Source organism: Streptomyces sp. NPDC005728 (genome assembly GCF_040630895.1).
Lineage (GTDB): Bacteria > Actinomycetota > Actinomycetes > Streptomycetales > Streptomycetaceae > Streptomyces.
This window is the reverse complement of the sequence record NZ_JBEXYL010000064.1, coordinates 1-54,111: the sequence shown is the minus strand read 5'-3', so window position 1 is coordinate 54,111 and position 54,111 is coordinate 1. Positions and strand designations below refer to the sequence as shown.

Annotated in this window: 49 protein-coding genes; 24 read left to right on the top strand and 25 right to left on the bottom strand. The window is 70.6% G+C overall.

Features of this window, described 5'->3' with window-relative positions:
• Positions 1-104: 104 nt before the first annotated feature.
• From ABZ471_RS32970 to mce, 3 genes are all read right to left on the bottom strand, one after another.
• A complete protein-coding gene (locus ABZ471_RS32970) occupies positions 105-1,040 on the bottom strand; it encodes a cellulose-binding protein (protein ID WP_359071610.1) in 936 nt (311 codons plus the stop codon).
• A gap of 184 nt (positions 1,041-1,224) precedes the next feature.
• The gene (gene scy / locus ABZ471_RS32965) at positions 1,225-5,073 is read right to left on the bottom strand and encodes a polarized growth protein Scy (RefSeq protein WP_359071608.1); all 3,849 of its coding nucleotides are present in this window, start codon (positions 5,071-5,073) and stop codon (positions 1,225-1,227) included.
• A 206-nt stretch (positions 5,074-5,279) separates the two neighbouring features.
• On the bottom strand, positions 5,280-5,720 hold the full coding sequence (gene mce, locus ABZ471_RS32960) for a methylmalonyl-CoA epimerase (protein ID WP_145883619.1): 441 nt from the start codon (positions 5,718-5,720) through the stop codon (positions 5,280-5,282).
• Positions 5,721-5,868: 148 nt separating this feature from the next.
• Here mce and ABZ471_RS32955 point away from each other — a divergent pair, with 148 nt between their 5' ends.
• On the top strand, positions 5,869-7,068 hold the full coding sequence (locus tag ABZ471_RS32955; RefSeq protein ID WP_359071605.1) for an acetyl-CoA C-acetyltransferase: 1,200 nt from the start codon (positions 5,869-5,871) through the stop codon (positions 7,066-7,068).
• A gap of 37 nt (positions 7,069-7,105) precedes the next feature.
• The gene (gene meaB / locus ABZ471_RS32950; protein ID WP_359071603.1) at positions 7,106-8,062 is read left to right on the top strand and encodes a methylmalonyl Co-A mutase-associated GTPase MeaB; all 957 of its coding nucleotides are present in this window, start codon (positions 7,106-7,108) and stop codon (positions 8,060-8,062) included.
• A gap of 118 nt (positions 8,063-8,180) precedes the next feature.
• Here meaB and ABZ471_RS32945 read toward each other — a convergent pair whose 3' ends face one another.
• The 4 genes from ABZ471_RS32945 to ABZ471_RS32930 form a co-directional block, all read right to left on the bottom strand.
• The gene (locus tag ABZ471_RS32945; RefSeq protein WP_359071602.1) at positions 8,181-8,657 is read right to left on the bottom strand and encodes a MarR family transcriptional regulator; all 477 of its coding nucleotides are present in this window, start codon (positions 8,655-8,657) and stop codon (positions 8,181-8,183) included.
• A 92-nt stretch (positions 8,658-8,749) separates the two neighbouring features.
• Positions 8,750-9,556, bottom strand: coding sequence for an AIM24 family protein (locus ABZ471_RS32940; protein ID WP_359071601.1), 807 nt, complete (start codon positions 9,554-9,556; stop codon positions 8,750-8,752).
• Complete coding sequence (locus ABZ471_RS32935; RefSeq protein ID WP_359071600.1) at positions 9,553-10,203, bottom strand: AIM24 family protein; 651 nt, start codon at positions 10,201-10,203, stop codon at positions 9,553-9,555. The genes ABZ471_RS32940 and ABZ471_RS32935 overlap by 4 nt, the downstream gene beginning before the upstream one ends.
• A 1-nt stretch (position 10,204) precedes the next feature.
• A complete protein-coding gene (locus tag ABZ471_RS32930; RefSeq protein ID WP_359071616.1) occupies positions 10,205-10,837 on the bottom strand; it encodes an AIM24 family protein in 633 nt (210 codons plus the stop codon).
• 203 nt (positions 10,838-11,040) lie between these two features.
• On the opposite strand from ABZ471_RS32930, the gene ABZ471_RS32925 reads away from it, so the two are divergent.
• The 8 genes from ABZ471_RS32925 to ABZ471_RS32890 all read left to right on the top strand — a co-directional run bounded on the left by ABZ471_RS32925 (position 11,041) and on the right by ABZ471_RS32890 (position 16,753).
• On the top strand, positions 11,041-11,385 hold the full coding sequence (locus tag ABZ471_RS32925; protein WP_359071598.1) for a DUF3817 domain-containing protein: 345 nt from the start codon (positions 11,041-11,043) through the stop codon (positions 11,383-11,385).
• Positions 11,382-11,675, top strand: a complete 294-nt coding sequence (locus ABZ471_RS32920) for an MTH1187 family thiamine-binding protein (RefSeq protein ID WP_359071596.1) — start codon at positions 11,382-11,384, stop codon at positions 11,673-11,675. Before ABZ471_RS32925 ends, ABZ471_RS32920 begins: the two co-directional genes overlap by 4 nt.
• Before the next feature lie 148 nt (positions 11,676-11,823).
• The gene (locus ABZ471_RS32915) at positions 11,824-12,576 is read left to right on the top strand and encodes a hypothetical protein (RefSeq protein WP_359071595.1); all 753 of its coding nucleotides are present in this window, start codon (positions 11,824-11,826) and stop codon (positions 12,574-12,576) included.
• Positions 12,577-12,590: 14 nt separating this feature from the next.
• Positions 12,591-13,271, top strand: coding sequence for a DUF4166 domain-containing protein (locus tag ABZ471_RS32910; RefSeq protein WP_359071614.1), 681 nt, complete (start codon positions 12,591-12,593; stop codon positions 13,269-13,271).
• Positions 13,268-13,918 carry a TetR/AcrR family transcriptional regulator gene (locus ABZ471_RS32905; RefSeq protein WP_359071594.1) on the top strand — a complete coding sequence of 217 codons (651 nt, stop codon included), beginning with the start codon at positions 13,268-13,270 and terminating at the stop codon, positions 13,916-13,918. Before ABZ471_RS32910 ends, ABZ471_RS32905 begins: the two co-directional genes overlap by 4 nt.
• Before the next feature lie 167 nt (positions 13,919-14,085).
• The gene (locus ABZ471_RS32900; RefSeq protein WP_359071593.1) at positions 14,086-14,595 is read left to right on the top strand and encodes a MarR family transcriptional regulator; all 510 of its coding nucleotides are present in this window, start codon (positions 14,086-14,088) and stop codon (positions 14,593-14,595) included.
• A 43-nt stretch (positions 14,596-14,638) separates the two neighbouring features.
• Positions 14,639-14,977, top strand: coding sequence for a DUF3817 domain-containing protein (locus tag ABZ471_RS32895; RefSeq protein ID WP_359071591.1), 339 nt, complete (start codon positions 14,639-14,641; stop codon positions 14,975-14,977).
• Positions 14,978-15,052: 75 nt separating this feature from the next.
• Positions 15,053-16,753 carry a methylmalonyl-CoA mutase family protein gene (locus ABZ471_RS32890; protein ID WP_359071590.1) on the top strand — a complete coding sequence of 567 codons (1,701 nt, stop codon included), beginning with the start codon at positions 15,053-15,055 and terminating at the stop codon, positions 16,751-16,753.
• 61 nt (positions 16,754-16,814) lie between these two features.
• Here ABZ471_RS32890 and ABZ471_RS32885 read toward each other — a convergent pair whose 3' ends face one another.
• Positions 16,815-17,972 carry a DUF3103 family protein gene (locus ABZ471_RS32885; RefSeq protein ID WP_359071588.1) on the bottom strand — a complete coding sequence of 386 codons (1,158 nt, stop codon included), beginning with the start codon at positions 17,970-17,972 and terminating at the stop codon, positions 16,815-16,817.
• A 286-nt stretch (positions 17,973-18,258) separates the two neighbouring features.
• The gene (locus tag ABZ471_RS32880) at positions 18,259-18,885 is read right to left on the bottom strand and encodes a TetR/AcrR family transcriptional regulator (RefSeq protein ID WP_359071587.1); all 627 of its coding nucleotides are present in this window, start codon (positions 18,883-18,885) and stop codon (positions 18,259-18,261) included.
• Positions 18,886-19,093: 208 nt separating this feature from the next.
• On the opposite strand from ABZ471_RS32880, the gene ABZ471_RS32875 reads away from it, so the two are divergent.
• From ABZ471_RS32875 to ABZ471_RS32860, 4 genes are all read left to right on the top strand, one after another.
• A complete protein-coding gene (locus ABZ471_RS32875) occupies positions 19,094-20,065 on the top strand; it encodes a tetratricopeptide repeat protein (protein WP_359071585.1) in 972 nt (323 codons plus the stop codon).
• A gap of 622 nt (positions 20,066-20,687) precedes the next feature.
• Positions 20,688-21,341, top strand: coding sequence for a DUF6230 family protein (locus ABZ471_RS32870; RefSeq protein ID WP_359071583.1), 654 nt, complete (start codon positions 20,688-20,690; stop codon positions 21,339-21,341).
• A gap of 117 nt (positions 21,342-21,458) precedes the next feature.
• Positions 21,459-22,016 (top strand): DUF6114 domain-containing protein, encoded by a 558-nt coding sequence (locus tag ABZ471_RS32865; protein ID WP_359071581.1) that lies wholly within the window; start codon positions 21,459-21,461, stop codon positions 22,014-22,016.
• The gene (locus tag ABZ471_RS32860; protein WP_359071579.1) at positions 22,006-23,361 is read left to right on the top strand and encodes a hypothetical protein; all 1,356 of its coding nucleotides are present in this window, start codon (positions 22,006-22,008) and stop codon (positions 23,359-23,361) included. Before ABZ471_RS32865 ends, ABZ471_RS32860 begins: the two co-directional genes overlap by 11 nt.
• Before the next feature lie 157 nt (positions 23,362-23,518).
• Here ABZ471_RS32860 and pyk read toward each other — a convergent pair whose 3' ends face one another.
• The 3 genes from pyk to pta all read right to left on the bottom strand — a co-directional run bounded on the left by pyk (position 23,519) and on the right by pta (position 28,344).
• Positions 23,519-24,946 (bottom strand): pyruvate kinase, encoded by a 1,428-nt coding sequence (pyk, locus tag ABZ471_RS32855; protein WP_359071577.1) that lies wholly within the window; start codon positions 24,944-24,946, stop codon positions 23,519-23,521.
• Between the two features lie 99 nt (positions 24,947-25,045).
• A complete protein-coding gene (locus ABZ471_RS32850; protein WP_359071576.1) occupies positions 25,046-26,257 on the bottom strand; it encodes an acetate kinase in 1,212 nt (403 codons plus the stop codon).
• On the bottom strand, positions 26,254-28,344 hold the full coding sequence (pta, locus tag ABZ471_RS32845; RefSeq protein ID WP_359071575.1) for a phosphate acetyltransferase: 2,091 nt from the start codon (positions 28,342-28,344) through the stop codon (positions 26,254-26,256). The genes ABZ471_RS32850 and pta overlap by 4 nt, the downstream gene beginning before the upstream one ends.
• A 183-nt stretch (positions 28,345-28,527) precedes the next feature.
• Here pta and ABZ471_RS32840 point away from each other — a divergent pair, with 183 nt between their 5' ends.
• On the top strand, positions 28,528-29,553 hold the full coding sequence (locus ABZ471_RS32840; protein ID WP_359071573.1) for an ATP-dependent 6-phosphofructokinase: 1,026 nt from the start codon (positions 28,528-28,530) through the stop codon (positions 29,551-29,553).
• On the opposite strand, the gene ABZ471_RS32835 is transcribed toward ABZ471_RS32840, so the two are convergent.
• The 8 genes from ABZ471_RS32835 to ABZ471_RS32800 form a co-directional block, all read right to left on the bottom strand.
• Positions 29,550-30,275, bottom strand: a complete 726-nt coding sequence (locus ABZ471_RS32835; RefSeq protein ID WP_359071571.1) for a helix-turn-helix transcriptional regulator — start codon at positions 30,273-30,275, stop codon at positions 29,550-29,552. The genes ABZ471_RS32840 and ABZ471_RS32835 overlap by 4 nt on opposite strands.
• A 128-nt stretch (positions 30,276-30,403) precedes the next feature.
• Entirely contained in the window at positions 30,404-31,231 is an 828-nt protein-coding gene (locus ABZ471_RS32830; protein WP_359071569.1) for a carbohydrate ABC transporter permease, read from the bottom strand.
• A 7-nt stretch (positions 31,232-31,238) separates the two neighbouring features.
• Positions 31,239-32,084: a sugar ABC transporter permease gene (locus ABZ471_RS32825; protein WP_359071567.1), complete on the bottom strand. Its 846-nt coding sequence runs from the start codon at positions 32,082-32,084 to the stop codon at positions 31,239-31,241.
• Between the two features lie 14 nt (positions 32,085-32,098).
• Entirely contained in the window at positions 32,099-33,466 is a 1,368-nt protein-coding gene (locus ABZ471_RS32820; RefSeq protein ID WP_359071565.1) for an extracellular solute-binding protein, read from the bottom strand.
• 310 nt (positions 33,467-33,776) lie between these two features.
• Positions 33,777-34,103, bottom strand: a complete 327-nt coding sequence (locus ABZ471_RS32815) for a DUF6415 family natural product biosynthesis protein (protein WP_359071563.1) — start codon at positions 34,101-34,103, stop codon at positions 33,777-33,779.
• A 191-nt stretch (positions 34,104-34,294) separates the two neighbouring features.
• Positions 34,295-35,545, bottom strand: a complete 1,251-nt coding sequence (locus tag ABZ471_RS32810; protein ID WP_359071562.1) for a helix-turn-helix transcriptional regulator — start codon at positions 35,543-35,545, stop codon at positions 34,295-34,297.
• Between the two features lie 237 nt (positions 35,546-35,782).
• Entirely contained in the window at positions 35,783-37,696 is a 1,914-nt protein-coding gene (locus ABZ471_RS32805) for a tetratricopeptide repeat protein (RefSeq protein WP_359071560.1), read from the bottom strand.
• A gap of 169 nt (positions 37,697-37,865) precedes the next feature.
• Positions 37,866-38,708, bottom strand: coding sequence for a 5'-methylthioadenosine/S-adenosylhomocysteine nucleosidase (locus ABZ471_RS32800; RefSeq protein WP_359071558.1), 843 nt, complete (start codon positions 38,706-38,708; stop codon positions 37,866-37,868).
• Between the two features lie 33 nt (positions 38,709-38,741).
• Here ABZ471_RS32800 and ABZ471_RS32795 point away from each other — a divergent pair, with 33 nt between their 5' ends.
• Both ABZ471_RS32795 and ABZ471_RS32790 read left to right on the top strand, forming a co-directional pair.
• The gene (locus tag ABZ471_RS32795; protein ID WP_359071556.1) at positions 38,742-39,281 is read left to right on the top strand and encodes a hypothetical protein; all 540 of its coding nucleotides are present in this window, start codon (positions 38,742-38,744) and stop codon (positions 39,279-39,281) included.
• 52 nt (positions 39,282-39,333) lie between these two features.
• Positions 39,334-41,529, top strand: a complete 2,196-nt coding sequence (locus tag ABZ471_RS32790; RefSeq protein ID WP_359071554.1) for a tetratricopeptide repeat protein — start codon at positions 39,334-39,336, stop codon at positions 41,527-41,529.
• On the opposite strand, the gene ABZ471_RS32785 is transcribed toward ABZ471_RS32790, so the two are convergent.
• Positions 41,414-42,103, bottom strand: coding sequence for a response regulator (locus ABZ471_RS32785; protein ID WP_359071552.1), 690 nt, complete (start codon positions 42,101-42,103; stop codon positions 41,414-41,416). The two genes, ABZ471_RS32790 and ABZ471_RS32785, sit on opposite strands and share 116 nt — an antisense overlap.
• Positions 42,100-43,713 (bottom strand): sensor histidine kinase, encoded by a 1,614-nt coding sequence (locus ABZ471_RS32780; RefSeq protein ID WP_359071551.1) that lies wholly within the window; start codon positions 43,711-43,713, stop codon positions 42,100-42,102. Before ABZ471_RS32780 ends, ABZ471_RS32785 begins: the two co-directional genes overlap by 4 nt.
• 121 nt (positions 43,714-43,834) lie before the next feature.
• Here ABZ471_RS32780 and ABZ471_RS32775 point away from each other — a divergent pair, with 121 nt between their 5' ends.
• The 3 genes from ABZ471_RS32775 (at position 43,835) to ABZ471_RS32765 (ending at position 47,913) form a co-directional block, all read left to right on the top strand.
• Positions 43,835-45,253: a cation:dicarboxylase symporter family transporter gene (locus tag ABZ471_RS32775; protein WP_359071613.1), complete on the top strand. Its 1,419-nt coding sequence runs from the start codon at positions 43,835-43,837 to the stop codon at positions 45,251-45,253.
• A gap of 251 nt (positions 45,254-45,504) precedes the next feature.
• On the top strand, positions 45,505-46,269 hold the full coding sequence (locus ABZ471_RS32770) for a DUF2127 domain-containing protein (protein ID WP_359071549.1): 765 nt from the start codon (positions 45,505-45,507) through the stop codon (positions 46,267-46,269).
• A 99-nt stretch (positions 46,270-46,368) separates the two neighbouring features.
• Positions 46,369-47,913 (top strand): ATP-binding protein, encoded by a 1,545-nt coding sequence (locus tag ABZ471_RS32765; RefSeq protein ID WP_359071548.1) that lies wholly within the window; start codon positions 46,369-46,371, stop codon positions 47,911-47,913.
• A gap of 101 nt (positions 47,914-48,014) precedes the next feature.
• Here ABZ471_RS32765 and ABZ471_RS32760 read toward each other — a convergent pair whose 3' ends face one another.
• Both ABZ471_RS32760 and ABZ471_RS32755 read right to left on the bottom strand, forming a co-directional pair.
• Positions 48,015-48,923, bottom strand: coding sequence for an aldo/keto reductase (locus tag ABZ471_RS32760; protein ID WP_359071547.1), 909 nt, complete (start codon positions 48,921-48,923; stop codon positions 48,015-48,017).
• Between the two features lies 1 nt (position 48,924).
• Positions 48,925-49,836 (bottom strand): NAD-dependent epimerase/dehydratase family protein, encoded by a 912-nt coding sequence (locus ABZ471_RS32755; protein ID WP_359071545.1) that lies wholly within the window; start codon positions 49,834-49,836, stop codon positions 48,925-48,927.
• Between the two features lie 111 nt (positions 49,837-49,947).
• On the opposite strand from ABZ471_RS32755, the gene ABZ471_RS32750 reads away from it, so the two are divergent.
• The 4 genes from ABZ471_RS32750 to ABZ471_RS32735 all read left to right on the top strand — a co-directional run bounded on the left by ABZ471_RS32750 (position 49,948) and on the right by ABZ471_RS32735 (position 53,597).
• Positions 49,948-50,403 carry an Lrp/AsnC family transcriptional regulator gene (locus ABZ471_RS32750; protein ID WP_359071611.1) on the top strand — a complete coding sequence of 152 codons (456 nt, stop codon included), beginning with the start codon at positions 49,948-49,950 and terminating at the stop codon, positions 50,401-50,403.
• A gap of 29 nt (positions 50,404-50,432) precedes the next feature.
• Positions 50,433-50,861, top strand: coding sequence for a MerR family transcriptional regulator (locus ABZ471_RS32745; RefSeq protein WP_359071543.1), 429 nt, complete (start codon positions 50,433-50,435; stop codon positions 50,859-50,861).
• Positions 50,858-51,190 carry a thioredoxin gene (gene trxA, locus ABZ471_RS32740; protein WP_359071542.1) on the top strand — a complete coding sequence of 111 codons (333 nt, stop codon included), beginning with the start codon at positions 50,858-50,860 and terminating at the stop codon, positions 51,188-51,190. Before ABZ471_RS32745 ends, trxA begins: the two co-directional genes overlap by 4 nt.
• Before the next feature lie 169 nt (positions 51,191-51,359).
• A complete protein-coding gene (locus tag ABZ471_RS32735) occupies positions 51,360-53,597 on the top strand; it encodes an ATP-dependent DNA helicase (RefSeq protein WP_359071541.1) in 2,238 nt (745 codons plus the stop codon).
• On the opposite strand, the gene ABZ471_RS32730 is transcribed toward ABZ471_RS32735, so the two are convergent.
• A partial coding sequence (locus ABZ471_RS32730) for an alpha amylase C-terminal domain-containing protein (protein WP_359071539.1) occupies positions 53,572-54,111 on the bottom strand: 540 nt, incomplete at its 5' end. The genes ABZ471_RS32735 and ABZ471_RS32730 overlap by 26 nt on opposite strands.

The window sequence follows — 54,111 nt, the reverse complement described above, 5'->3', positions numbered from 1 at the left end:
ACCGACGGCACCCCTCTGGTGTGCGTGCACCACTTCCAGCCGAGCGTGCGCCACGGCACTGGAGTGGCAGGGGGCCTCCGCCCGTACTGCTGAGCTACGACCTCTTACCGGGACTGCTGCGCCGGAACCCCACGAGAGATGGGCTCGTCATCGGCCGGCGTGCCCGCGGCGGCGACGGCCGCGCCGGTCAGGGTGGCGAGCATCTCGCGGACGTTCGTCAGCTGGGCGTTGATGCTGTCGCGGCGGTTGGTGAGAGCCGCCAGCTCGCGCTCGGATTCCGAGCGGATACGGTCGGCCTTGGCGTTGGCGTCGGCCACGATGTCCTCGGCCTGGCGCTGGGCCGTCTCCACCGTCTGGCGGGCGCGGCGCTCGGCGTCCGTGCGCAGCTTCTCCGCCTCCAGGCGGAGCTGCTCGGCGCGGTGCTCGATCTCGGCGAGGCGCTTCTCGGCCTTCTGCTGACGGGAGGCCAGGTCGCGCTCGGACTGCTCGCGGCGCTTGGCCAGGTTCGTCTCGAAGTCGGCGGCGGCCTGCGCGGCCTTGGCGCGGGTCTCCTCGAAGAGGGCGTCGGCCTCTTCACGCTTGGACTGCGCGTCCTTCTGCGCCTCGGAGCGCAGCTGCGAGGCGTCACTCTTGGCCTTCTCGACGATCCGGACGCCCTCGTCCTCGGCCTTGGCCTTGCGCTCTGCAGCGAACGATTCTGCGTCGTTGCGCACCTGCTGGGCCGCCGACTCGGCGAGCTCGCGGTGCTGCTCGGCCGCGCGCCGGGCCTCCTCACGCAGGTCCTTCGCCTCTTCTTCGGCGAGGCGCAGGATCTTCTCGACCCGCGCGCCGAGGCCCGCGTACGACGGCTCGGCGTCGGTGATCTGGGCCTGGGCGTTCTGTGTCTCGAGGTGGAGCTCCTCGATGCGCTTCTCCAGAGCGGTGATGCGGGCGAGAGCGCTGTCACGGTCGGAGACGAGCTTGGAGATACGTTCGTCCACCTGAGCGCGGTCGTACCCACGCCGCACAAGCTCGAAGCCGTAGGGGGAAGTGTCGCTCATGGGGTTCCTGTCCAATGAGACCGGTGAGGTGATAGGGGGAATCCTAGGGGCCGAAGCGGTGTGTCATCGAGCGGATACGTGTTTGATCTGGAGAATGACACCTCTTTTGAGTGGCTGACCGTCGGACGGCTTGCCAAATACCGGTCCAAAGCCCCCCAGGAGACACGGAAAGCGCCTGCCCGCGCTAGCCGTCCGAGGGTTTGCCACCCGATCGGGGGGCGCCCACGGTGGCGCCCGCCTTGACTCCGCCGTCCTTGCCGGACGAGGGGGTCTCAAAGGACTCCAACGCCTCCAGGACGTCCTGGACACGGGAGATCTCGGCGTTGATGTCCTCGCGCCGGCGCATCAGGACCTCCAGCTCGCGCTTGCCCTCCTCGACCGTGCGCCGGGCCTCGCGGATCGCCTCGGCCTTCAGCTCCTCGGCCTCCTTCACCAGCGTGGCCTTCTTCTGCTCGGCCTCCTTGAGCAGGCCCTCCGCCTTCTTGACGGCGGCGATCCGGACCTTGCCCGCCTCGGAGCTGGCCTCCGAGACCAGCTCCTTGGCCTTCGCCTGCGCCTTGGCCAGCTGCTCCTCGGCCGCCGTGATGAGCGCGTCGCAGCGGTCGCCGGTGGACTTCATGGTCTCGGCGGCCTCGCGGCGGGCCCGCTCGTGCAGCTCCTCGATCTCGGAGGTGATGCGGTCGCGCAGTTCCTCCGCGCGCTCCCTTATGGCGGTCGCGTCCCGGCGGGCGCCGACCAGCAGCTCGTCCGCGTCCGTACGGGCCTTCTCCACCCGCGAGTTGCCCTCGACGGTCGCCTCGGAGACGAGCCGCTCGGCCTCGCTGCGGGCAGCGCCCACCATCGTGTCGGCCTGCGACTCCGCGTCCGCGGTGGTCTTCAGCGCCTGCTGCTGGGCCTCGGTGAGCAGCTTGTCCGCCTCGGCCGTGGTCTCCGTGATCAGCGTGTCGACCTGCTCGGCCGCCTCCGAACGCCGCTTGTTGGCGTCCTTGCGGGCCTCGTCGAGGGTCTGCTCGGCCTCCGTGCGGGCGGAGTTGACCAGTCGCTCGGCCTCCGCCGCCGCGTCCGCCCTGAGCCGCTCGGCTTCGCCGCGCATCCGCTCCGCGTGCTGCTGGGCCGAGCCGACCGTCTCGGCGGCCTCGGCACGCAGCCGCTCGGCTTCGCCGGTGGCGTCCGAGAGGAGCTGTTCGGCGCCCGCGACGGCCTCGGCGCGGACCCGGTCCGCCTCGGCGACGGTCTCCGACTGCAGGCGCTCCGCCTCGCTGCGCGCCTCGGTGATGAGCGTGTCCGCCTGGGTCGCCGCGTCCGAGCGGATGCGGTTGGCGTCCTCGCGGGCGTCCGCCCGGGTGCGCGCCGATGCCTGGTCCGCCTCGGCGAGCGCGTCCGACGCCTCCGTGCGCACCCGCTGGGCGTGCGCGGCCGCGTCCGAACGCAGTCGCTCGGACTCCGCGATCGCCTCGGCGACCGTGCGCTCGGCGAGGGCCCTGGCGGCCTCCGCCTCCTCGTTCGCCTCGCGCCGCACCCGCGACGCGTCCTCGCTCGCCCGCTCCCGCTCGGCGTAGGCGTCGGAGCGGACCCGGTCCGCCTCCTCCTCGGCCTCCCTGCGGGCACGGTCCGCCGCGTGCTCGGCGGCCGAACGCAGCCCGGTGATCTCCTCCTGCGCCTGCTCGTGCAGCCCGGCGACCGAGTCCCGCACCTGCTGGGCGTGCTGCTCGGCGGCGGACACCATCTCCGTGGCGCGCCGGTCGGCCTCCTCGACCAGCCGGACCGCCTCGGCCTGTGCGTCCTCCACCCGCTTGCGCGCCGAGGCCAGCAGCTCCTCGCTCTGCTCGCGGGCCCGCTCGCGCTCCTGGTCGGCCTCGCCCCGCGCGGCACCGAGCAGCTCCTCGGCCTCGCGGCGGCGCCGGGCGGCCTCCTCCTGGGCGGCGGCCAGCGTCTCGGACGCCTCGGTGCCGAGCCGCTCGGCGGCGGCCTGGGCCTCCGCGCGGACCCGGTCGGCGGTGTCCTGGGCCTCCGCCTTCAGCCGCTCGGCCTCGGCCGCGGCCTCCGAACGCAGGCGAACGGCGAGTGCCTCGCCCTCGGCGCGCGAGGCGGCCGCGTCGGACGCGGCCTCCGTGCGCAGCCGCTCGGCCTCGGCCTCGGCCTGCTGCTGGAGCGTACGGATCCGCTCGGCGGACTCGGCGCGCAGCCGCTCGGTCTCCTCGCCGGCCTCCCGGCGGATCCGGGCCGCCTCCTCGCGGGCGTCGGCGAGCGCCTGCTCGGCCGCCGCCAGCCGCTCCTGGGTCTCCGTCTGGAGCCGGGTCAGGTCCTCGGCGGCCTCCGCACGACGGGCCTCGACCGCCCGCTCGGTCTCCTCGCGCAGCTCGCGCGCGGCCTGCTCGGCGTCCGACCTGACCGTCTCGGCCTGCTCGCCGGCCTCCTCGCGGAGCCGGTCGGCCTCCTTGCGGGTGCGCTCCAGGGTCTCCTCGGCCTGCCGGCGCAGCGTGGTGGCCCGCTCGATGGCCTCGGTGCGGACCTTCTCGCTGTCCGAGGTCGCCTTCTGGCGCAGCGCGTCGGCGTCCGCCTTGGCCTTGGTCAGCAGCTCCTCGGCGGACCTGGCCGCCTCCTCGATCTGCGCCACGGCCTCGCGGCGGGCCTCGGCGCGGATGGACTCGCCCTCGGCGACCGCGTCGGCGCGCAGCTGCTCGGCGTCGCCGCGCAGCCGGCGGGCCTCCTCCTGCAGCTCGACCGTCTTGGCGCGGTACTCCTTGGTGTCGTCCTTCGCCGCGCCCTTGAGCTGCTCGGCGATGTCATGCGCCTCGGCACGCAGCCGGTCCGCCTCGGCCTCGGCCTCGGTGCGGATCCGCTCGGCCTCCTCGGCCGCGGCCTTGGTGGTGTTCTTGGCCTCCTCCGACGCCTTGGTGAGGACGTCCTCGGCGGTCTTGGCGGCCTTGGACAGCTGGGTGGCGCTCTCCTCGGCGGTGATCGTGCGGGCCTTCTCGGCGGCCTCCGCGACGATCTTCTCGGCCTCGGCACGCGCGTCGGCGACCAGCTGCTCGGCCTCGGACTTGGTGTTCTCGGCCTCCTTGGTGGCCTCATCGACCAGCCGGGCGACCTGCTCCTTGGCGGTGCGCGTACGGGTCTCGTTGGCGGCCTCGGCGCTCGACAGCGTCTTGGCGGCGGCCTGCTCGGCCTCCGTGACCAGCTTCTCGGCCTCGGACTGCGCCTTGCGCAGCGCCTCCTCGGCCTGCGTCATGCGCTCCTCGGCGGCCCGGCTCAGCTCGGCCGACTGGCGGCGGGCCGCGTCCGACTCGCTGACGGTGGAGGTGCGCAGCTGCTCGGCGTGGTCGGTGGCTTCCTGGGCCTGGGTGGACGCCGCGTTCAGCAGCCGCTCGGCGTCCGTGCGGGCGCGGCGCAGGATCTGATCGGCCTCCGTGCGGGCCGTCTCGGCGTCGCTCTGCAGCCGCTGCCGGGCCTCGGTGGTCAGCCGCTCGGTCTCCGCGCGGGCGGCGGCCATCGCCTGGTCGGCCTCGGCGCGGGACTCGTCCAGCAGCCTGCGCGCCTGGGACTCCGTGCGGGCGCGCAGCTGCTCGGCCCACGCCACGTTCTCGTTGACGTGCGACTCGACGGTCTGTCGGCGCTCGGCCAGCTCCTGGTCCAGCTGCTGCCGGCGGGTGACCGCCTCCTGGTGCAGCTCGGCCTGGAGCCGGGCGGCCTGCTCGGCGTGCTCCTGCAGGATGCGCTGGGTCTGCGCGCGGGCCTGGCTCAGCTCCCGCTCGGCGTCCTGGCGCAGCTGATCGGCCTGGATCTGGGCATTGCGGAGCAACTGCTCGGCTTGATAGCCGATGTCACCGCCGTCATAGGCGGGCCGGGTCATCAGGGTGCGCCGCGCCTCGTGCAGCTTGGCGCGCAGCACCTCGACCTGGTAGCCGAGGTCCTCGGCGTGCTGGATCGCCTTTTCCCGCTCGGTCTTCAGCCGCTTCATCTCGGCCTCGAACCGAGAGAGGTGGTCGACGTCAGCCGCCGGCTCTGGCTCCTGGCTCTCGTAGCCCCGCACTGCGCGGTCCCATCCGTCCCCTGGTCAGCTTCTCCAACGAGCTCCGTCCATCCGCCGAACGGGGCCCCCGGGGAATGGTGTCAGATCAACGGCGGAGCACGGGCTGCTGCCCCGACGCTCGTCCCCCGAAACCCGGACCCCGGCATGCGGTCGCCCCGGTTGTGGCGACGACCACCCCCAACCCTACCGGCCCATATGTACGCGGGTCAGTGCTCGGGCGACTCAACCGGGGCCGAAGTGACCAGTTCTGTCAGGACACCGTGGCAGTCCTTGGGGTGCAGGAAGGTGATCCGCGACCCCATGGAGCCGCGTCGTGGCTCGTCGTACAGAACGCGTACGCCCTTGCCGCGGATCTCCTCGGAGTCCCCGTCGACGTCTGCCGTACCGAAGGCGATGTGGTGGACGCCCTCCCCGTTCTTCGCCAGCCACTTGCCGACCGCGGAGTCCTCGCGGGTCGGCTCCAGGAGCTGGAGGTAGGAGGCGCCGCCGTCGGACGTCTCGTTGATCTTGAGCATGGCCTCCCGCACGCCCTGCTCCTCGTTGACCTCGGTGTGGAACACCTCGAAGCCGTACGTGGCCTTGTAGAACTCGACGGTGGCGTCGAGGTCGTGGCAGGCGATCCCGATGTGGTCGATTCGCGTCAGCATGGAATCAGTGCAGCGCTACGGAGGTGGTTACGCAACGTGCGCGCGATCACACCGGCGGCCCGATGACGGCGTGGACTACCGCTCAGTACATTCGAAGTAAACCCTCGTTCACTCCTCGGCTGTGCAGCCGGTAAGGGGATCGCAGCTCATGCCTTCTGGAACGACCAACTCTGTGATCGTCGCGGGCGCCCGTACGCCCATGGGACGGTTGCTGGGCTCGCTGAAGTCCTTCTCGGGAGCCGACCTCGGCGGCTTCGCGATCAAGGCCGCCCTCGACCGTGCGGGGATCGGCGGCGACCAGGTGCAGTACGTGATCATGGGCCAGGTGCTCCAGGCCGGGGCGGGGCAGATCCCGGCGCGCCAGGCCGCCGTCAAGGCCGGCATCCCGATGAGCGTCCCGGCGCTCACCATCAACAAGGTGTGTCTGTCCGGCCTGGACGCGATCGCCCTCGCCGACCAGCTGATCCGCGCCGGTGAGTTCGACATCGTGGTCGCCGGCGGCCAGGAGTCGATGACCAACGCCCCCCACCTGCTCCCGAAGTCCCGCGAGGGCTACAAGTACGGCGCGGTGGAGATGCTCGACGCGATGGCCTACGACGGCCTGACCGACTCCTTCGAGGGCATCGCCATGGGCGCGTCGACCGAGAAGCACAACACGCGCCTCGGCATCGCCCGCCCCGAGCAGGACGAGATCGCCGCACTCTCCCACCAGCGGGCCGCCGCCGCGCAGAAGAACGGCATCTTCGAGGCCGAGATCACGCCGGTCGAGATCCCGCAGCGCAAGGGCGAGCCGGTCGTCTTCAGCAAGGACGAGGGCATCCGTGGCGACACCACCGTCGAGTCGCTGGCCAAGCTGCGGCCGGCCTTCGCCAAGGACGGCACCATCACGGCCGGCACCTCCTCGCAGATCTCGGACGGTGCGGCGGCCGTGGTCGTGATGAGCAAGGCCAAGGCCGAGGAGCTGGGCCTGGAGTGGCTCGCCGAGATCGGCGCCCACGGCAATGTCGCCGGCCCGGACAACTCCCTCCAGTCCCAGCCGTCCAACGCCATCCGGCACGCCCTGAAGAAGGAGGGCCTGGAGGTCTCCGACCTCGACCTCATCGAGATCAACGAGGCCTTCGGCGCGGTCGCCGTGCAGTCAATGAAGGACCTCGGCGTGTCCACGGAAAAGGTGAACGTCAACGGCGGCGCGATCGCTCTGGGTCACCCGATCGGTATGTCCGGCGCCCGGCTCGTGCTCCACTTGGCGCTGGAGCTGAAGCGGCGCGGCGGCGGCGTCGGCGCGGCCGCGCTGTGCGGTGGCGGCGGCCAGGGCGACGCGCTGGTCGTGCGGGTACCGAAGGCCTGATTTCCAGTTACGTCTGCGAAGTGAACGGAGCTGTTTGATGCAGGACGTCTCCTCTCTGGTGGCCCAGGCCAGGGAAGGCCGGCCGCGGGCCGTGGCCCGGCTGATCTCCCTGGTGGAGGGGGCGTCCCCGCAGCTCAGGGAGGTCATGGCGGCGCTCGCCCCGCTGACCGGCAACGCGTACGTGGTGGGCCTGACCGGCTCGCCCGGCGTCGGCAAGTCCACCTCCACCTCCGCCCTCGTCACGGCGTATCGCAAACAGGGCAAACGGGTCGGCGTCCTGGCCGTCGACCCGTCGTCCCCCTTCTCCGGCGGCGCCCTGCTCGGCGACCGGGTGCGTATGTCGGACCACGCCTCCGACCCCGGCGTCTACATCCGCTCCATGGCGACCCGGGGTCACCTGGGCGGCCTCGCCTGGGCCGCCCCGCAGGCGATCCGTGTCCTGGACGCGGCCGGCTGCGACGTGATCCTGGTCGAGACGGTCGGCGTCGGCCAGTCGGAGGTCGAGATCGCCTCCCAGGCCGACACCTCCGTCGTCCTCCTGGCGCCCGGCATGGGCGACGGCATCCAGGCCGCCAAGGCCGGCATTCTCGAGATCGGCGACGTCTACGTCGTCAACAAGGCCGACCGCGACGGCGCCGACGCCACGGCCCGCGAACTGAACCACATGCTCGGCCTGGGCGAGTCCCGCGGCCCCGGCGACTGGCGGCCGCCCATCGTCAAGACGGTCGCGGCCCGCGCGGAGGGCGTGGACGAGGTGGTCGAGGCCCTGGAGAAGCACCGTGCCTGGATGGAGGAGCGGGGCGTCCTCACCGAACGCCGCAAGGCCCGCGCGGCCCGCGAGGTGGAGACGATCGCGGTCACGGCCCTGCGCGAACGCATCGGCGACCTCCACGGCGACCGCCGCCTGGACGCCCTGGCGGAACGCATCGTGGCAGGCGACCTGGACCCGTACCGCGCGGCCGACGAACTGGTGACGGGTCTGACCGAGGGCTGAGCCGGCCCGCTGCGGTCCGGTACCCGGGAGTCCGGGGACCGGGCGGCGCGCAGGCCGCCACTCCGGGACAGCCTCCAGGGTGTCGGGTCCCCCGACACCCTGGAGGCCGCCGTCGGACTCAGGGGCGACCCCGCTGTCCCCTCAGGTGGTCGGCGATCGGCTTCAGTCCCTTGTCCAGCTCTATCAACGCCTCCGGCGACAACAGGTCGATGAAGTGCCGCCGCACCGATGCCACGTGGTGCGGTGCGACCTTCTTCATCGTCTCCATGCCGTGCTCCGTCAGCACCGCGTACAGCCCCCGCCGATCGGACTCGCAGTTCTCGCGCCGCACCAGGTTCGCGTTCTCCATGCGTGTGATCTGGTGCGAGAGCCGGCTCTTGGACTGCAGGGTGGCGGAGGCCAGGTCGCTCATCCGCATCCGCACGTCTTCCGACTCGGAGAGGTTCACGAGGATCTCGTAGTCATTCATCGTCAGGCCGAACGGCTGCAGATCCTTTTCGAGCTGATACGTCAACAGCCTGTTGACCTCCAGGTGGGTGCGCCAGGCGCACTGCTCCGCATCGGTCAGCCAGCGCGTGGCCGTCTCGGTCTCCATGTATGAAGTCTACCTAAGAAGTTGAATGACGAACTACTTCGGGTGGTGTGACAGTGCGCACGCGTTCGACGTCACACTCCGCAGACTACCGCTCACAGCCCGAAGCGACGCTGGAGGTCCCCCAGCTGTCCGGGAAGGCGCGGTACGGCCGACGATTGCGGACCGTGTCCACCCGGTGCCGCTCCGCCACCGCCGGGCACCCCCGGTTGGGACGGAACCGCTCCCGTGGCCTGCTCGGCCATGAGGGCCTCGCTCGACTGCAGCAGGACCGTCCCGGCCCCCACGAACTCGAACTGGTGCTCCTCGCCGGAGGCCCCGCCCAGGCCCGTCATCGCACGTAGACCGCCCATGACGCCCGTCAGGTACCCGTGGTCGTAGTGATGACAGGGTGACGGGCAGTCGGCCCACCCGACCAGCGCCTGCGGGTCCACCCGGATCGGAGGTTCCATGAACACCACCGGCCCGTTAGATGCGGCCACAAACTTGCCGGTTCCGATAAGGGTCAGAAAACCTGGCACGATCGATTGTTTGAGCGCGAGACTTGGCTGAAAAGCGAGCAGGTTGCCCGCGCGAATGGTCAAGTTCCCGTCGTCCAGGTCGTAGGAGTTGACGTCGAAGGCCCGGTCGGCCAGCAGCATCTTGCCGGAGCCCTCCGCCACGACCCAGTCGCTCGCGTGCAGTGGCGAATGGAACGAGGTGCGGACAAGTCGGTCGAGTCGGCCGTGCCCGACGCCGTTGAACTCGATCGACCCGTAGTAGGCGATCATCTTCCCCTTCTGCAGGAACCACTGCCCGCTCTTGAGCTCCACGCAGAACGTGTACTTGTTCACGTTGTCGTCGGTGGGGAGGGTCAGGGGGTCGTACACCACCGGGCCGCCGGGGGTTCCGTACGCGCTCACAGCTTCTCCTCCGAGGCCTGGACGAACACCGTGCCGTTGCCGCTCAGCTCCAGCTGGAACGCCTCGCCGGAGCCGCGGCCCACCATGTCGCGCCAGCCGAGCGCGGTGGACAGCTTGTTGCGGACGTCGCCGTGGTGGGCGACGTACGCCTGCGGGTCCACATGGACCGGGCGCTGGGGCGTGATCGGGATCTCGAAGACGCCGCCGTGCGCCATCACGGCCACCGAGCCGTGCCCCTGGAGGGTGGTGGTGAACAGGCCCTGCCCGGTGACCTGGCCCCGGACCAGGCCCATGACCCCGCCCTGCGAGCCCATGAACATCGTGCCCTGCTGCAGGGTGCCCTCGAAGGCGAGCAGCCGGTCGGCCTCGACGTAGAGGGTGTCGCCGGTGAGGCCGATGACGTGCACGTGGTGGCCGCCGTGCCCGAAGAAGACGGTGCCGCTGCCCTCGACGGTCATCAGCGGGGTCGCCTCGCCGGCCACCCGCCGCCCGAGCATGGACATCAGCCCGCCCTGGCCGCCCTGGAGGTTGGGCGTGAAGGACACGTCCCCCTTGTAGGCGAGCATCGCCCCGCGCTGGCTGAACACCCGCTGCCCGGGTGCCACGGTCGCCTCGACCATCTTGGAGTTGATCTCACGGAAGCTCATCTCACAGGTCCCCCGCGATCGTGTTCCGCTCGCTCGGCTGCACATAGACCAGACCGTCGCCCTCGAAGCGGATCTGGAAGGCCTCGCCGCCGCCCTCCCCCAGGAGCGTGCGGAACGTCACACCGGACTGGAAGGACTGCCGCACGTTCCCCTGGTGGGCGATGTAGGCGCCCGGGTCGACGATCAGCGGGTACTGCGGGCTGACCCGGAGCACCACGGCCGGACCGTCGGAGATGATCGCCGCCTGTCCGTGCCCCTCGACGGTCGTCGTGAACAGGCCGTTGCCCTGCGAGGCGCCGCGCAGTCCGGTGAACGTCGTGCCCGTCCTGAGTCCCGCGTCGGTCGCGAGCAGGTTGCTCGACTCGACGTAGAGCCTGTCGCCCTGGAGCTGCACGAGATTGATCTCCGAGGCACGGTCCGCGAACCAGCAGGTGCCCTGCCCCCTCACCTCCATCACCGTCATCTGCTCGCCCGTGAGCCGCCGGGTCACCATCCCGCGCAGCCCCTCGCCGCCACCGCTCAGCTTCTTGAAGGCCATCTGCCCGTCGTACGCGACCATCGAGCCGTTCTTCGCTTTGACGGCGTCCCCGGTCATGTCGACGGCGAGGACCTTGCTCCCTTGGAGCCGGAACATCGCCACGCTGTGAAAGTAGCGGCGACGCGGGTGGACGGAACAGGCCCCGTAGGTGGAGAGCGACCCTGACCGCACCCCTAGGGACACCGTTTGCCACAATGGGCGAACGCTTGTGCTTCCGTTCACAAAGCGGATCGCCAAGCGGATCACGACGTCGGTCACGAAACGACCGAGCCCTCAGCGACTCCCACCGAAGGTGACCCGTGGACCTCAAGACCGCCACTGCCCTCCGCCGCCTCCGCCTGGTCTCGGCGCCGGAGGCCGTGTCCTTCCTCATCCTGCTCGTCTGCTCGGTCCTGAAGCGGACCACGGACTTCAACGCGGTGCCGGTGATGGGTGCGGTCCACGGCGTGCTGTTCGTCCTGTACGTGATCTTCTGGGCGGACGCCTGGAACCGCACCAAGTGGAGCTTCGGGACCGCGGCCCTCTACTTCGTCCTCTCCGTGCTGCCCACCGGCGGCTTCTTCGCGGAGCGCAAGCTGCGCCGTGAGGCCGAGAGTGCGGTCATCGCGGCACGCGCCCGTAAGGAAGGGGTCGTGAACGCATGATCGTCGCCTTCTCCGTGACGCCCCTGGGTGTCGGCGAGGACGTGGGGGAGTACGTCGCCGACGCCGTCCGTGTGGTGCGCGAGTCGGGCCTGCCCAACCGCACCGACGCCATGTTCACCTCGATCGAGGGGGAGTGGGACGAGGTCATGGACGTCGTCAAACGGGCCGTGGCCGCCGTCGAGGAGCGGGCCCCGCGGGTGTCGCTCGTCCTGAAGGCCGACATCCGGCCCGGCGTGACCGACGGACTGACCTCCAAGGTCGAGACCGTCGAGCGGCACCTGGCGCAGTAGCTCCGGCCGACTCGCGCGCGAAACCCCGGCCCCGGTGGGCCGGGGTTTTGTCCGTCCCGGCCTTTGAGCGATCGCTCAAAGAGGTGTACTTTCCCTCTCAGACAGTTTGAGCATTTGCTCAAACTCCACTCTGACGTGGGGGAACAGCATGGGTCTCTATATAGAGGCGCATATCCGCGCCGACCTGGACGATCTCTGGGCGCGCACCCAGGACCCCTCCCAGCACCAGCGCTGGGACCTGCGGTTCACCGAGATCGACTACCTCCCGCGCGCGGAGGGCGAGCCGCAGCGCTTCCGGTACGCCGTGCGCGTCCTGCCGTTCCTCACCGTGTCCGGCACCGGAGTCGCCGCGGGCGAGAAGGAGCGCCCCGACGGCACCCGCACCTCCGCCCTGCGCTTCGCCTCCCCGCACCCCCTCTCGCTGCTCGCCGAGGGCAGCGGCTACTGGCGGTACGTGCCCGAGGCGCACGGCGTCCGCTTCCTCACCGGCTACGACTACCGCCCCCGCTGGGGCGCCTTCGGCGCGCTCGCCGACCGGCTGGTGTTCCGGCCGCTGATGGGCTGGGCGACCGCCTGGTCCTTCGACCGGCTGCGGCTGTGGCTGGAGCGGGGCATCGTTCCCGAGCGGGCCCTCGTCAACTGGCTGGCCGAGCTGGCGGTCCGCGCGCTGGTACTCACGGTGTGCCTGACCGGTCTGGGGCTGGAGTCCAGCATCCACGTGTTCGGCCCGTTCGGGGCCACCGTGGCCTACCTGTGCCCGCTGCTGCTGGTGGTCGCGATGTCGCTCGCCCTCCTCAAGGCGCCGCTCGCCTGCACCCCGGCGGCCCGCCGCTGCCTGCGCGCCCCGGTCACCCAGGCGCGCGCACCCCGCCTCCTGCACACCCTGGAGAAGCTCGGATGACCGCGACGACCCCGATGAACTCGATGTTCCGCACGGTGATGGGCGACGACTTCGACCGTCTCCACCCCCAGCTGCGGCGCCGCTTCTCGGTGGGCCTGGCGAGCGGGGAGGCCTGCACCGGCCGGGGCGTGATGGACCGGATCTGGCACGGGCCGGCGTTCGTGAAGCCGTTCCTGGCCCTGGGCGCCACCCGCAACATCCTCGTCCCGCAGGCCGGACGTGACGTCCCCTTCGTGATCGAGAACGTGCCGTACGCCGACACCTTCGGCCGTGAGACGGTGACCTTCGTGCGCACCTTCGACCTGCCCGGGCGCTCCCGCCGCTTCGACGCCCAGATGGTGCTCAGCCCCAAGGGCGACCGCATCCTCGACTACCTCGGCACCCACCAGCACCTCGCCAGCGAACTCCACTTCGGCGCCGAGCCCGACGGCTCGCTGCTCATCCGCTCCGGCGAGCACCGCTTCCGGGAGGGCCCGGTGGACGTGCGTGTACCGGAGTTGGTCGGCGCCACCGCCGAGGTGCGCGAGTCCTACGACGACGCCGCCGGCCGCTTCCGGATCCGGGTGAGCGTGGTGAACCGCTGCTTCGGGCCGCTCTTCGGCTACGAGGGCTCCTTCACGGCCTCGTACAGGAACATCCGTGCCTGCGGGGTGCGGACCGGACTGCGCCCGGTGCGGGAGGAGGCGCGCGCATGAGCCCGGAGACGGCGAAGTCCCAGGAGACCAAGACCAAGCTCCTGGAGGGCGCGCTGCGCACACTCACCGAGCAGGGCATCGCCAAGACCTCGGCCCGTACGGTGGCCTCGGCGGCCGGGGTCAACCAGGCGCTGGTCTTCTACCATTTCGGATCGGTGGACGAGCTGCTGGCCGCCGCCTGCCGCTACGGCGCAGAGAAGGCAGTGGCGCGGCACCGCCCCCGGCTCGCCTCCGTCGCCTCCCTCTCCGAGCTGCTCGCCGTCGGCCGCGAGATCCACGAGGAGGAACGGGCCGGCGGCCATGTGGCCCTCCTCGGCCAGCTCCTGGCCGGCGCCCAGACCCATGCCGCCCTCGGCCCGGCCACGGCCGCCGGTCTCGACCTGTGGATCGCCGAGATCGAGCAGGTGCTGCGCCGGGTGCTCGCCTCGACGCCCATGGCGGAGTTCGCCGACCCGGCGGGCCTCGCCCGCGCCGTCGCCGCCTCCTTCGTCGGCATCGAGCTGTACGAGGGTGTGGACGAGGCGGGTGCGCACGCGGCCCTCGACGCCCTCGAACAGCTGGGCGCCCTGGTCGCGGCCCTGGACGCGCTGGGCCCGGTGGCCCAGCGCGCGGTCCGCCACCACCTGCGCCGCACGAGCCGCGGCTGACCGGCGGCGGACGGATTCCCGGCGCCCTCGTGCGACGCCCTCGTACGAGAGGTCGCCCGCGGAAAAGGTGACGGACGTCACCATGGATGTCACCCGGATGTCGGTCGGGCGACCGAAAGCCGAGACGGGGCTGACCGGCATATGACCGGCGGGTAGGGTCTGATGACGTGCCGAAGCCTCTCAGTCTTCCCTTCGACCCCATCGCCCGTGCCGACGAGCTCTGGAAGCAGCGCTGGGGAAACGTGCCGCCGATGGCCGCGATCACCTCGATCATGCGGGCGCAGCAGATCCTGCTGGCCGAGGTCGACGCGGTGGTCAAGCCGTACGGTCTGACCTTCGCGCGCTATGAGGCGCTGGTGCTGCTCACCTTCTCCAAGGCCGGCGAGCTGCCGATGTCCAAGATCGGCGAGCGGCTGATGGTGCACCCCACCTCCGTGACGAACACCGTGGACCGGCTGGTGAAGTCCGGTCTGGTGGCCAAGCGCCCCAACCCCAACGACGGCCGCGGCACGCTCGCCGTCATCACCGACAAGGGCCGTGAGGTGGTCGAGGCGGCCACCCGCGACCTGATGGCGATGGACTTCGGCCTGGGGGCGTACGACGCCGAGGAATGTGCGGAGATCTTCGCGATGCTCCGTCCGCTGCGGGTCGCCGCGCACGACTTCCACGAGGAGTGACCCGGGGCAAGATCTCCCGGAACGGACCGTTACGCTCGACCGCATGAAGAAGAGCGTGCTGACCCGCTACCGCGTCTTGGCCTATGTCACCGGTGTCCTGCTGGTCCTGCTGTGTCTGAGCATGATCGCGAAGTACGGGCTGGACGTCGACGGTGCCGCCGACGTCACCCGGGTCGTCGCCATCGCGCACGGCTGGCTGTACGTCGTCTACCTGGTCTTCGCCTTCGACCTGGGCTCCAAGGCGAAATGGCCGGTCGGCAAGCAGCTGTGGGTGCTGCTGGCGGGGACGATCCCCACGGCCGCGTTCTTCGTCGAGCGGAAGATCAGCCGCGAGCTGGAGACCGAGGTCGCCGACCCGGCTCCGGCCGTGGCCAAAGCCTAGCTTTCACCGCCGTACGGAACTCGTACGGCGGTTAGCCATCGACATTTACTAGGACGTCCTAGTAAATTCGAGGGTATGGACGCTCACGCCATCGAGGAGGGCCGCCGACGCTGGCAGGCCCGATACGACGCCGCGCGCAAGCGCGACGCAGACTTCACCACGCTCTCCGGCGATCCCGTTGAGCCGGTGTACGGACCCCGACCGGGGGATGCGTACGAGGGATTCGAGCGGATCGGCTGGCCCGGGGAGTACCCCTTCACGCGCGGGCTCCATCCGACCGGCTACCGCGGGCGCACCTGGACGATCCGCCAGTTCGCCGGGTTCGGCAATGCCGAGCAGACGAACGAGCGGTACAAGATGATCCTCGCGGCGGGCGGCGGTGGCCTGTCCGTCGCCTTCGACATGCCGACGCTCATGGGGCGCGACTCCGACGACCCCCGCTCGCTCGGCGAGGTCGGGCACTGCGGGGTGGCGATCGACTCGGCGGCCGACATGGAGGTCCTGTTCAAGGACATCCCGCTGGGTGACGTCACGACCTCGATGACGATCAGCGGGCCTGCCGTGCCCGTCTTCTGCATGTACCTCGTCGCCGCCGAGCGGCAGGGCGTGGATCCGGGGGTGCTCAACGGGACCCTCCAGACCGACATCTTCAAGGAGTACATCGCGCAGAAGGAGTGGCTCTTCCAGCCGGAGCCCCATCTGCGCCTCATCGGCGACCTCATGGAGTACTGCGCGGCCGGCATCCCCGCCTACAAGCCGCTGTCCGTCTCCGGCTACCACATCCGCGAGGCCGGGGCCACGGCCGCGCAGGAGCTGGCGTACACGCTCGCGGACGGCTTCGGGTACGTGGAGCTGGGGCTCTCGCGCGGGCTCGACGTGGACGTGTTCGCGCCCGGCCTCTCCTTCTTCTTCGACGCCCATCTGGACTTCTTCGAGGAGATCGCCAAGTTCCGGGCGGCCCGGCGGATCTGGGCGCGCTGGATGCGGGACGTGTACGGCGCCCGGAGCGACAAGGCGCAGTGGCTGCGGTTCCACACGCAGACCGCCGGTGTCTCGCTGACCGCGCAGCAGCCGTACAACAACGTGGTGCGTACGGCTGTGGAGGCGCTGTCCGCCGTGCTCGGCGGGACCAACTCGCTGCACACCAACGCCCTCGACGAGACCCTCGCGCTGCCGAGCGAGCAGGCGGCGGAGATCGCGCTGCGTACGCAGCAGGTGCTCATGGAGGAGACCGGGGTCGCCAACGTGGCGGATCCGCTGGGCGGTTCCTGGTACGTCGAGCAGCTGACGGACCGGATCGAGGCGGACGCGGAGAAGATCTTCGAGCAGATCAGGGAGCGGGGCCTCAGGGCGCACCCCGACGGGCGGCACCCGATCGGACCCATCACCTCCGGCATCCTGCGCGGGATCGAGGACGGCTGGTTCACCGGGGAGATCGCGGAGTCCGCGTTCCGGTACCAGCAGTCTCTGGAGAAGGGCGACAAGCGCGTCGTGGGCGTCAACGTCCACACCGGGTCGGTCACCGGGGACCTGGAGATCCTGCGGGTCAGCCATGAGGTGGAGCGGGAGCAGGTGCGCGTGCTCTCCGAGCGGAAGACGGCGCGGGACGAGGGGACCGTGCGGACGGCGCTGGACGGGATGCTCGCCGCGGCCCGGTCCGGCGGGAACATGATCGAGCCGATGCTGGATGCCGTACGTGCCGAGGCGACGCTGGGCGAGATCTGCGGGGTGCTGCGGGACGAGTGGGGCGTGTACACCGAGCCCGCCGGCTTCTGACGGCGGACGCGGAGGGGCCGGCGGCGTCCGCCGCCGGCCCCTCCGCGCTGTCGCTCCGGATTCAGAACTGCTGCACGAAGTAGGGCTCCACGGTCATCCAGCCGTTGCCCCGGGCGCCGTGGCGGGTGCCGTTGTCGCTCCGGGCGAGGGTGTACCAGGAGTCGACGTAGTCCGGGTCGTCCGTCCACCAGTCGTCCGGGATGGCGTCCAGGACGGCGTTCACCAGGGGGATGTAGGCGCCCTGGTCGGTGATGGTGAGCAGAGCGGTGGCGATGGCCTTGGCGAGGTCGCGGTAGTTGGTGCTGCCGTCCTCCTCCATCATCACGGCGTCGGCCAGGTTGTACTTGTAGTTCGACCAGTTGACCAGGATCTGGTTCGGCCGGTACACCGTGCCGTCGTTGTCGAGGTAGGGCATGTCGACCGGGTCGACGCGGACCTTGCCGTCCTGGCCGAAGCCGGTGACCAGGGTGTAGATCTCGGCGTCGCCCTTGACCCAGGGCTCCTCGTCGTCCGAGAGCTCCACCGAGGTGATCCTGGTGGTCCAGAAGCCCGCGGCGGCCGGCGCCGCCTGCCCGGCGGCCCGCCGGGCGTCCGGTGCGGCGGTGGGCGCGGGGGCCGCGGAGGCGACACCGCGCCGCTGCAGCTCCGCGCCGAGGACCTTCAGGCCGGCGGCCAGCGCCGTGGACCCGTCGACGTCGACGACGTACACCGGGTGCGCCGGCGCCGTGCGGGTGTCGAGCGTGTGCGTCCGGCCGCGGCTGTCGTAGGCGGTGACGGCGGCGGTGTCGTCGTCGGAGGCCGCCACGGCGACCCAGGGGGTGGTGCCGGCCGCCAGCGCCGCGCGCATGGAGTCGTCCCCGAGGCGCAGCCGGAGCAGCGAACCGACCTCGCTGTCCAGGCCCTTGGCCGTGGCGATGCGGCGGTCGGCCGCGGTCAGGGCGGACTTGAGGGGGCCGTGGGCCAGGGAGGTGACGGCCACCTCGTGGGAGGCGAGGGCGGCCTTGCGGACGCGGGTGCGCCAGGCGCTGTCGGTGAGCGAGCCGGCGAGGGCACGCGCGGCCTGGTCCTCGGCCGTGGCCACCGCGGACGCGGGAGCGGGGGAGTGGGGGGCGGCCGCCGAGGCGGGCGGGGCGCTGAGGGTCTGCCCGGCGCTCAAGGCCACCAGGGCAGCCGCGAGGGCGGCAAGGGTGCCGTGCCGGCGGGGGTGACGGGGTCTCACGTGGATCGGTCCTCCTGGGCCAGTCGGGTCGCGCTGTCAGGTGGAGCGGGTGCTGCGAGGCGGATCCCGCGGGATCCCTGCGGGATCCAGCAGGATCAAGGCGGATCTATGCGAGTAGATACCGCCTGAATGATGGCGGTGACATGACAGAACGACAAGGGGTGCCGTCACGGGTCCGGATGAACATCCGGGAACGGAAAGCGGAGGGAGCCTGTCCCCGGGCCTCCCGGCCTTCTGGCCCTCGGGTCTACGGGCTTACGGGCCTACGGGGTACGGGTCTGCGGGTCTACGGCTCGGTCGGCGGAGCGGTCAGGCCGAGCAGCAGCACCCGGGTGAAGCTCCGTGCCCACTGCTCGTCCGCCGGCTTGCCGCTCACCAGGGTGCGGTGGACGACCGCTCCCGCCACCATGTCGAAGATCAGTTCCACCGTGCGGGCGGCCTCGGCCGGGTCCGGTTCCGGGGGGAGTTCGCCGCGACACTGGGCCCGCTCGCGGCCCTCCAGGACCAGACGCATCTGGCGGTCCACGATGGAGGCGCGGATGCGCTCGCGCAGGGCGTCGTCGCGGGTCGACTCCGCGACCGCCGCCATGAGGCCGCTCCTGGCCTCCGGGCGGGCCAGGATCGCCGCGAACTGCAGGACCACGCCCTCGATGTCGGCGGCGAGACTGCCGCGGTTGGGCAGTTCCAGTTCGTCGAACAGTTCGGCGACCGCGTCGACCACCAGTTCGTGCTTGCCGGCCCAGCGCCGGTACAGCGTCGTCTTTGCAACCCCGGCCCGCGTCGCCACGTCTCCCAGGGTGAGCCTGGACCACCCGAGTTCCACCAGCGCCTCACGCGTGGCCGCCAGGATCGCGGCGTCCGCGGCGGCGCTGCGCGGGCGCCCGGCGCGGCTGGCGGGGGTGCGGCTGTGCATCCCACGACCATAACCGGCAGTTCGTGTGAGGCCGTGAGGGAGATCACCGGGGCGTGGTGTCGCGGGGGCCCCTCATGGCATTACGCTACGAGTCGTAGCGAAAGCTCGTGAGGGACGTACGCGGGCGACGACCACCGGCGTGGGTGGGGACCCGGCGCCAACCACATCGCTTTTTCATTCATGCGCGGGAACGGGGGAGGATAGACGCATGCAGCCACGGAACATGTCCATGAGCGGCGTCGTCGACCTCGCCGCGGTGAAGGCGGCCCAGGAGGCCAGAGCCAAGGCCGAGCAGGCGCGCGCCGAAGCCGCCCGGCAGGGCGGGGCGGGGGCCGTCTCTCCGGCCGACCTCGTCATTGATGTCGATGAAGCCGGTTTCGAGAGCGATGTCCTCCAGCGCTCCGCCGAAGTCCCCGTCGTCATCGACTTCTGGGCCGAGTGGTGTCAGCCCTGCAAGCAGCTGAGCCCGGTCCTGGAGCGGCTGGCCGTCGAGTACAACGGCCGTTTCCTCCTCGCGAAGATCGATGTCGACGCCAACCAGATGCTGATGCAGCAGTTCGGGGTCCAGGGGATCCCGGCTGTGTTCGCCGTCGTGGCGGGGCAGGCCCTGCCGCTCTTCCAGGGCGCCGCGGGCGAGGAGCAGATCCGCCAGACCCTGGACCAGCTGGTTCAGGTCGCCGAGCAGCGCTTCGGACTGACCGGCCTGACCGTCGACCCGGACGCGGAGCCGGGCGGCGCCCCCGTGCGCGAGATGCCGGCGGGCCCGTACGACGCCCTGCTGGAGGCCGCCGTGCAGGCGCTGGACGCAGGTGACCTGGGCGGTGCCGTCCAGGCCTACAAGAACGTGCTCAGCGACGACCCGGGCAACACCGAGGCCAAACTCGGACTCGCGCAGGCCGAGTTGCTCCAGCGGGTGCAGGACATGGACCCGCAGCAGGTGCGCAGGAACGCGGCCGAGAAGCCGGCCGACGTCGAGACGCAGATCGCGGCCGCCGACCTCGACCTGGTGGGCGGTCATGTCGAGGACGCCTTCGGGCGGCTGATCGAGACCGTGCAGCGCACGGTGGGTGACGACCGGGATGCGGTGCGGCGCCGGCTGCTGGAGCTGTTCGAGGTCGTGGGTTCCGAGGATCCACGGGTGATCGGGGCACGCCGGGCGCTGGCGCGAGCGCTGTTCTGAGCAGCTACTAAACGCCACGGCTTGTGTTGCCGGGGTGAAAGATTTGCCGACGAGACGTCAGGGTGGCCGCGCTTTACCAAATCTTGGTAATCGCGATTGCTGTTACTCGCAGTAAATCAGAGCCGTTGGTCTGTCTGGTTTCGTCCAGGGATCAACGGCTTTGCTCTGCCCCTGGATGCCACCGAGTGTGGCGCTCCGAGACCGGCGGGTCGTTGTTCGGTTATCCGGCCGTTACTAGCGAGTAACGAACCCCCTTGTGTCCGGCGCGAGAATGCACCACGATCGGCGACGCTCGGTCCATTTCCCCTACCCCGGCGGCCGGTCGGGTCACGGGAGACCCTGGGTCCCCACCGAGCAGAGCCGGCGGCAGTGGCGCCGGCTCTAGGGCAGGGGGGTCTTCGCCAGAACGGCGAAGCCTGTCCAGAGGTTGTGCGTGATGTGTGTCAGGCGCGACCAGTGGTTGTCGCTCGGGGGTGATCGCCGGTGATTCGGGCGCGGTTCGCGCCTCCGAGTACGGGCGCTCTCCTTCCCGAGGACGTAGCACTTCTCCCATCCCTGCCTGGCTGAGCCGCCGACTGGGGCGAGTCCGGGCCAGGAGATGTACGTCCGAGAAGGAGGAAATATGGAGTCCCAGGTGCGTGGCGGGACCAGATGGAAGCGGTTCGCTGTGGTCATGGTGCCCAGCGTCGCCGCTACGGCTGCGATAGGTGTCGCCCTCGCGCAGGGCGCTCTCGCTGCTTCGTTCAGTGTTTCGGGTCAGTCGTTCAAGGTGACGGCGAAGAACCTCCACGGTGAGGGCTTCGCGCAGTACGGAGCCATCGACTCGGGTTACACGATGTCGGGTGGAAAGGCTGCTCACCCCGTCGCGGTCTCGGCGTTCCAGAGCGCCACGATCCAGAAGATGTGTCAGTCGGTCGTCACCCCGGACATCCCGATCCTCGGGGATGTCACGCTGCGCCTCGAGGCGGGTGACAGCACCGACAAGGACAAGCAGGTCCAGGCGGACAGGCTGTACATCGACGTCGAGGACCTTCAGGCCGACGCGACCTTCCACGGCCTCGACATCGGTGTGGCCGCCAAGGACGCCAGCAAGGGTCCGGGCATGAAGGGCAACGGCGAGCAGGCCAACCCGTTCGGCTTCGCCCAGCAGGCTGACTCGGTGGACCTGTCCGGCGTGAAGCAGACGGCGTGGGCGACCACTGCCGGAACCTTCAAGCTCAGCGGTCTGCACATGTCGCTGCACAAGGGCAGCGGCGCAGGAATCGAGTGCTACTAGTCACTCGTTGACGGGCGGGGGAGCCGGTGGCGCCCCCGCCCGTCACCTCTCCGGCCGCGTCTTCACTCGCGGCACACATCACCACCACAGCAACGCCGCACCAGGGAGCTGTTTTCCATGAGCGCCGAGACTTCTGTTGCCGACCCCGGCCAGTTCACCCGCCGGAGGCTGCAGTTCCGCGCCTGGCGGGGCGCGCGTCCCTTCTGGGCGGGGCTGTATGTCATGCTCAGCGGCCTTCCGATCATCTACTTCCCGTACTTCCACCTCCAGATCGGTCACCTGACGCTTGCGATGGCGACCACCGCGGGAGCGGGATCCCTGATCATCGGCGTGCTGCTCATCGTGTTGGGCATCAGCCTCTGGTTCCAGAAGCACGTGAGAACGTTCGCGGGCGTCGCTGCGATCCTTCTGGCGCTGGTGTCGCTCCCCGTTTCCAACTTCGGTGGCTTCATCATGGGCTTCCTGCTCGCCCTCGTCGGCGGCGCGATGGCCGTGTCGTGGGCGCCGGGCCCGCCGCCGCAGTCGGAGCCGCCTGCCGGGCCCGTCCCTGGTGAGGGTGCTGCCCCCGACGCCGCACCGCTGCCCCACCAGGCTGCGGACGGGGTGCACGAGTCGTACGACCTGTCAGGAACGAGTCCGGCCAACGAGGCGAACGGGAGGCACAGTGCCGGCTGACGAGGTGACCCACGGGACCGATGTGGACGGGTCCCGTGCGAGAACCGGGCCCCGCCACGCGGCACCCAAAAAGCCGCTGTTCACCAGGTTTCACATGCCGGCCGGCAAGGCGATCGCCTCCGTGGCGATGCCCACGGCGGTTCTCATGGGCATGGGCTTCACGTCGTCGCTCGCTCTCGCCGACAACAACGGCGGTACCGCGACGTCCAACAGCCAGAAGGCCGCGGACTACAAGGACTGCGTAGCGGCGCTGGACGATGCCAAGGACGGCTCGGCCTCGCCCTCACCGTCCGCGAGCGAGTCCACCGGCACGGCCACGCCGACCCCCACGGCGTCCGCCGACGCCAAGGACGCGGCCACCGACACCGCCGGGGACTCCGGCAAGACCTCGTCGCCGGATTCAGGTTCCGACGACAAGGGCGCCACGCCCAAGCCGACGGCGACCTCGGGATCGTCGGGTTCCTCGGACTCCGGCTCCGGCTCCGGTGGCGGCGACACCGCCACGCCGACCCCCTCGGCGTCCCAGAGCAGCGACGGCGGTCTGCTGGACACGATCGGTGACACGATCGGTGACATCCTCACCGGCGGCAAGAAGGACTCCGGCACGACCGCGAGCCCGACGCCGTCCGCGTCCGCGTCGTCCTCGCCGGCCACGCCGTCCTCGTCCGGGTCGTCCGGCTCCGCCGACACGGGCAGCGCGTCCGGCACGGTCAAGGACACCGTGGACAAGGCCACCAAGACGGTCACGGACACGGTGAAGGACACCACCGACACGGTCTCCAAGACGGCCGAGGACACCACCGAGGCGGTCAAGGACGCGGCCGCGTCGGCCACGCCCAGCCCCTCCGCCAGCGCCTCGGCGTCCCCCGACGACTGCCCGGTGGCCACCGACGACGAGAGCGGTGTCGACAACAAGGTGCCGGTGGCGGACGACCCCTGGTACCTGAACGCCAGCTCGCTGCTCCTGAAGAGCGCCGACTACCAGGGCATCGTCGAGGTGAAGACGGCCAACGGCACCAAGAAGAAGGTGCTGAAGTACGTCATCTCCGGCGGGACCGACATCGGTGACCTGCACCAGACGGTGAAGGACAAGCAGTCGGGCAAGACGTACCACGTCCAGGCGTCCGAGGGCTCGACGTCGACCATCCGAGACGGCGTCACCGTGATGTACACCGAGAGCATCTCGGGCAACCTGTTCGGCCTGATCCCGGTGACGTTCAGCCCGGACAGCCCGCCCCCGCTCAACATCCCGCTGATCTACTTCACCCATGTGAAGGTGACGCAGGCAGGCCAGTTCGGCGGCACCCTGCACGTGCCCGGTATGCACGTGTACACCACCGACTGACCGCCCCCGCAAGCCCGTCCGGGAGCCGCAACACCGTGGCCCGGCCCTCCAGTTGTGGAGGGCCGGGCCACGACCTTTGGCGACCCTTGCGCACCACTGAGGGCGCCCCCTGCCGCAGGGGGCGCCCTCAGTGTCGTACCAGGCCTGGCGGGGAGCGTCAGCTGCTCTGGCCGCCCACGTGGTGGACGCGGACCATGTTGGTGGTGCCGGGGACGCCGGGGGGCGAGCCGGCGGTGATGACGACCGTGTCGCCGGGGTTGAAGCGGCCCAGCTTGGCCAGCTCCTGGTCCACCATGTCGACCATCTCGTCGGTGCTGTTGACCAACGGGACGACGTGCGGCTCCACGCCCCAGCTGAGGGTCAGCTGGTTGCGGGTGCCCTCGTCGGTGGTGAAGGCGAGGATCGGCTGGGACGCGCGGTAGCGGGACAGACGGCGGGCGGTGTCGCCGGACTGGGTGAAGGCGATCAGGCCCCGGCCGCCGAGGAAGTCGGCGATCTCGCAGGCCGCGCGGGCGACCGAACCGCCCTGCGTGCGCGGCTTCTTGCCGGGGACGAGCGGCTGCAGGCCCTTGGAGAGCAGCTCCTGCTCGGCCGCGGTGACGATCTTCGACATCGTCTTGACGGTCTCGACCGGGTAGGCGCCCACCGAGGACTCCGCCGACAGCATGACCGCGTCCGCGCCGTCCAGGATAGCGTTCGCCACGTCGGAGGCCTCGGCGCGGGTCGGCCGGGAGTTGGTGATCATCGACTCCATCATCTGGGTCGCCACGATCACCGGCTTGGCGTTGCGCCGGCACATCTCCACCAGGCGCTTCTGCACCATCGGGACCTTCTCCAGCGGGTACTCGACGGCGAGGTCACCGCGGGCCACCATGACGGCGTCGAACGCCGCGACGACTTCCTCCATGTTCTCGACCGCCTGCGGCTTCTCCACCTTGGCGATCACGGGGACCCGGCGGCCCTCCTCGTCCATCACGCGGTGGACGTCCTGCACGTCCTTGGCGTCCCGGACGAAGGACAGCGCGACCATGTCGCAGCCCATCCGGAGGGCGAAGCGCAGGTCCTCGATGTCCTTCTCGGACAGCGCCGGGACGTTGACCGCCGTGCCGGGCAGGTTGATGCCCTTGTGGTCGGAGACGACACCGCCCTCGATGACGATCGTCTTCACCCGCGGGCCCTCGACGTCCAGCACCTTCAGCTCGACGTTGCCGTCGTTGATCAGGACCTGGTCGCCGCGCGAGACGTCGCCCGGCAGCCCCTTGTACGTCGTGCCGCAGATCTGCTTGTCGCCCGGCACGTCCTCGGTCGTGATGACGAACTCGTCACCGCGCTCCAGCTCGACCGGCCCCTCGGCGAAGGTCTCCAGGCGGATCTTCGGGCCCTGGAGGTCGGCGAGGACACCGAGGGCACGGCCGGTCTCCTTGGACGCGGCCCGGACGCGGTCGTACCGCGCCTGGTGCTCGGCGTGGGTGCCGTGGCTGAAGTTGAAACGGGCCACATTCATGCCCGCCTCGATCATGGCGACAAGCATCTCGTGGGTGTCGACCGCGGGGCCGAGAGTACAGACGATTTTCGAACGGCGCATGGGGCGATCCTATCGGTTTGTTTCGCTGCGGAATATTCCGTCTGGCGGAAGATACAAATGGGCGGACATGCGCTCAGGCGTGTTACTGCGGTGTATTGCTCAGCTGTCCATTCCGACCAGCGCATACGTCTGTGTGGCGATCTCCAGTTCTTCGTCGGTCGGCACCACGGCGACCGCGACCCGCGCGGACTCGGGGGAGATCAGCCGCGGCTCACCGCTGCGCACGGCGTTCAGGCCGGCGTCGACCACCAGGCCCAGGCCCTCCAGGCCCGCGATCGCCGCCTCCCGCACGGGCGCCGCGTTCTCGCCGACCCCGGCCGTGAACGCGACCGCGTCCACCTGGCCGAGGACCGCGTAATAGGCGCCGATGTACTTCTTGAGCCGGTGAATGTAAATGCCGAAGGCCAGCTCGGCCTCTTCGTCGCCCTCGTCGATCCGGCGGCGGATCTCCCGCATGTCATTGTCCCCGCAGAGACCGAACAGACCGCTCCTCTTGTTGAGAAGAGTGTCGATCTCGTCCGTGGACATTCCGCCAACACGCTCCAAATGGAAGATGACGGCGGGATCCAGATCGCCGGACCGCGTTCCCATCACGAGGCCCTCCAACGGCGTCAGCCCCATGGAGGTGTCCACGCACCGGCCCCGCTCGACGGCCGACGCCGAGGCACCGTTGCCGAGGTGCAGCACGATCACGTTCACCTCCGACGGGTCCTTGCCCAGCAGCCGCGCCGTCTCCCGGGAGACGTACGCGTGCGAGGTGCCGTGGAAGCCGTAGCGGCGGATGCGGTGCCGGTCCGCGATCTTCGGGTCGATCGCGTAGCGCGCCGCGGACTCCGGCATCGTCGTGTGGAACGCCGTGTCGAACACCGCGACCTGCGGCAGGTCGGGGCGCAGCGCCTGCGCGGTGCGGATACCCGTGAGATTGGCCGGGTTGTGCAGCGGCGCCACGGGGATCAGCCGCTCGATCTCGGCGAGCACCTCGTCGTCGATCACGGTGGGCTCGGTGAAGAACATGCCGCCGTGCACCACCCGGTGCCCGATCGCGGCCAGCTCCGGCGAGTCCAGGCCCAGGCCGTCCCGGGTCAGCTCCTCCGCGACCGCCTTGAGGGCCGCGTCGTGGTCGGCGATCGGGCCGCTGTGCTCGCGGGTCTCACCCGTGGCGGCACAGGTGTGCTTGAGCCGGGAGGTCTGCTCGCCGATGCGCTCCACCAGACCCACCGCCAGCCGACTGCTGTCCCGCATGTCCAGCAGCTGGTACTTCACCGACGAGGAGCCGGAGTTGAGGACGAGGACACGGGTGGGGGAGGTCACTGCTCGGACGCCTTCTCGTTCGGGTGCTGGGCCTGGATCGCCGTGATGGCGACGGTGTTGACGATGTCCTGGACGAGCGCGCCGCGGGACAGGTCGTTGACCGGCTTGCGCAGGCCCTGCAGGACCGGCCCGACGGCGATCGCGCCGGCCGAGCGCTGTACGGCCTTGTAGGTGTTGTTGCCGGTGTTGAGGTCGGGGAAGATCAGCACGCTGGCCTGCCCGGCGACCTCGGATCCGGGAAGCTTGGTCGCGGCGACGGACGGCTCCACGGCCGCGTCGTACTGGATCGGCCCCTCGATCTTCAGGTCCGGCCGCCGCGAGCGCGCCAGCTCCGTCGCCTCGCGCACCTTGTCGACGTCGGCGCCCGAGCCCGACGTACCGGTGGAGTACGACAGCATCGCGATCCGCGGCTCCACGCCGAACCGCGCCGCGGTGCCCGCCGACTGGACGGCGATGTCCGCCAGCTGCTGGGCGTTCGGGACCGGGTTGACCGCGCAGTCGCCGTAGACCAGCACCTTGTCGGCCAGGCACATGAAGAACACGGACGACACGATCGAGGAGTCCGGCTTCGTCTTGATGATCTCGAAGGCGGGCCGGATGGTGGCCGCGGTCGAGTGCACCGAGCCCGACACCATGCCGTCGGCCAGACCCTCCTGGACCATCAGGGTGCCGAAGTAGTTCACGTCCGAGACGACGTCGTAGGCCAGCTCCACCGTCACGCCCTTGTGGGCGCGCAACCGGGCGTACTGCTCGGCGAACGCGTCGCGCAGCTCGGAGGTGGCCGGGTCGATCAGCTGGGTGTCGCCGAGGTCGATGCCCAGGTCGGCCGCCTTCTTGCGGATCCGGTCGACCGGGCCGAGCAGGGTCAGGTCGCACACCCCGCGACGCAGCAGCACCTCGGCCGCGTGCAGCACCCGCTCCTCGGTGCCCTCAGGCAGCACGACCCGCCGTTTGTCCGAGCGGGCCTGCTCCAGCAGCTTGTGCTCGAACATCATCGGGGTGACCCGGTCGCTGCTCGGCGCCGAGACCCGGCGGGCCAGGTCGGCGGTGTCGGTGTACCGCTCGAACAGGCCGAGCGCGGTCTCCGCCTTGCGCGGAGTGGCCGCGGTCATCTTCCCCTCCATCGCGAAGAGGTGCTCGGCGGTGGGGAAGCTGGTGCCGGGGACCGAGATCACCGGGGTGCCCGGGGCGAGACGGGCGGCCAGCGTGAGGATCTCCTCGCGCGGCACCTCGTTCAGGGTCAGCAGAACGCCGGCTATCGGCGGGGTGCCGGCGCTGTGCGCGGCCAGCGAACCGACGACCAGGTCGGCGCGGTCGCCCGGCGTCACGACCAGGCAGCCCGGGGTCAGAGCGCTCAGGAAGTTGGGCAGCATCGCGCCGCCGAAGACGAAGCCCAGCGCGTCCCGGGCGAGCCCGGAGTCGTCGCCGAGCAGCACCTTGGCGCCGAGGGTCTGGGCGATCTGCGCGACCGTCGGCGCGGACAGCGCGGGGTCGTCCGGCAGCACGTACGCCGGCACCGGCAGGCGGTTCGCGAGCCGCTCGGCGATCTCGTCGCGGTCCTCGCGGGCCACCCGGTTGGCGACCATGGCCAGCACGTCGCAGCCCAGACCGTCGTACGCCCGGTACGCGTTGCGCGTCTCGGCCAGCACGGACTCGCCCGTCTGCCTGCGGCCGCCGACCACCGGGATCACGGACGCGCCGAACTCGTTGGCGAGCCGGGCGTTCAGGGAAAGTTCGTCCGGCAGCTGGGTGTCGGCGAAGTCGGTGCCGAGGACCAGGACGACGTCGTAGTCCCGGGCCACCAGGTGGAAGCGGTCGACCAGCGTGGAGACCAGCTCGTCCGTGCCCTGCTCGGCCTGGAGCGCGGACGCCTCGTGGTAGTCCATGCCGTAGACGGTCGCCGGGTCCTGGGAGAGGCGGTACCGGGCCCGCAGCAGTTCGAACAGCCGGTCGGGCATGTGGTGCACGAGGGGGCGGAACACCCCCACCCGGTCGACCTGCCGGGTCAGGAGTTCCATGACTCCCAGCTCGACGACCTGGCGGCCGTCGCCGCGGTCGATCCCGGTCACGTACACGCTGCGCGTCACCTGTGCACTCCGTTTCGTCGGTCTCGTCACCGGCATAAAAATCGCCCACCGAGGTGAGCAGAACCCTCTTGACAATACCCCTGGGCCCGGATAAGGCGCCCGTCAGGATCTCACCGCTCCGGCGGACGTGAAAGAATCAGATCTGGCTCACCGGTACCGACAGCGAGCAGGAGACACAGCACGATGCGCATCGGAGTTCTCACCGCAGGCGGCGACTGCCCCGGCCTGAACGCCGTGATCCGGTCGGTCGTGCACCGGGCGGTGGCGCAGTACGGCGACGAGGTCATCGGCTTCGAGGACGGCTACCGAGGTCTGCTCGACCGTCACTACCGCTCTCTCGACCTGGACGCCGTCAGCGGCATCCTGGCCCGCGGCGGCACCATCCTCGGCTCCTCCCGTCTGGAGCGCGACCGGCTGCGCGAGGCCTGCGAAGGCGCCGCCGACATGGTCGAGGAGTTCGGCATCGACGCGCTGATCCCGATCGGCGGCGAGGGCACCCTGACCGCGGCCCGCATGCTCTCCGACGCAGGGCTGCCGGTGGTCGGCGTCCCGAAGACCATCGACAACGACATCTCCTCCACCGACCGCACCTTCGGCTTCGACACCGCCGTCGGCGTCGCCACGGAGGCCATGGACCGCCTGAAGACGACCGCCGAGTCCCACCAGCGGGTGATGGTCGTCGAGGTCATGGGCCGGCACGCCGGCTGGATCGCCCTGGAGTCCGGCATGGCCGCCGGCGCCCACGGCATCTGCCTGCCCGAGCGCCCCTTCGACCCCGCCGACCTGGTCAAGATGGTCGAGGAGCGGTTCTCCCGCGGCAAGAAGTTCGCGGTCGTCTGCGTCGCCGAGGGCGCCCACCCCGCCGAGGGCACCATGGACTACGGCAAGGGTGAGATCGACCAGTACGGCCACGAGCGCTTCCAGGGCATCGGCACCGCGCTCGCCTACGAGCTGGAACGGCGCCTCGGCAAGGAGGCCAAGCCGGTCATCCTCGGCCACATCCAGCGCGGCGGCGTCCCGACCGCGTACGACCGCGTCCTCGCCACCCGCTTCGGCTGGCACGCCGTCGAGGCCGCACACCGCGGCGACTTCGGCAAGATGACCGCACTGCGCGGCACCGACGTGCAGATGGTGCCGCTCGCGGAGGCGGTCACCGAGCTGAAGACGGTACCGAAGGACCGGATGGACGAGGCCGAGTCGGTCTTCTAGGCCGCCGTACCGTCCTCCACCCTCTCCCAGAAGTACTCCACGATCTGGTCGAGGAAGTCGCGGCCGGCGTCGCTCGAGGCGCTGGCCGCGCTGTTCCCGCCCCAGCTGAGGCTGGCCACCATCTGCCCCTGGTAGTCCTGGTGCAGCTCCTGGAGCACGCCCTCCAGCCGCCCCCGATCCACCGGCGCGATCTTCGACACCGGCCGGACATAGGCCTGCCAGCGCGTGGTGACGGCACTGCGCAGCAGCTCGGCCAGCCGCTCCTCCAGGCCGGTGACGGCGACGAAGTCGGGCAGCGACAGATCCAGGATCTCCGCGAGGGCGGCCGCCTGGCGGTCGTTGCCGCGCCAGTCGCCGCTCTCCTCCATGCGCAGATAGCCGCGCAGATCGGTCCCGATGGCACGGGCGACGTCCTCGGGGGCGAGCGCGCGGGCGATCCGGTGCTCCCGCAGGGTCCGGGGCCGACCGATCAGCTCGCCCGGGGAACACCACAACACGCCCGCGAGCGCGGTGAGCTCGGGGTTGCCGGGCGAGACGGTGCCGCGCTCCCACGCGATCACGAGGTCCGGGGTGACGTACGGCATCCCGTACGAGGCACGCATTCCGTAGGCGACGTGCTCCGGCCCCATGCCGAGGGCGGCACGGAGCCTGCGGGCGGCGGGGGCGTTGAACGGGGGAGCCGAGGGGTTCGGTTGGGCTGAGGGTTGGCGCACCCCGCACAAGCTAGGGGTGCGGGAGCCGGGTGACTACGGGCTGTTCGCCCAGGATCACCGATTGTAGGAACGTACGGTTCCGGCCGTTCGGTACGTTCCGGCCGTTCGGTAGGTAACGGACACATCACCGCTGCGGATCATCCCTTGACGGCACCGCCCAGCGCGAAGCCGCCCCCCAGCTTCCTCGCGACCAGCACGTACAGAAGGATCACCGGCGTCGAGTAGATCACGGAGAACGCGGCGAGCTGCCCGTACGCCACCATCCCGCGGTTGCCGAAGAAGTCGTTGATGCTGACCGAGGCCGGCATCCGGTCCGGGCTGAGCAGGAGCATGAAGGGGACGAAGAAGTTCCCCCACATCATCACGAACGAGAAGACGGTGACGACGGCGAGCCCCGGCCCCATGAGCGGGAGAACGATCCGCACGAGCGACTGCAGTGACGACGCACCGTCCGTCCACGCGGCCTCCTCCAGCTCCTTGGGCACCCCGTCCATGAAGTTCTTCATCAGCCAGATGGCGAAGGGGAGTTGGGAGGCGGCGAAGAAGAAGATCGTCCCCTGCAGGGTGTCGATCAGATTCACCCGGACGAACAGCGCGTACACCGGCACCATGATCGCGGTGATCGGCAGACTCGTCGCGAACAGGATCGTCAGCAGGAACGGCCGGTTCAGCCGGGACCGGAACCGGGAGAGCGGATAGGCGGCGAGCGCGGCGCAGACGACGGTCAGCGCCGTGGCTCCGCCGCACAGGACGAGGCTGTTGAGCAGCGGGGTGTAGGTGATGTCCGGGGTCAGGATCGCGTCGAAGTTGCCGAGAGTGAGCCCGTCGGGCACCTTGACCCTCAGGTTCGCGTGCGGGTCCACGGAGGACAGCACCACCCAGGCGAGGGGCAGCGCGAAGGCGAGGGCCACGACCAGCAGCCCGGCGTCGGCGGCGAGGCGACGGGAGGGACGGTCACGGGGCATGGCCGGCCTACACCTCCGTCCGCAGCAGGCGCAGATAGACGACGGAGAACAGGGAGCCCACGAGCAGCAGGAGCAGGGCGACGGCGGTGCCGTACCCGATCATGCTGTTCTGGAAGGCCTGTTCGTACATGAACAGCGGCAGGGTCTGGCTCCTGTCGCCGGGCCCGCCCCTGGTCATCACCCAGATCAGCCCGAAGACGGAGAGTGTCTGGAGGGTGTTGAGCATGAGGTTGGTGCCGATGGAACGCCGGATCATCGGCAGCGTGATGTGCCACATCCGCCGCCATCCGCCCGCCCCGTCCACTTCCGCCGCCTCCGTGATCTCGCTCGGTATCTCGTCCAGCGCGGCGGAGTAGACGAGCATCGAGAACGCCGTGCCGCGCCAGACGTTGGCGAAGGAGACGGCGAGGACGGGAAGGGTGAACAGCCAGTTCTGGGCGGGCAGATGGAGCTGGTCCAGGATGGCGTTCAGGGTCCCTTCGCGCCGGAAGAAGGCGTACAGCAGGAACCCCGCGACGACCTCCGGCAGCACCCAGGCGGTGATCACGACCGCACCGGTGAGCGTACGGACGGGCGGGGAAGCACGTTTCATCAGCGCGGCGAGGGCCAGTCCCAGGGTGTTCTGCCCGACGAGCGAGGACAGCACGGTGAACACCAGGGTCAGCCATACGGCGTTGAGGAACGCGCCGTCGTGGAAGGCCTTGCGGAAGTTGTCGAGGCCGACGAAGGAGGAGTGGGCCTGGCCGGTCAGCTGGAGGTCGGTGAAGGCGATGTAGACGCAATAGGCGATGGGACCGGCGAGGAAGAGGACCAGGAGGACCAGGGCCGGGGTGACGGGGAGGGCCCGGGCCATCCGCCGCTGGAGCCTCACTTCTGGATCACTTGGTCGTCGGTGACGTCCTTGAGGGTGCTGTCGTAGCCGCTCGCCGCCTTCTCGACGGACCGGTCACCGGTGGTCACACCCTCCATGGCCTCCTGGACGGCGGTCGACACCTTCGGGTACGCGGGATAGGCGGGCCGGTAGTGGGTGCTGGCGACCAGGTCGGTGAAGAACTTGATGCCGGGCTGGGCGCCGACGTACGCGGGGTCGCTCGCCACGTCCCTGCGCACCGCGATGCCGGAGTTGGCGATGTACCACTTCCGGGCGTTGTCCTTCGTCTGCATCGTCCTGATGAAGTCGAAGGCGAGGTCCGGGTGGGCCGCCTTCGCCGGGATCGACCAGGTCCAGCCGCCGGACATGCTGACCTTGCCGGGGGCCTGGCCGTGCTGCGTGGGCATGTACGCGAGGCCGAGCTGCTTCGACCAGTCCTTCCACTCGTGCCCGCTGCCCGGCAGCCAGTCCTGTGGCAGCCAGGAGCCGTCGAGGGCGATGCCGAGCTTGCCCTGGGGGAGGAGTTCGCCGCGGACGGCGGTGCTGAAGTTGGGGTCGAGGGCGTCGGAGACGTCCGGGCCGAGCTTCTCCTTGTAGACCTTCTCCACGAAGGAGAGGGAGTCCTTGAAAGCCTGGCTGCCGGTGATCCACTTCTTGGTGGCGGCGTCGTACAGGGGGTCCGTCGTCCCGTCGTTGGTGCCGTACAGCAGCATCTCGAAGGTCTGCATGGTGGCGGACTCGCCGGCGGGTTTGCCGGTGTACACGTTGAGGGGGATGGCGCCGGGGACCTTCTGCCTGATGGTGCGGGCGGCGGCGAGGATGTCGTCCCAGGTCCTCGGCTGCCAGTCGGCCGGGAGCCCGGCCTTCCTGAACACGCGTTTGTCGAACCAGAGCCCTCGGGTGTCGGTGCCGTCCGGGACGCCGTACGTCTTCCCGTCCGCGCCCTGCGCCGCGTTCCGGGCGGTGTCCACGAACTGCTGCCAGTCCGGCCACTTGGCGAGGTACGGGTCGAGGGGCTTCAAGTACCCGCTCGTGATGTCCGAGTTGATGAGGAAGGTGTCCTCGTAGACCAGGTCCGGGGCGGTCCTGGGGGAGCGGAGCATCTGCTGGAGCTTGGTGTAGTACTCCGCGTCCGGGGCCTTGATGGGGACGAGTTCCACCTTCTTGCCCGGGTACTTCTCCTCGAACTCCTTCTTCATGTCGGCGAGGTAGGTGTCCATCACCTTGATGGAGTTGTCGGTCGACTGCTTGAAGGAGATCTTCAGGGTGTTGGGGCTGCTGCCGGAGCTTCCGCTGCACGCGGTGAGGGCGGTTGCGGCGAGGGTGAGTGCGATGAGGATGGCGGCGGTGGGGCGCACGGGCATGACCTCCTGCGGGCGCACATTGGTGTGGCGTGGCGTGGAGATGGCTGCCGTGTGAACGTAGGAGAAGTGGTCTAGTCAGGTCAATGCGTCTGCGTTGCCATTCGGCATTGCGGCTTCTCGTCAGGGACGTTGGCTTGAGTGACGGCTCGGCGGCCTGAAGGCGGGCGGAGGTCGGCCGAGGAACCCCTCCCGCTGCAGTGTTCGGCCCGCGACAGGAGGGGCGTTCGGTGCGACCCTGACCCTGCAGTCGCCATGGGGGCGCGGTCAGCCAGGTGCCCGCGTCTTCACTACTCGTGAGCGGCAGCCGCCGTCACGAGCGAGCACTGCTGATCTTCTCGTAGTGGTCGCACAGGGCGTTCAGGGCACGGGCCAGCCGCCGGGCGTGGCCGGCGGCTCCGCCGTACCGGCGGCTCGGCTCGGCCTGGAGCCGACTGCGTGCGTCGCCGAGACAGGCGAGCGCGCAGTAGCGGAGGATGCTTCCCTTGTCCAGCTTCTTGGCCGCTACCTCGACCTCTGGGATGAGCAGCTCAAGTTGGCCGCGTACCGTCAGGGTCAGCGTCTCGATCTCGGCGCCGGACGGGGGCAGTACATTCGGGACGGCATCCGGGTCCAGCAGGATGTTCACAGTCTCGCGCATCGTCGCGAGGTCCAGCGGGACTCCCTGACCGTGATCTGCCACGGCCGCCGATTGGGTTGTAGCTTTCATGGTGTCGGCGCTCCCTTGAAGCGTTGGCCACGCCCCGGGGCCCTGCCAGGCCGCCGGGGTCTTGAGGCTTCGACCGTAGAAGCGCCAGCGCGGTACCGCCGACCGTAATCCGGTCGCTACTCTCAGGCAGCGAGAAGGCCGACCTTCACCGCCAGTTCCGATGCACGGCGACGACGAGGAGCCTGCGTCGACTCGACCTGTTCCAGGAGGATCGCCCGCGCGTAGCCGTTGTACCGGATCGTCTCCGGCGCGGCCTCGTACGCCTTCTCCAGCGAGGCGACTGCCACGTCCGGCTGGTTGTCGAGGTGGTAGCCGCGCGCCTCCTCGATCCGGTGACGGGCACGGCGGGGACGGGACTGGATGGTCGTCTGATCCGCGCGGGCCGCCTGTCGCACAGACTCACCGCCCTGATGCAGCTCCACAGCCACAGTAACCGCGTGCGCGCCCATGACGGCCTGGCTGAAGCTGGTGACCGGGTGGTAGTAATCGGCCGGCAACCGCGTCGCCATGTCGTTGGCCTTGTCCCAGCGCCGCCATGCCGTCCCTGTTTCGCGTCGTCGGGCGGCGGTGTAGCCGAGCTCGAACTCAAGGGCGCCCGCGATGGCGAGGACGTCGTCTGAGGCATCGGGCAGCAGGGGCTCAAGGAAGCGTACGGCCTCCAAATTGACGGCGTCGGCCGCGTCGTAGTGCCTCGGCCCGGAGTCGCGGTGCGCCTGCGCCAGCAGCCACGAGGCGACGCCGATGGTATGCGGGTCTTCGCTCTCCTGGGCGGCGATCATGCAGCGCTCGGCAACGCGCCACAGCAGGGACGAGTCGGGCTGGTAGGCGACGAAGAACTGTGACAGCGAGTACGTCTGAGCGAGCTGGGCTTGCGCGGTGCGTCGGTCAGCTGCGCCGTCGGCCTGTCGGACAAGGACTTGGGCGTCGCGGATCAGGTCGGGCAATAGCCTGCCGATCGCCTCGCGATGGTTCTTCGACGCGTGCCGTGCCTTCCACGCGGCGTGCAGCCGGGCCTCAAGGTGCTCCACCGGTGGCGGCTCGACGCCGGTGCTGAGCGGAAAGCTGTCGACGGCAGCCTTGACGGCTGCGAGGCGTGGATGGCCGGGACCGATGAACAGGTCCACGTGTGTGTCGGAGCGGCCCGTAAGCTCGGCCAGGTTCCGGACCCGCAGAGCCTCGGCGATGCGCAGCACCGTCTCGAGTCCTGGTGGCTTCTGCTGGCCATTCTCGATCTTCCGCACGGTGTGCTCCGAGAGTCCGATGAGGCCACCGAGTTGAAATTGGGTCATTCCGCGGCGCTCGCGAAGGATTTGCACCCTCTGCCCGAACCGCAGCGGATCGGCGTACGGGCCCGGAGTAGCTTCTGAGGACATAACGGCCTGCCTCTCCTAGCAGCATCGTCACTGTCAGGGTAGGGGTAGAGGCCGTCTCAAGTGACGGTCCAGCAGAGCCTTCACGCCTTTTGTAGATCACCGCGTGAACTGGTGACGAGGGCGTGTATGGGCGGCGCTGCGGGTGCTCAGGTGCATGGTGCGGGCGTGCGAGGGGGAGCGGGGGTTCGGGGAGCCGCGGGAGCCGCGGGAGCCTGGGGAGTGGGGTGAGGTTGGGAGTTATTCCGGTAGTTCGGCCGCCCAGGTGCGGGCTTGGGCGGCTTCGGCGGGGGCGTTGGCGCGGGTGTAGGCGTCGGCGGACTGGAGGAATGCGGTGCGGGCCTCGGCGGGGCGATGGGCGTACTCGTAGGCGCGGGCCAGGTTCTCCAGGGTCAGCCCCTCGCCGTACCAGTCCTCGAACTCCTGTCGATTCTCAAGGGATTTGCCGTATGCCTCGACCGCTTCCTCCAGTCGGCCCACCTTCCGCAGAGCGATGCCGAGGTTGTTCCAGGCCTTCGCCTCGCGGCGGCGGTCGCCTGTGGCCTGGTACAGGTTGCGGGCTTGGGTGTGGGCGTCGATGGCCTCCTCCTTCTGGCCCGCCTCCCGCAGGGCGTTGCCGAGGTTGTTCCACGCGATGGCCTCGTGGTGGCGGTCTCCGGCAGCCTGGTAGAGGTCGCGGGCGCGCGTGTGGGCGTCGATGGCTTCCTCCACCCGGCCCGCCTTCCGCAGGGCGCTGCCGAGGTTGTTCCACGCGATGGCCTCGTGGCGGCGGTCTCCGGCAGCCTGGTAGAGGTCGCGGGCGCGCGTGTGAGCGTTGATGGCTTCCTCCACCCGGCCCGCCTCCCCGAGGGCGTTGCCGAGGTTGGTCCCCGCGTTGGCCTCGTCTACGCGGTCCCCGGCCCGGCGGGCGGCCTCTCGCGCGACCTCCCCGACGGCGATCCAGTCGTCGAAATACCGGCGCCAGTAGAGGTACTCCCCCAGGCACTCCGCCAGCCGCACCGCCGTGCCCGCGAACCGCTCCTCCCGCGCCCACCCCACCGCGGCTACCAGACCCGCCCGCTCACTGTCCAGCCACGCCAACGCCTGACCTCGGTCCCCGAACCGCTCCGGCTCCTCCAGGCCCGGAAGCCACCGCAATCGCTCATCAGCGGCATCCGCCCACCGGTAGTAGAACCCCAGCACCCGCTCCCGCGCCGCCTCCCCCTCATCTCGCAACCCGACATGCCCTACCACCACACCCGCCCCGAACCCCCGCACCACGTCATGCGCCCGCCATCTCATGGCCGAACCCGTCTCATCGACGCGCCGCACCGGCGTGACGAGATGCGCGGCGGCCAAGTCCTCCAGCAGGAGCAGCACGGCGTCCGTGTCAAGGTCGGCCAAGGCGGCGATCGCCTCCGTGCCAGTCTCCGTACCCGGCGCAAGGCAGAGCAGGCGCAGCAACCGGGCCTGGTCCGGCGGCAGCCGGTGATACGACGTCTCCAGCACAGGACGCAGGACCAGCGAGCGGCCGTACAGGTCCGTGCCCGGGCTGCCGTGATCGAGAACGGCGGTCGGGTCCCCGGCGTTCCGGATCTCGGCCACCAGTGAGGCGATGTCCCGATGGCGCCGTCGGCGCAGCATCCCCGCGGCGATCTGGAGCGCCAGGGGCAAGTGACCACAATGATCGGCCAGTTCGCGCAGTGCCTCGGGTTCGCGTCCCGGGCGTTCGTCGCGTTCGTCGGTGTCGTGCAGGGCGCGGGTCACCAGGGCGACAGAGTCGTCCGGGTCGAGTGTTTCGAGGTCGACGAGGCGTACCGGAAGAGCGTCGGGACGGTCCCGGGAGGTGATGAGAACCCGGTGGTCGTCCGAGCCGGGTAGCAGCGGCACGTACTGCGACGGGTCCGACGCGTTGTCCAGGATCAGCAGCATCCGTTCCCGCCGTTCGGCGAGGAGTTCGCGGTATGCGTCGTGCTGGCGCTCCGACGTCGGCGGCAGTTCCTGGCCCCGTACGCCAAGTGCGTCGAGCAGGGACGCGACCGCCTGATCCGCCGTGACCGGGTCGTCGTCGTACCCGCGCAGGTCCACGAAGAGCGTCCCGCCCGGGAACCAGCCCTTCGCACGGGCCCGATGCGCCGCCTCCACCGCCAGCGCGGTCTTGCCGATGCCTCCCATACCGGTGACGGCGAAGATGAGGAGCGGCAGCGCGGTCGCGGTCGTGTTGTCCCCGCCGGGTGCCAGGTGGGGGAGCAGGCGGTTCAGCTCCGCCGACCGGCCGGTGAAGCCCAGCGGGCGGGGCGGCAGGGTGGCGGTCGCGCGGGGGACCGGGCCGTGGATCGTGCCCTTACCGGCCTCCGACCTGCTTCCCGATGACGGGGCCGTAGAAGGTCCCGCCCCGGAAATCGACGCGATCGCCCCCGGAACCCGCTTGGGGACCCTCCTCGGAGCCGTCGGAACCACCGTCGCGAGGCAGGTGCTTGCGCAGCACCGCCACCGCCACGGACGCCGCCTGTGCCGCCGCCCGCTTCTGTGAGCCGCCGGCGTCGGCCTTGCGCTTGTTCTCGTCCGCGCGGTCGCTGATGCCTCGGATGACGAGGGCGTCCAACTGTCCGCTGAAGTGGGCCGCGTTGGCCGCGCCCGATCCCTCCATCTCGATCGCCCCGGCGTTGTTGTAGTGCGACTCGATGTGCCGCGCGATGTCGGACTCGGAATCGGCCAGCACCACGTCACCAGTCGCGATCGGCGCGAAGTGCACCTCCACGCTCTCCAGGTCCCGCGCCGCCGACCGGGCCGCCTGCTCCAGCGCGTGGGAGCTGGGCAGGGCCTTGGGGCGAACCTTGAAGCCTTCGTCCGTCTGCTTGCCGCTGTGGATCTCGTACACCTGGGTGCCGACCACGACGTCACCGATGCCGATGTCGTCCTTCAGGCTGCCGGCCACCCCCACGAAGAACACAGCCTGTGGATGCAGCCACTCGATGAGCTGCGTCGCGAGTGCTGCGGCACGCTCGGCGCCCACCCCCAACTCACTGACCGCGACCTGCCAGGGGCTGCCGGGCAGCCTGCCGATCTCGACACGGGTTCCTTTGGGGTGGACGCGTTCCTCGCGGTCCTCGACGTGAGGGCGCACGGCCGTGTATTCCAGCGCCAGTGCGGTCAGGATCAGAACAGTCGGCTTCGTCTGCGGCACACTCTTAAGGTACTGCCGGGGGAAGGGGCACGAGTGGTGGAACGGGACGTTACGGTAGGGCAGTTGCTGCTCACCGAGTACCAGACGATCAAGGACGAGCAGAAGACGCGGATCGGGTTCCGGGACAATCTGCTGTATGTCACCCTCACGGTGGTGGCCGCCGTGATCGCCGCCGCGGCGCAGGCCAAACAGGCGGCGATGCTGCTCGCGCTCCCGCCCGTCTGCGTGGTGCTCGGGTGGACGTATCTCGTCAACGACCAGAAGATCTCGGCCATCGGCACCTACGTACGCGACGACCTGGGCCCGAAGCTCGGCCGGATCGCAGGCGCCGAAGAGGCGTTCACCTGGGAGAGCGCGCATCGCACCGACCACCGCCGCCGTTCCCGCAAGGCCGTTCAGTGCTTCGTCGATCTGCTCGCCTTCTGCCTGGTCCCGCTCGCCGGGCTCACTGTCTACTGGACCGCAGGTCACCAAGGTGTCGGGCTGCTCGCGGTGTCCGTCGTCGAGGCTCTGGCCATGGTCGGGCTCGGCGTGCAGGTCGTGTGGTACGCGGGGTACCTCGGATCAGCGTGACGGGCGGCGTACGGTGGAGTGCGGCGAGCGATGAGGAGGGCCGGGCGGCGCGATGCGCGGTGAGTTCGGGGACCATGTCGATTTCGGGGGCGCGGTCTTCCGCGGGCCGGTCATCGGCAAGACGGAGCATCACCAGCATCAGTACGGCTCTGCCCCCACCGCCCTCGCGTCCCTCCCGGCCCGGCCGCCCGGCTTCACCGGCCGTGAGCCCGAACTGCGCGCCCTCCTCACAGCCCTCGACCCCACCGCCCCCGACCCCACCGCGCCCGTCGCCGCCCTCTCCGGCCTCGGCGGCATCGGCAAGACCACGCTCGCGTTGGAGGCGGCACACCGGGCCTGTGCGCGGGGCTGGTTCCCGGGTGGGACGCTCTTCGTCGATCTGCACGGGTACGACGACACACCGGTCACGGCCGACCTGGCCCTCCAGGCCCTCCTCCGCGCGCTCGGCGTGACGCCCGTCCACGTTCCCGGCACCGCCGAGGAGCGTGGTGCGCTGTACCGCAGCGTGCTCGCCGGGATCGCCCGGGACCGGGGTCCCGTCCTCCTGTTCGCCGACAACGCCTCCTCGGCCGGGCAGGTCCGGCCGCTCCTGCCCGGCTGCCCCGGACACCGGGTGCTGACCACCTCCCGGCACCGTCTCCCGTCCCTCGGCGCCCGCCTCCTCTCCGTCGCGGAACTGCCGCCGGACGCCTCCCGCGATCTCCTCGACCAGGCCCTGCGCGCGGCCGACCCCGCCGACGGGCGCATCGCCGACGACCCGGAGCCGGCCGCCCGGCTCGCCGGCCTGTGCGGCCATCTGCCGCTCGCCCTCCAGATCGCCTCGGCTCTGCTGGCGGCGGCTCCGACGCGTCCCGTCCACGAACTCGTCGCCGAACTGGACGACTGCCGCAGCCGGGTCGACCACCTGGACGACGGGGAGCGCAGCGTGCGGGCCGCGTTCGAGTTGTCGTACCGGCGCCTGCAAGACGCTCAGGCGCGGCTGCTGCGCCTTCTCGCGCTCATGCCGGGCACGGAGTCGGGCCTCGACGCCCTCACCGCTCTGCTGGGCGACGAGCCCGGCACTCCGGCCTTCCTCACCGCACTGGAACGCGCCCACCTGGTCGAGCCGGGTGGCCGGCGGGGGCGCTGGCGGTTGCACGACCTCGTCCGGGAGTACGCGGCAGGGGAGGCGACCGCGGTGGAGCGTGCGGCGGGCAGGAGGCGGGTGCTGGCCTTCTACCTGCGGCGGGCCGAGGCCGCCGACGCGTCGCTGCGCCCCTGGGCCCGGGACGCGGTGTCCGGACCGTTCCGCGACCGTGAGGAGGCGCTCGACTGGCTGGACGAGGAGCGGACGAACCTGGTGGCCGCGACGCGGTGGGCCACGGACGAGCACCTCGCGGACGACGCGACCGCTCTTGCCGCTGCGCTGGGTGAGTACCTCCAGTGGCGGCGGTACTTCGACGACGGAGCCGGCGTGTCCCGGGCCGCCCAGGCCGCCGCGCACCGCGCGGGCGACGCGGGCCGCGAGGCCGAGGCCTGGAACCGGACGGGGGTCGCGCTGCGCGGGAGCGGCCGTCTGCGGGAAGCCTTCGCGGCGACCCGGCGGGCCCTGGCGCTGTACGACGCCGTGGGGCACGAGCACGGCAGGGCCATGGCCGTGGCCAACCTGGGCGCCGTACTCGGGGACGTCGGTGACGTGGACGCGGCCGTCGCCGCCTCCCGGCACGCGCTCGCCCTGTTCCGGCGCACCGGAGACCGGCACGGCGAGGCCGCTGCCTGGAACAACCTCGCGCTGATACACCGCAAGGCCGTCCGGGTGCAGGAAGCGCTCGACGCGCTGCGCCGGGCACTGGACCTCTTCCGGGAGACGGGCGACCGGCCGCGCGAGGGCCGCGCCTGGCACACCTACGGACTCGTGCTCAACGCGGCCGGGAAGCCCCGGGAGGCCGTCGGCGCCTGCCTCGAGGGGCTGGCGATCTGCGAGGAGTTCGAGGACTGGCACGGGGCCGGGCAGACCCTGTCCGCCCTTGCCCTCGTCCACGACACCACGGGCGACCCGGCGCGGGCCCGCACCCACTGGCTGCGCGCCGCCGAGGCCTACGAACGCGCGGGCTCCGCCCGGGACGCCGCCCAGGCCCGGCGCGCGGCCCGGATCACTGCCCCTTCACCCAGCGGTACTGCAGCTCCGGCCGCCCCACCGTCCCGTACTGCGGGCTCCGGGCCGCCCGCCCGGCATCCACCAGGTGCTCCAGATACCGGCGAGCCGTGATGCGCGAGATGCCGACGGCCTCGGCGACACCGGTCGCCGTGAGGCCGCCCGCGGCGCCGCGCAGGGCCACGGTGACCCGCTCCAGCGTCGGCGCGCTCAACCCCTTCGGCAGCGCCGCAGGCGAAGGCGCCCGCAGCACCGCCAACGCCCGGTCCACCTCGTCCTGGCCGCTCGCCTCGCCGACCGCCGCGTGGAACTCGGCGTACCGCACCAGCCGGTCCCGCAGCGTCGCGAACGTGAACGGCTTCAGCACGTACTGGACGACGCCCAGCGAGACGCCCTCCCGGACCACGGCCAGATCCCGCGCCGACGTCACCGCTATCACGTCCGCGTGATACCCGGCCGCCCGCAGCGACCGCGCGAACTGGAGCCCGTGCACATCCGGCAGGTGGAGGTCCAGGAGCAGCAGATCGACGGGCGTACGGTCCAGGATGCGACGTGCCTCCGCGCCCGTGTGCGCCTTGCCGACCGCCACGAATCCCGGCACCCGCCCGACGTACATCACATGCGCGTCGGCGGCCACCGGGTCGTCCTCGACGACGAGGACGCGGATGGGCTGCTGCTCGTTCGTCATCTGCTGCCACCCACCGGTGTGCGCAACGGCAACCGCACCTCGAACACCGCTCCGCCCTCCTCGGACTCCGCCACCGTCAACGTCCCGCCGAGCCGGGTGACCGCCTGCCGGACCAGGGCCAGGCCCAGGCCCCGCCCGCCGGGTCCGGCCGGTTTCGTCGAGAACCCTCGTTGGAATACCAGGTCGGCATGGGCGGGGTCGACACCGGGCCCCGTGTCGGACACACGCAGCACCAGTTCGGCGTCCGACGCGTACGCCGTCACGGTCACCCGCGCTCCCGCACTGCCCTGCGCCGCGTCCACCGCGTTGTCGATCAGGTTGCCGAGAACCGTCACCAGGTCCCGAGCGGAGAGCTCGGGCGGCAGCAGTCCGTCGTCCAGCCGGCTGTCCGCCGACATCACCAGCTCCACGCCCCGCTCGTTCGCCTGTGCCGTCTTGCCCAGCAGCAGGGCGGCCAGCACCGGCTCGCCGACCGCCGCCACCACCTGGTCCGTGAGCGTCTGGGCCAGTTCCAGTTCCGCCGTCGCGAAGTCCACCGCCTCCTGCGCCCGGCCCAGCTCGATCAGCGAGACCACCGTGTGGAGGCGGTTCGCCGCCTCGTGCGCCTGGGAGCGAAGGGCCTGAGTGAAGCCGCGCTCCGAGTCCAACTCACCCATCAGGGACTGGAGTTCGGTCACATCGCGCAGGGTCACCACCGTGCCCCGGCGCTCTCCTCCCGACACCGGTGAGGTGTTCACGACCAGCACCCGGGACGCCGTCAGGTGCACCTCGTCCACGCGCGGCTCCGACGCCAGCAGCGCCCCGGTCAGCGGTGCCGGCAGGCCGAGGTCCGCCACCGACCTGCCGATGGCGTCCTCCTCCTCGCCCACCCCGAGCAGCTCCCGGCCGCCGTCGTTGATCAGCGCCACCCGGTACTGACCGTCCAGCATCAGCAGCCCCTCGCGGACCGCGTGCAGCGCCGCCTGGTGGTAGTCGTGCATCCGGCTCAGCTCGCCGGCGTTCATGCCGTGGGTGTGGCGGCGGAGGCGGGCGTTGATCACGTACGTGCCCACCGCACCCAGCAGGAGTGCACCGCCGGCCACCCCGAGCAGGGCCGTGACCTGGTCCTGGACCCGCTCGCTGATCGCCTCGACCTTGATGCCGGCGCTTACCAGGCCGACGACCCGGCCGTTCTCCTCCACCGGGGTGACCGCGCGCACGGACGCGCCGAGGGTGCCGGTGTAGGTCTCGGTGAAGGTGTGGCCGTGCTGGGCGGGCCCGATGCGGCCGAGGAAGTGCCTGCCGATCTGCTTCTCGTCGGGGTGGGTCCAGCGGATGCCGGACGGGTTCATGATCGTCACGAAGTCGACGTCCGCGTCCCGCATGACCTGCATGGCGTAGGGCTGGAGATCCTTGGTCGGATCGGGGGTGTGGATCGCCGCGCGGACGGAGGGGGAGTCCGCGATCGAGCGGGCCACCGCCGTGGCATGGCGGGCCGCCGCGTCCTCGGCCTGCCGTGTGTCGCTGACGTAGGTGAACAGCGCGTACCCGGCCACGACCACCGCGATCAGCACGGCCTGCATGGCGAAGAGCTGGCCGGCCAGGCTGCGGGGGAGTGACGGGAAGCGCATGTCAGCAGTGTGCCCCTCGGGTTAAGCATGAACTAAATGAACGGAAGGGTGACCGCCCTCACAGACCGGGAGATAGTCACGGCATCCCCCACAACCCCCGGACGTGAGCCGCACGCCGGTGATGCCGACGAAGACGTCAAGGAGGGCAGCCGTGGCCGCCAGTTCCCCCGATAGGGCACCTGCCGTACCCCGCGTGAAGCGGGACCGGACCCATTACCTGTACATCGCGGTCATCGTGGCGGTCGTGCTCGGTATCGCGGTGGGGCTCATCTGGCCCGACGCGGGAGTCGAGCTGAAGCCGCTGGGCACCGGCTTCGTGAGCCTGATCAAGATGATGATCTCGCCGATCATCTTCTGCACGATCGTGCTCGGGATCGGGTCCGTACGCAAGGCCGCGAAGGTCGGCGCCGTCGGCGGTATCGCGCTCGGCTACTTCCTCGTGATGTCGCTCGTCGCCCTCGCCATCGGTCTCGTCGTAGGCAATGTGCTGCACCCGGGTGACGGGCTGCACATCACCGACGCCATCAAGGCGACCGGCCACGGCCAGGTGTCTCCCGACGCGCTGCCGCCGGTCGACTTCGTCCTGTCGATCATCCCGACGACCTTCGTGTCCGCGTTCACCGAGGGCCAGGTGCTCCAGACCCTGCTGGTAGCGCTGCTCGCCGGGTTCGCTCTCCAGGCCATGGGGTCGGTCGGACAGCCGGTGCTGCGCGGCATCGAGCACATCCAGCGGCTCGTCTTCCGCATCCTGTCCATGGTCATGTGGGCTGCGCCGATCGGTGCCTTCGGTGCCATCGCGGCCGTCGTGGGATCCGCCGGTCTGGACGCGCTGCGCAGCCTCGCCGTGCTGATGCTCGGCTTCTACGTCACCTGCGTCCTGTTCGTCTTCATCGTGCTCGGTACGCTGCTGCGCATCGTCGCGGGGCTGAACATCTTCTCGCTGTTCAAGTACCTCGCCCGCGAGTTCCTGCTGATCCTGTCGACCTCGTCCTCCGAGTCCGCGCTGCCGCGGCTGATCGCGAAGATGGAGCACCTGGGCGTCAGCAAGCCGGTCGTCGGCATCACCGTGCCGACCGGCTACTCCTTCAACCTCGACGGCACGATGATCTACATGACCATGGCGTCGCTGTACATCGCGGATGCCCTGGGCACGCCGATGTCGGTCGGCGAGCAGATCCCGCTGCTGCTCTTCCTGCTGCTGGCCTCCAAGGGCGCGGCGGGCGTCAGCGGCGCCGGTCTCGCCACCCTGGCCGGCGGTCTCCAGTCGCACAAGCCCGCGCTGGTCGACGGCGTCGGCCTGATCGTCGGCATCGACCGCTTCATGAGCGAGGCGCGTGCCCTGACCAACTTCGCGGGCAACGCGGTGGCGACCGTGCTGGTCGGCACCTGGACGAAGGAGATCGACAAGGGCCGGGTCAGGCAGGTCCTCGCCGGTGAGCTGCCGTTCGACGAGACGACGCTGCTGGACGAGCACGAGGCCGCGACCACCGACCTTCCCGAGCCCCGTGAGGACGGCGAGAAGGAGCTGGCCAAGGCCTGACCCAAGGGAAAGCCCCGGACGTCCGGCCCCGCCTGAACCCGGGCCGGGCGTCCGGTCACCACGCCGGGCGGCTGAGTCTCCCCCGTTCACTCAGCCGCCCGGTCTCCCTTTTGCGGGGAACCCCCTACGACTCCCCGCTCACCGCCGACCCTCACGCCCGCTCCTCACCCGCATCCACTAGCGTGCCGTTCCGGATCAACCGGAACGGCACGTTGCTGCTCGTTCCCGAACACCGTACGGAGGCACGGGGGATGAAGATCGACTGGGACCGGCGGACCTGCGCGCGCAAGGGCCATGTGACCTACGCGCCGGACGACCCCCGACTGCGGGTACGGCTGCACGCCGAGACCGCGCTCGGGGACGCCTGGCGCTGCCTGCGCTGCGGAGACTTCGCGCTCGGCGAGCCGCACGGCTCGGGACCCGCCGACGAGGCGCCACTCGTGCCACGCGGCAAGGTGCTGCGGGACCTGTTCATCCTGCGCTTCCTGGCCGTCGAGCGGGCCGTGCGCGGCGTGTTCATCGTCCTGGTCGCGGTGGCCGTCTGGAAGTTCAGCAACAGCCAGGACGCGGTGCGCCGGCTCTTCAACGAGTACCTGGACGTCTTCCGTCCGGTCTTCAGACACTTCCACTACGACCTCGACCACTCCCCGGTCGTCGGCTCCATCCAGAACGCCTTCGGCTACAAGCACTCCACGCTGCTGCTGGTCGCGGCGCTGCTGCTGGCCTACGCGCTGATCGAGCTGATCGAGGCGGTCGGCCTCTGGTACGCCAAGCGCTGGGCGGAGTACCTGACCGTGGTCGCCACCGCCGCCTTCCTTCCGCTGGAGATCTACGAACTCACCGAGCACATCAGCTGGTTGAAGATCGCCACCCTCGTCCTCAACATCCTCGCGGTGCTCTACATCGCCCTGACCAAGAGGCTGTTCGGGCTGCGCGGCGGGCGCAGGAAGTTCGAGGAGGAGCGGCACAGCGCTTCCCTGATGGAGGTGGAGGAGTCGGCGGGCGTCGTCGTCTAGGCCGCGCCCCGTGCCCCGCCCCAATTCCTTTGACCCGCCCCTGCGTTCGGCCCCAGGCTGGAAGCCTCGACGTGACCGGTCGAACGCAGGGAGGCGGACATGGGAGAGAGGGACATGGGGGAGACGGACTCCGAGGAGCCGGACTTCGGGGAACCGGGCGGACTGGAGATCCTCAGCTCGTCCGAGTACGAGCGCAGGTACGGGGCGGAACGGGATCCCTCGCCGTTGTCGATCGAGCAGATCAACGGGCTGTTCCACCAGTTCCTCATGGCGGTGGCCCGGCCCCGGCGCACGGAGCGGGGCGGCAGTCGCGATCTCACCAAGAGGCTGCGGGACCACCTGGGCACGGCCCCCACGGACCGCCCGGTGGTGAAGGCCGCGTACCCGCCCTACGACCTGCCCAACGTCCACCTCGCCCTGGAGCGCTGGTTCGCCGCCGAGGGCCGCTCCTACGAGCTGGTCGGCATGCGGGGCGCCCAGCACCACGGTGACCTCACCCTCGGCGACATCCTCGAATCCGCCGACCGCTACGACCGGTTCGTGATCGGCGCGGTCGACTACGCCCACCTGCCCATCTCGCCCGACGAGGAACTGGCCTGCGTCTCCTGCGGGTTCTACCTCGGCGCGGAGGGCGAGGAACGGTTCGCGATCCTGCTGCGGGGGCCGGCCGACGAGTACGGGCGCAACAAGGTCGAGATCGAGGTCCTCGCCCAGGAGAAGGAGTTCGCGGACCGGCTGCTCGCCCAGATCGACGCCCTCGTGCGCGAGCACAACGTCTTCCGCGGCCAGGTCCTCTCCTTCGAGGGCTCGGAGTTCGGCCACGGCCTGGGCCCGTTCCGCTTCCACCGCCGCCCCGGCATCACCCGCGAGGACATCGTGCTTCCGGCGGGCCTGCTGGACCGGGTGGAACGCCAGGTGGTGGGCGTGGCCCGGCGCCGCGAACAGCTCCGTGCGGCCGGCCAGCACCTGCGCCGCGGCCTCCTCCTCTACGGCCCTCCCGGCACCGGCAAGACCCACACCATCCGCTACCTGCTCTCCCACCTCCCGGAGTTCACGGCCGTCATCCTCTCCGGCACCGGCATCGAGGCCGTCGGTCCCGCCTGCGCACTCGCCCGGATGCTCCAGCCCGCGCTCGTCGTCCTGGAGGACTGCGACCTGATCGCCGAGGCCCGGGACTACGGCGGCGGCGAGCAGCCCCTGCTCTTCCAGGTCCTGAACGAGATGGACGGCCTCGGCGACGACGCAGACGTCGCGTTCCTTCTGACCACCAACCGCGCCGACCTCCTCGAACCGGCCCTCGCGCAGCGCCCCGGACGCGTCGACCTCGCCGTAGAGATCCCCCTCCCGGACACCGAGGGCCGCGCCCGCCTCCTCTCCCTCTACGGATCCGGGCTCGACCTGGGCAAGGAGACCGCCGACGAGGTGGTCACCCGCACCGAGGGCACGACGGCGTCCTTCACCAAGGAACTCGTACGCCGCTCCGTCCTGATCGCGGCGGAACGCGAGTCCCCGCACACGGAGCCGGAGGACGTACGCGCCGCCCTGGACGAACTCCTCTCCGACCGCGACGCACTGACCCGACGGCTGCTCGGGGTGCGGGGCGAGGGTGAGGGGGCGGCGGGGGTGGACGAGGAGGATTTCTAGGACCGTGGGGTGCCCCATGATTGGATCTTGGGGCACCAGTCCTTCACTACGGATAACGGGGAACATGGGTAAGACGGCCATAGGCGCGACTGCTCGGCGGATCAGGAACGGCTCCGAGGCGTGAGCCGCGCCCCGTCCAACCGGGCCACTTCCCCCGGGCTCAGCACCAGCTCCGCCGCGCCCGCCGAATCCCGGGCGGTCTCCGGACGGCTCGCGCCCGGGATCGGAATCACGGCCGGGGAGCGCGTCAACAGCCAGGCCAGGCACACCTGCTGAGGGCTCACCCCGCGCTCCCTCGCCACGTCGTGGAACGCGGCGAACCGTTGCGTGCCGTCCGCCGCCCCCGACGGCCCGTCCAGCGAGCTGCGTGAGATCCCGCCCAGCGGGCTCCAGGGCAGGAACGCGAGGCCCAGCTCCGCGCAGAGCCGCAGCTCGGCTTCGCCGGCGCGGGCCTCGGGGGAGTAGCGGTTCTGGACCGACACCAGCCGGTCGCCGAGGATCGCGCGGGCGCGGTGGATCTGGTCCGTGGTCACGTTGGAGAGGCCCGCCAGGCGGATCAGGCCCGCGTCGAGCAGCTCGCGCAGGGCGCCGACGGACTCCTCGAAGGGCACGTCCGGGTCGGGCTTGTGCAGCTGGTACAGGCCGATCGCCTCAACACCGAGCCGCTTCAGGGAGGCCTCGGCGGCCGCCTTGAGATGCCGGGGCGAGCCGGTCACCGTCCAGCTGCCGTCGGCCGGGCGGCCCCGGCCGCCCTTGGTGGTCACCAGCACGTCGTCGGTGTCGCCGCCGTAGGCCGCGAGGGCGCGGGCGAGGAGGAGTTCGTTGTGGCCGGGGTCCTGGCCCGGCAGGTGGTAGGAGTCGGCCGTGTCCAGCAGGGTCACGCCCGCGTCCAGGGCCGCGTGCACCGTGGCCAGGGCGCGCGCCTCGTCCGGCCGGCCCTCGATCGACAGCGGCATGGCCCCGAGCCCGACCGCGCTCACCCGGACCCCGCCCAGCATGCGGTGACGCACGTCAGTCGTCCTTTCCGAGCGTCTCGGCGACGGCCCTCGGCAGCCACTGCCGTACGTCACCGAAGGCGAAACCGAGCCGTGCGGCCCGGGAGTTGTCCATGCCGTAGCGACGGCGGAAGGCGAAGGGGGAGACCTCGGCGGACCCGGTCACCCCGAACACCGGCCTCCCCTCGGGGAGCTGCGCCGCCACCGCCGTACACAGGTCGTCCAGCGTCAGCAGGCCGTCGGAGGCGGCGTTCACCGGGCCCGTGAAGTCCTCGCCGGCCGCCCAGAACAGGAAGTCGGCGATCTCCTCGACGTGGATGTACGTCGCCGGGTGCGTGACCGGCGCTACGGCGATGGGGGCGCCGGTGCGGATACGGTCGGCGTAGTGCTGGAGACGGCCCGTGAAGTCGTCGTCGCCGCCCAGGACATGGGCCACCCGGACGGACACGTACGGGAGCGCGGGGTCCGCGGTGAACACCGCCTCCGCCTGCCGCTTGCCCTCGCCGTAGTGGGTGTCGAGGAACTCCGGGTCGGTCCAGGGGAGTTCGAGGTCGACGGCGACCGTGTGCGGGTCCACCGCGCCCTCCGGTACGAGCAGTTCCGAGTCCTCGTGCTCGTAGACCTCCACCGTCGAGGTCATCACATAGCGGCCGGTGCGCCCCGCGAGGACACGGCGGGCGATCGCCGCCTGGCGCGGGGTGTAGCAGACCTGGTCGAGGACGACGTCGAACACCCGGGTACCGACGGCCTCGCGCAGGGCCCTTTCGTCGTCGCGGTCGGCCACCAGATGCAGCACACCCGGCGGCGGAGGGGACGAACCCCGATTCAGGACCGTAACCCGGTCGCCGGCCGCCACCAGCCGCCCGATCAGCCGCTTGCCGAAATAGCGGTTGCCGCCGATGACCAGTACCTCTCGTGCCTTTCGCATGACCATAATTCTCCGGGCGTCACATCCGTTCCTGAAGGGGGAGACATGGGAGATACGGGTACCGCACCGAAAGAACCACGGCATCTGCGGGCCGTCGCCAACGAAACACCAGTGGTCTTCGACGCGGTGGACCGGCAGCTCCTGCACCTCCTGCAGACCGACGGGCGGATCAGGCTCAGCGAGCTGGGGCGACGGGTCAGCCTGAGCCCGGCCGCCGTGGCCGAGCGGGTGCGCCGGCTGGAGGCGGCCGGGGTGGTCGAGGGGTACGGCGCCCAGGTCGCGCCCGCCCGCCTCGGCTACGGCATCCAGGCCTTCATCCGGGTCAACCCGCACGGCGGCTACACACTCAAGCACCCGAGGACCCTGGAGCTGATCGACCGCCCGGAGATCACGGAGGTGCACCACGTGGTCGGCGAGGACTGCTGGATCCTCAAGGCCGCCGTCACCGACACCGTGCACCTGGAGGAGGTCCTGGAGCAGACCTCGGCACTGGGCCGTACGACGACCTCGATCGTGCTGACCTCGCCGGTGCCCCGGAAGCCGCTTCTGCCGCCCGTCTTGCCTTGACGCCGACGTCAACGCCTACGGTCGTGGACATGCGAATCGGCGAGCTGGCCGCACGGGCCGGGACCACCACCCGCACCCTGCGCTACTACGAGGCACGGGGGCTGCTGCCCGCCCGGCGCGACGACAAGGGACACCGCACGTACGACGAGGGCGACGTCAGGCTGCTCCAGCAGATCCGGACACTGCAGGACTTCGGGTTCGACCTGGAGGAGACGCGGCCGTTCGTGGAGTGCCTGCGCGCCGGGCACCCGGAGGGCGATTCCTGCCCGGCCTCGCTCGTCGTCTACCGGCACAAGCTGGAGGAGCTGGACGCGCTCATCGGGCAGCTCCAAGCCGTGCGGGAGACGGTCGCGGGGCAGCTGCGGCGGGCCGAGCGGGCCCGGGACGAGCTGGCCGCCGACGCGCAGGTTCCGGGTGGTCCGGAACCCGTGTGCGAGCTGGGAGGGCTGACACGGTGAGCTTGGTGAGCGGACTGGCCGAGGTGACGGACGCGGACTTCGAGGCGGAGGTGCTCGGCGCGGACCTTCCGGTCCTGGTGCAGTTCACGGCCGACTGGTGCGGGCCGTGCCGGCAGCTGGCGCCGGTACTGAAGGACATCGCCTTCGAGGAGGGCGACCGGCTGAAGATCGTCCAGCTGGACGTGGACCGCAATCCGGAGACGACGGTCTCCTACGGCGTGCTGTCCACACCGACCCTCATGGTCTTCCAGGACGGTGAGCCGGTGCGGTCGATGGTGGGCGCGCGGCCCAAGCGGCGGCTGATGGAAGAGCTGGCCGACGTGCTGTAAAGCAGAGGCGCCCACGAAAAAATCCCCTGAGCAATTGCGCTCGGGGGATTTCTCTGCGTATATTCAGTGATTCGTGACTTCCATGAGGGGAAGTCACGGAGAAACTCACTGAGCACAGTATATCCGGGCGGGAGCGGAATTGTCAAACAGCGATTTTCCAGACGATGAATTGCAGCACGAGCAGGAATTCATCGACGGACTGTACGCGCGCGCGGACGTGCTGCGCGGCGAGGCCCAGACCTCGGTCGCGGACGCGCTCGCCCAGGGCGACAAGCCCATGCAGGCCCGGCTGGAGCGGGACATCCTGGTCGCCGAGCGCTCCGGGCTGCTCGCCGCGCTGAACGCCGTCGACGGCTCGCTCTGCTTCGGCCGGATCGACCTCGCCGACGGTGCGGTCCACCACATCGGCCGGATCGGGCTGCGCGAGGACGACGCCGAGCGCACACCGGTCCTCATCGACTGGCGGGCCGACGTCGCCCGCCCCTTCTACCTCGCCACCGGTCACACCCCGATGGGCCTGCGCCGCCGCCGGCACATCTCCACCCAGGGCCGGACCGTCACCTCCCTGCACGACGAGATCCTCGACCTCGGCGACGCCACCCGCACCGGACACGAGGACCCCACCGGGGACGCCGTCCTGCTGGCCGCCCTCAACTCGGCCCGCACCGGCCGCATGAGCGACATCGTGCAGACCATTCAGGCCGACCAGGACCGCATCATCCGGGCGCCGCACCGCGGGGTGATGGTCGTCGAGGGCGGTCCCGGCACCGGCAAGACGGCGGTGGCCCTGCACCGGGCGGCCTATCTCCTCTACGAACACCGTGAGCTGCTGGCCCGACGGGCCGTGCTGATCGTCGGCCCGAACCCGGCCTTCCTCGGCTACATCGGCGAGGTGCTGCCCTCGCTCGGCGAGACCGGAGTGCTGCTGGCCACGGTCGGCGAGCTGTTCCCCGGGGTGAAGGCCACGGCGTCCGACAGCCGGGAGGCGGCCGCCGTGAAGGGCCGCGCCGAGATGGCGGACGTACTCGCCGACGTCGTACGCGACTGGCAGTCGCTGCCCGATCCGGTGATCGCGATCGAGCACGACCGCGAGATCCTGATGCTCGACGACGGCCTGGTGAAGGTGGCCCGCGAGCGCACCCGCGCCGCCGGACTGCCGCACAACGTGGCCCGCGAGCACTTCGAGGGCCACATCCTCAACACGCTCACCGAGCTGTACGCCGAACGCGTGGGGACCGACCCGTACGACGGCAGCAGCCTGCTGGACGCCTCGGACGTCACCCAGATCCGCGACGAGCTGGCCGAGAACCCCGAGGTCTCGGCCGCCGTCGACCAGTTGTGGCCACGCCTGACGCCGCAGCGCCTGGTCGCGGACTTCCTCGCCGACCCCGTGGGCTACGTCTCCGACGACGACGCGGCAGCCATCCACCGCCCGGTGACGCGGGCGTGGACCGTGGCGGACGTACCGCTGCTGGACGAGGCGGCCGAACTGCTCGGCGTGGACGAGCGGGTGGCGCGGGCGCGGGCGGAGCAGGAGCGGGAGACACAGGTGGCGTTCGCACAGGGCGTTCTCGACGTCTCCTACGCCTCCCGCACCTACGAGTTCGAGGACAAGGAGGAGAGCGACCCGGAGGGCTCGGAGGTCCTGTCCGCACACGACATCATCGACGCCGAGCGGTTCGCCGAGCGGCACGAGGAGGCGGACCACCGCAGCGCGGCCGAGCGGGCCGCGGCCGACCGGACCTGGGCCTTCGGCCACATCATCGTGGACGAGGCGCAGGAGCTGTCGCCGATGGCCTGGCGGCTGCTCATGCGGCGCAGCCCGACCCGCTCGATGACCCTGGTCGGCGATCCGGCGCAGACGGCGGAGGCGGCGGGCGTCGGCTCGTGGTCGAAGATCCTTCAGCCGTACGTCGAGGACCGCTGGGAGCACACGCGTCTCGGCGTCAACTACCGCACGCCGGCGGAGATCATGGAACTCGCGGCAGCCGTCGTCCGCGCCGAGAACCCCGGCTTCGAACCGCCCAGCTCGGTCCGATCCACGGGCGTGCGGCCCTGGGTGCGCGCCACCGACGACCTGCCCGGCGCCGTCGCCGAGGCGGTCGGGGAGTTGACGCCCGCCGAGGGCCGGCTCGCGGTCATCGCCCCGCGCCACCTGCACCGCAAGCTGGCCGCACGGCTGGACGGGGTGACGGCGGGCGCGGAGCCGGACCTGACGCGGACCGTCGTACTCCTGGACCCCCGTCAGTCGAAGGGGCTGGAATTCGACTCGGTACTGGTCGTGGAGCCGGCCCGCTACGGCACGAGCGACCTGTACGTGGCCCTGACCCGGGCCACGCAACGGCTGGGCGTCCTGCACACCGGTGCCCTGCCCGACGCGCTCAAGCAGGCCGCAACCACACCGTAGCCAGCGGGGGCAGGGTCAGCCGGATGCTCGCGGGACGGCCGTGCGCCCCCTGCGGCTCCGGCTTGACCGGGTCGGGGTGGACGACGTCGCTGCCGCCGTACCGGGCCGCATCGGTGTTCAGGGTCTCCAGCCAGGCCGGCACCTCCTCGGGCACACCGATCCGGTAGTCGTGGCGGACCACCGGGGCCAGGTGGGTGACGGCCAGCAGCGGGTTCCCGTCGGCGTCGTGGCGCAGGAACGCGAAGACGTTGTCGTCCGCCGCGTCCCCCGTGATCCACCGGAAGCCCGCCGGGTCGGTGTCGCGCTGCCACAGGGCCGGAGCGGCGCGATAGCCGGCGTTGAGGTCGCGGACCAGGTCACGGACGCCGCGGTGGTCGGCCTCGGCGCCGTAGGACGGGTCGAGCAGCCACCAGTCGGGGCCGTGCGTCTCGGACCATTCGGCGCCCTGCGCGAACTCCTGCCCCATGAAGAGGAGTTGCTTGCCCGGGTGGGCCCACATGAAGCCGAGGTAGGC

What these genes read in the sequence shown, in the direction of transcription:
- ABZ471_RS32825 (WP_359071567.1), bottom strand. Translation starts at nt 32,084, where the DNA reads ATGGCCCGGGCCCTCCCCGTCACCCCGGCCCTGGTCCTCCTGGTCCTC.
- ABZ471_RS32910 (WP_359071614.1), top strand. Translation starts at nt 12,591, where the DNA reads ATGAACTCGATGTTCCGCACGGTGATGGGCGACGACTTCGACCGTCTC.
- ABZ471_RS32875 (WP_359071585.1), top strand. Translation starts at nt 19,094, where the DNA reads ATGCAGCCACGGAACATGTCCATGAGCGGCGTCGTCGACCTCGCCGCG.
- ABZ471_RS32935 (WP_359071600.1), bottom strand. Translation starts at nt 10,203, where the DNA reads ATGAGCTTCCGTGAGATCAACTCCAAGATGGTCGAGGCGACCGTGGCA.
- ABZ471_RS32870 (WP_359071583.1), top strand. Translation starts at nt 20,688, where the DNA reads ATGGAGTCCCAGGTGCGTGGCGGGACCAGATGGAAGCGGTTCGCTGTG.
- ABZ471_RS32865 (WP_359071581.1), top strand. Translation starts at nt 21,459, where the DNA reads ATGAGCGCCGAGACTTCTGTTGCCGACCCCGGCCAGTTCACCCGCCGG.
- ABZ471_RS32915 (WP_359071595.1), top strand. Translation starts at nt 11,824, where the DNA reads ATGGGTCTCTATATAGAGGCGCATATCCGCGCCGACCTGGACGATCTC.
- ABZ471_RS32765 (WP_359071548.1), top strand. Translation starts at nt 46,369, where the DNA reads ATGGGAGAGAGGGACATGGGGGAGACGGACTCCGAGGAGCCGGACTTC.
- ABZ471_RS32785 (WP_359071552.1), bottom strand. Translation starts at nt 42,103, where the DNA reads ATGACGAACGAGCAGCAGCCCATCCGCGTCCTCGTCGTCGAGGACGAC.
- ABZ471_RS32775 (WP_359071613.1), top strand. Translation starts at nt 43,835, where the DNA reads ATGCCGACGAAGACGTCAAGGAGGGCAGCCGTGGCCGCCAGTTCCCCC.
- ABZ471_RS32810 (WP_359071562.1), bottom strand. Translation starts at nt 35,545, where the DNA reads ATGTCCTCAGAAGCTACTCCGGGCCCGTACGCCGATCCGCTGCGGTTC.
- ABZ471_RS32820 (WP_359071565.1), bottom strand. Translation starts at nt 33,466, where the DNA reads ATGCCCGTGCGCCCCACCGCCGCCATCCTCATCGCACTCACCCTCGCC.
- ABZ471_RS32840 (WP_359071573.1), top strand. Translation starts at nt 28,528, where the DNA reads ATGCGCATCGGAGTTCTCACCGCAGGCGGCGACTGCCCCGGCCTGAAC.
- ABZ471_RS32805 (WP_359071560.1), bottom strand. Translation starts at nt 37,696, where the DNA reads ATGGGAGGCATCGGCAAGACCGCGCTGGCGGTGGAGGCGGCGCATCGG.
- ABZ471_RS32895 (WP_359071591.1), top strand. Translation starts at nt 14,639, where the DNA reads ATGAAGAAGAGCGTGCTGACCCGCTACCGCGTCTTGGCCTATGTCACC.
- mce (WP_145883619.1), bottom strand. Translation starts at nt 5,720, where the DNA reads ATGCTGACGCGAATCGACCACATCGGGATCGCCTGCCACGACCTCGAC.
- ABZ471_RS32890 (WP_359071590.1), top strand. Translation starts at nt 15,053, where the DNA reads ATGGACGCTCACGCCATCGAGGAGGGCCGCCGACGCTGGCAGGCCCGA.
- ABZ471_RS32970 (WP_359071610.1), bottom strand. Translation starts at nt 1,040, where the DNA reads ATGAGCGACACTTCCCCCTACGGCTTCGAGCTTGTGCGGCGTGGGTAC.
- ABZ471_RS32955 (WP_359071605.1), top strand. Translation starts at nt 5,869, where the DNA reads ATGCCTTCTGGAACGACCAACTCTGTGATCGTCGCGGGCGCCCGTACG.
- ABZ471_RS32815 (WP_359071563.1), bottom strand. Translation starts at nt 34,103, where the DNA reads ATGCGCGAGACTGTGAACATCCTGCTGGACCCGGATGCCGTCCCGAAT.
- ABZ471_RS32930 (WP_359071616.1), bottom strand. Translation starts at nt 10,837, where the DNA reads ATGTTCCGGCTCCAAGGGAGCAAGGTCCTCGCCGTCGACATGACCGGG.
- ABZ471_RS32830 (WP_359071569.1), bottom strand. Translation starts at nt 31,231, where the DNA reads ATGCCCCGTGACCGTCCCTCCCGTCGCCTCGCCGCCGACGCCGGGCTG.
- ABZ471_RS32920 (WP_359071596.1), top strand. Translation starts at nt 11,382, where the DNA reads ATGATCGTCGCCTTCTCCGTGACGCCCCTGGGTGTCGGCGAGGACGTG.
- ABZ471_RS32945 (WP_359071602.1), bottom strand. Translation starts at nt 8,657, where the DNA reads ATGGAGACCGAGACGGCCACGCGCTGGCTGACCGATGCGGAGCAGTGC.
- ABZ471_RS32755 (WP_359071545.1), bottom strand. Translation starts at nt 49,836, where the DNA reads ATGCGAAAGGCACGAGAGGTACTGGTCATCGGCGGCAACCGCTATTTC.
- meaB (WP_359071603.1), top strand. Translation starts at nt 7,106, where the DNA reads ATGCAGGACGTCTCCTCTCTGGTGGCCCAGGCCAGGGAAGGCCGGCCG.
- ABZ471_RS32905 (WP_359071594.1), top strand. Translation starts at nt 13,268, where the DNA reads ATGAGCCCGGAGACGGCGAAGTCCCAGGAGACCAAGACCAAGCTCCTG.
- ABZ471_RS32880 (WP_359071587.1), bottom strand. Translation starts at nt 18,885, where the DNA reads ATGCACAGCCGCACCCCCGCCAGCCGCGCCGGGCGCCCGCGCAGCGCC.
- ABZ471_RS32790 (WP_359071554.1), top strand. Translation starts at nt 39,334, where the DNA reads ATGCGCGGTGAGTTCGGGGACCATGTCGATTTCGGGGGCGCGGTCTTC.
- ABZ471_RS32745 (WP_359071543.1), top strand. Translation starts at nt 50,433, where the DNA reads ATGCGAATCGGCGAGCTGGCCGCACGGGCCGGGACCACCACCCGCACC.
- pyk (WP_359071577.1), bottom strand. Translation starts at nt 24,946, where the DNA reads ATGCGCCGTTCGAAAATCGTCTGTACTCTCGGCCCCGCGGTCGACACC.
- ABZ471_RS32770 (WP_359071549.1), top strand. Translation starts at nt 45,505, where the DNA reads ATGAAGATCGACTGGGACCGGCGGACCTGCGCGCGCAAGGGCCATGTG.
- ABZ471_RS32780 (WP_359071551.1), bottom strand. Translation starts at nt 43,713, where the DNA reads ATGCGCTTCCCGTCACTCCCCCGCAGCCTGGCCGGCCAGCTCTTCGCC.